We start from the raw sequence: 57,671 nt of genomic DNA on the forward strand, positions 1-57,671 counted from the left end.
TGGCGCCACATCGGCCACCTCGTCGAAACCATCGAGGCAGCCGAATGCAAGAACTACTTCGAAAACGCAGGCTACGCTTCCGTCAAAATATGAAACGCTCTAGCCGTGCTGCGCGACGCGGTCGACCTCGGTCGCAAACTGGAGCCGAGCCAAGCCGAAGCACCGACGATTCCTCCCCGAAAATAGGAACGGACTTCAGCGAACGGGGTCGAGGCAACGCTGTGCGACAATTCAAAGCAAAGCCACTCCGGGCGGGCCGGAGTGGCTTTGTTGCAAGTGCAGTTCAGCGGTTGGCGATAAAAACCGCTTCCTCATCGTCGCGCTGCCTGCCTCCGAGGGCCGCGGCGGCACTGGCGATAAAGGCGCCGATGGCCAGCGAGAGCGCACCAAGCAGGGCAAACGTCGCACTGGCCTTCCTGGCGGTGTCGGCGGCCTGCTGCGCCTTGACTTTGGCGTCCTGAGCCTTGGCGAGGACGGCATCCACCCGGGTCCTGGCGTCTGCTTCAGAAAGCCCTGTGCGGACGGCGACCAGCTGCGACAGATACGTTTTGTCGTCTGCGGAAACCTCGCCTGCCGCTGCACCGGCGATCAGGATGCGCGAAGCCTGACCGACCGCAGCCGCATCGCTGTCCGGATTGGCGGCAGCCAGCCTGCCCGGATCAGCCGGACGGAACAGCGAATCCACCAGGTAGGAGGTCGCATTGTCTGCCGATGTGCTGTCGGCATTGGCCGAAGCTCCCGCCGATGCGCCCATGGCCGCGCCAGACGCGATGGTGGACACCGCCTGCACGCCTGAGCCTATCGCAGCGGAAAGCGCGGAGCCAAGCACGCCGACGACGAGCAACGTGGCCAGCGCCCAGGCAAGAAAGCCGTGTGCGGTGTCCCGGAAATAGACTTCATCGGTGTGGATGCCGACCCATTTGGTGCGCAGGCGTCCGGCAAGATAGCCGCCGACGCCGGAGGACAGCCATTGCACGATGACAAGCCAGATCGCGGTGGACGCCGCGAAAGTGGTCACAGATGCGCCCGATCCCGACCATGGCGACACCATGCTCAATCCCAGCCCCGAACCGAGCAGCATGAGGATGAGGGTCAATGTCGAGGCCGCGAAGGCTCCGGCGATGATCGGTCCCCAGCTGACGGCGGTGGAGGAGGACTCGGTTGAGGCGGAAACATCGACCGCCGACAGGGTGGACTGCATGGAAGCCCCCTATCGTACGAACAGCATGATCAGAATGATGATCGGAATCGGAATGCCGAGCAACCAGAGCAAAATGCCACGTCCCATGGAGGCCTCCTGTTAGAATATTGTGAATCGATGTTGTCACAATGTTCCAAGGGAACTTCCGTTCCGGCGCGTTGTAAAATGATTTTCTTGCCGCCAGCGGAACATTGGCGCGCCGCAGCGCGCCAATTCAGATTTGATGTCCAGATCAGATGTCCAGATTGGCGACCGACAGCGCGTTGTCCTGGATGAACTCGCGCCTGGGTTCGACCTCATCGCCCATCAGCCGCGAAAACAGCGAATCCGCATCGGTCGCGTCATTGACCTTGACTTGCAGCAGCGAGCGCACGTTCGGATCGAGCGTGGTTTCCCACAGCTGTTCGGCGTTCATCTCGCCGAGACCCTTGTAGCGTTGCATCGTCAGGCCCTTGCGGCCGGTCGCAAAGACCGCGTTGAGCATCGCCAGCGGCCCCGAGATGGTTTCGGAGACATCTTTGCGGCGCAGCACCGGCGGCGACCCGTAGACCTCGCTGAGGCGCTGTGCGTAGCGGTCGAGCTGGCGTGCGTCGGCCGAATTGATCAGCGCCAGGTCGAGATGCGCGTATTCCTTGACGCTGCGCACCGTGCGCTCGAACACATAGCCGCCGACGCCTTCATTCGAGGTCGACATGCGGCCGGTCCAGCCGCGCTCGGTGTCCTCGGCGATGATGTCGAGGCGTTTTGCAATCCGCTCCGCCATGTCGTTGGCGCGGCCGAGATCGGTGAACACGTCCGGGTTGAGCCCGCCGGCGATCGCCGCCTGCTCGACGACGCCTCTGTTGTAGCGCGTGTGCAGGCCGTTGATCAGCTGGCGCACCGCCAGCGCGTCGTCGATGGCTCCGCGCAGGTCCTGTCCGATGCGAACCTCGCCCGAGCCGAGGGTAAGCGATGCTTCCTCCAGTCCCGAGCCGATCAGGAACTCCTCGAACGCGCTCTCGTCCTTGATGTATTGCGAGCTCTTGCCGCGCGTCACTTTGTAGAGCGGCGGCTGGGCGATGTAGAGATGGCCGCGCTCGATCAGCTCCGGCATCTGCCGGAAAAAGAAGGTCAGCAGCAAGGTTCTGATATGGGCGCCGTCGACATCGGCGTCGGTCATCAGGATGATCTTGTGGTAGCGCAGCTTGTCGGCGTTGAACTCGTCCTTGCCGATCGAGGTCCCGAGCGCCGTGATCAACGTGCCGATCATGTCGGAGCCGAGCATGCGGTCGAAGCGGGCCCGCTCGACATTGAGGATCTTGCCGCGCAGCGGAAGAATGGCCTGATTCTGGCGCGAACGGCCGCCCTTGGCCGAGCCGCCGGCGGAGTCACCCTCGACGATGAAGATTTCGGACTTCGCCGGGTCGCGTTCCTGGCAGTCGGCCAGCTTGCCGGGCAGGGAAGTGACGCCGAGCGAGCTCTTGCGGGTGATATCGCGCGCCTTGCGCGCCGCTTCACGCGCCGCCGCGGCCTGGATCACCTTGTCGACGACCACCTTGCCTTCGCTCGGATGTTCTTCAAGCCAGGTGCCGAGCGCTTCGTTGACCAGGCCTTCGACGACAGGACGGACCTCCGACGAGACCAGCTTGTCCTTGGTCTGCGAGGAGAATTTCGGATCTGGAACCTTGACTGAAAGCACCGCCGTCAGGCCTTCGCGGCAATCGTCGCCGATCAGCGAGACCTTTTCCTTCTTGGTCAGGCCCGACGATTCGCCATAGCCGGTGATCTGGCGCGTCAGCGCGCCGCGAAAGCCGGCCAGATGCGTGCCGCCATCGCGCTGCGGGATGTTGTTGGTGAAGGCCAGCACGTTCTCGTGGTAGCTGTCGTTCCACCACATCGCCACTTCGACGGTGATTCCGTCGCGCTCCGCCTTGATGGCGATCGGCTTGTCGATCAGCGGTTTCTTGACCCGATCGAGATATTTGACGAATTCTTCGAGGCCTCCGTCATAGTGCAGTTCATGGCGCACGACATCGGCGTGACGGGCATCGGTCAAAATGATGCGCACGCCGGAATTGAGGAAGGCAAGCTCGCGCAGCCGGTGTTCCAGCGTGCCGAAGTCGAACTCGACCATGGTGAAGGTCTCGGCCGACGGGAAGAAGGTGATCTGGCTGCCGCTGCGGCCCTCATAGGTGCCCGGCTGCTTGTCCTGCTCATAGCTGCCGGTGGCCTTCAGCGGCGCGTCGGCATTGCCATGCGTGAAACTCATCTCGAAGATCTGGCCGTTGCGGCGGATTTTCAGCTTCAGCCACGCCGACAGCGCGTTGACCACCGAGACGCCGACGCCATGCAGGCCGCCCGAGACCTTGTAGGAATTCTGGTCGAACTTGCCGCCGGCATGCAGCTGCGTCATGATCACTTCGGCCGCCGAAATGCCTTCTCCGGTGTGGATATCGGTTGGAATTCCGCGGCCATTGTCGATCACGGTGACCGAACCATCGGGGTTGAGCGTCACGGTGACGAGATCGGCGTGACCGGCCAGCGCCTCGTCGATGGCGTTGTCGACCACTTCATAGACCATGTGATGCAGGCCCGAACCGTCGTCGGTATCGCCGATATACATTCCGGGGCGTTTGCGGACAGCATCCAACCCCTTCAAAACCTTGATGGAATCGGCGCCGTATTCGGCTTCAGCGCCGTTGTTGTTGTCGATCTGATCGCTCATGAAAACCTGTTGTCTGGATGCCGCTTGCACGGCGCGAAAAACCCGCTTCGAATCGCGCCTCTGATATGCACTAGATATAGGCGCAAAAGGCGGTTTTTCCAAGGTTTGCAGGCATTTCACGGGGAATGAGCCGGCTGTCCATGACAGCCTCCCGTCAGGCCCTATTTCACTTTGGCCAGCCGGTCCCTGAGAAACTTGATCATGAACTTATATCGCGGCGCCAGCCGCCCGCTGCGGTCGAGCTCCAGCGTCATGTCCAGCGCCTGGGAAAGCACGGCCTTGGGGTTCTTGGCGACCTGAGCGTAGTCGATCATGGCCACCACCAGGTCGCGCTGCCAGGTGGCGTTGTTTGGGTCGGACCGGGCGAGCTGCTGGCGGATGTCGAGACTGTCCTGGAAAGCCTGCCGCGCGCCTTTGACGTCGCGATGCTTGGCCTTGAGCATGCCGATCTCGGACAGAGTGATCGACAGGTCGCGTTGCCAGTCGGCATTGGCAGGGTCGAGCTTGGCCAGCCGGTCGGCGATGGCGAAACTGTCTGTATAGGCCTTGAGCGCTCCAGCGCGGTCGCCCTGTATCGCCCGAATGCCCGCTACTTTTTCCAAGCTGACCGAGAGGTCGCGTTGCCAGTCGGCGTTGGCAGGGTCACTGGCCGCCAGCACGCCGGCTATCGAGAGGGCTTGCCTGTAGGCGGCGAGGGCTGCCGGCCAGTCCTCTTGATCGCTCAGCGCATTGCCGATCTTTGCGTTGCCGACCGACAGGTCGCGCTTCAGCTCACTGTTGTCGGGGTCGCGGCCCACCAATTGTTCGACGATCGCATGGCCCGCTTTATAGGACGCGAGTGCGCCCGCCGCATCGCCGCGCTCGCGCTTGAGGTCGCCGATCGTATCATGGCTGACGGAGACATCGCGTTGCCGCTCGGCGTCCCACGGCTTCTTCTCGGCCAGCGCCAATCGGACCTTCAGGCTCTCCTCGTAGGCCATCTGGGCGTTGTCCAGTCGCCCCATGACCCGGGCAAGGCCGCCGATCTCGTCATAGGTGATGGTCAGGTCGCGCTGCAGCTCGGCGCGCTCCGGTTCATTATCGGCAAGTTGCTTCTTGATCGACAGGCTTTCCTGGTAGACTTGTGCGGCGCTGGCCAGATCGCCTTGCGTCACCAGCACGTTGCCGATCTTGTCGTCGACCATGGCGAAGTCCCCGAACCATGGCAGCCGATCGGGTTCGGCAGCGGTCAAATCCCTGAGCATGGTTCTGGCGGTCCGATAGTTTTCCAGCGCTTCCGGCAGGTCCCCTTGCGCCAGCTTGACGTTGCCGAGCTTGATGTGGCTGACGGCAAAATCGCGCTTGACGCTCGGGTCGGTTTCCCGGGCCGAACGCAGCTCGAGATTGGATACCAGCGCTGCAAAGGCGCGGCCTGCCGCATCGGTGTTGCCGACAAGGGTGTAGAGCTTGCCGAGTTCGTCCAGCGTGCGGATCTGGCGGTCGGCCTGGTCCAGGGTCAGATCGGTCTGCCCGGCCTCGCGGTAAAGAGCCAGGACCGATTCATAATCGTTGATGGCCGTGGCGTAGTCGAGGTCGGCGCGCGCCGCACCGCCGGACAGGAAACGCGTCGCCGCCTCGGACAGCGTGCGGCCGACGAAATTGGCCTTCAAGGCGTTGCGCGAAACATTGTCGATGTCGGCGGCCTTTGCGAGGATGGCGCGAGCCCCATCGAAGGCGCCGAGCGAAAGCTGCTCCTCGGCCTGCCGGCGCAGCTCCGTCACCTGCGGATCATCGGAGGCCAGCGTCCTCATTTCGCCGCGCACCTTGACGAAGGCGTCCGCCGCCTCGCGCAACCGGGCATTCAGGCTGTCCGCCGAAAGGTGGCTGGCGTCGGAGCTGATCAGCACGCCGTAGAGAGGCGCCAGCGGCATGTCGGCATCGCTGGCAACCTGCTCGACCTCACCGCGCATTTCCGGCGTCACGTCGGCCATGGCAAGCAACAGGCGCTCGCGCTCCGGCAATTGTTCCATGGCGGCCGCGGCAAAGAACAGCTTCGGCAGGCCGCTCTCGACGTAAGGCAGCTGTTTGCCCCGCGACAAATCGTAGACCTCCTGCTGCACCAGCGTCAGCACCGAGCGGATTTCGAGCCCGCTGGTGCCGAGATATTTGGTCAGCGCCGTGGTGAATGGCGAGTTCTGGCCGGTTCCGTCGGCCGCCGTCTCGCCGGGTGCTGCCGAGAAAGCGAACAGGATGTTTTCGGCGCGGCCAGTCCGACCAAGCCCCGGCCGGACATTTTCCACGACATCCTTGACCAGCGACGTCGCACCGCGCCCGTCACCCACCGTGCCCGAAAACGGATCGCTCCGGCAGGCGTCGAGCATGATCAGGCCGACCTTGGCGGTGGCGGCCACGGTCTTGCGCACCTCCTCCAGAGGCAAGCTGGTCTTCTCCAGCGCATCGAGCGAAGAGGGGTCGGCATCGACCGGCAGCAGCCGGTTATCGCCCGAGATTTCCACGCCGTGGCCGGAGAAGTAGACCAGCGCCACGTCGGCGCCTTTGGCATCCTGGCGAAAATCGTCGAGCGCGCGGCGCATGCGCCGCAGGTCGCGGTTGGTTTCGAGGACGACCTCGAAGCCGAGCTTCTTCAGCACCGCTCCCATCGCCTCGCCGTCATGAACCGGGTTGGCAAGCGGCCGGATCAGGCGGTAGTCGTCGTCGGCGATGATCAAGGCCACGCGCCGCTCAGCCGCCGCGGTGGCGGTGGTCATGAGCATCAGCAGCAAGGCAAAAAGCAAACGCAAGTCGAACCGCCCCCCGGCTTGTCCCTTTGCGCGAACATTCCACCTCTTTATGCCATGAGCAAGCCGGGCTTTTTGCGGAAGACCAGCGTTTTCAGGCAGCCCGCATAGGCTTCAAAGCCTCGCTCCAGCGCAACAGCTCGTCGAGCATGGTTTTGGCTCCGCCCTGCACCTGTTCGCCGGCGTTGAAAGCGCCGTTCTCGTCGAGCAGTTTCTGATACATCGGCAGGGCGACGCCTTCCGAGATCGGCATGACACCCACCGAGGTCAGCAGCGGCTTCAGCGCTTGCGCCGCGCGCAGGCCGCCGGAGACGCCGCCATAGCTGAAAATGGCGGCAGGCTTGTACTTCCATTCACGCGAGAGATAATCGATCGCGTTGACGATCGCCGGCGCCACGAAATAATTGTATTCCGGCGCCACGAAGACGAAGGCATCGGCGGCATCGATCGCTTTCGACCAGGCCTTGGTATGGTCGTTCTGGTAATTGCCGAGTCTTGGATGGTGCGGTTCGTCCAGCACCGGAAGCTTGAACGTGTCGATGTCGGTCAGTACCGGCTCGAATTTTCCATGCTCGCGCGCGAACGTCTCCAGCCACTTGGCAAAAACCGGCCCTGCGCGGCCTGGCCGCGTGCTGCCGATGATGATGTTCAACTGGTGCTTCAAGCTGGGCTCCTGCGATAGCGGTATCCATTGGTGACTGCCACCTAGGGCATGCCGCTCGGGGCAACAAGAAGGCACCTCACGGTAACCGGTCACGTTCCGGAGAGCAGGGCCTTGCCGTACGGTCACATGGACGCCTGCTTTGCGGCCCACTACATTGGGTCATCAGCGGAGCACAGCATGGACATCCAGCCCGCCCCCTTCATTCCCCCGGCGCCGAAGCCGCGCACGACGCCGCCCTCGACGCTGGAGATGATCCGCATCGTCTACCGCAACCCGCTCGAATTGTGGGGTGAACACACCTACAACGAGCCTTGGATTTGGGCCAATGGCGTTGGCGGACATCTGATCGTCGCCAACGATCCCGGCCTGATCCGCCATGTGCTGGTCGACAACGCCAGGAACTACAAGATGGCGACGGTGCGCCAGAAGATCCTGCGGCCGATCCTGCGCGACGGCCTGCTGACCGCCGAGGGCGAGGTCTGGAAGCGGTCGCGCAAGGCGATGGCGCCGGTGTTCACGCCGCGCCACATCTTCGGCTTCGCCCAGCCGATGCTGAGGCGCACGCTGGACTTCGTCACCCGCTATGAAGACGGCGGCACGTCCGACATCGCTCATGACATGACGCTGCTCACTTACGACATCCTGGCCGAGACGCTGTTTTCCGGCGAGATCGCTGGCGAGCCCGGCAGTTTCGCCAACGAGATCGACCGCCTGTTCGAGACCATGGGACGCGTCGACCCGCTCGACCTGTTGCGCGCGCCCGATTGGCTGCCGAGGCTGACCCGCATCCGTGGCCGCAAGACCATGGCCTATTTCCGCAAGATCGTCACCGACACGGTCAAGATGCGCGAAGGGAAATTCAAGCGCGATCCAGGTGCCGTGCCGCAGGATTTCCTGACGCTGTTGCTCAAGGCCGAGGGCCCCGACGGACTGACGCGGGCCGAGGTCGAGGACAACATCATCACCTTCATCGGCGCCGGCCATGAGACGACCGCGCGGGCTTTGGGCTGGACGCTCTATTGCCTGGCTGAATCACCGTGGGAGCGCGACCGGGTCGAGCACGAGATCGACCAGGTGCTGGCGCGCGAGCCCGATCCGACGAAATGGCTTGGCGCCATGCCGTTCACCCGCGCCGCCTTCGACGAAGCGCTCAGGCTCTATCCGCCGGCGCCGTCGATCAACCGCGAGCCGATCGAACCGGAAATGTGGAAGGATCTTTATATTCCGAAGCATGCCGCCGTGCTGGTGATGCCCTGGGTCGTGCATCGCCACAGGAAACTGTGGGACAGGCCAGATGCCTTCCTGCCGGAGCGCTTCCATCCGGGAAACCGCGAAAAGATCGACCGCTTCCAGTATCTGCCGTTTGGCGCCGGTCCTCGCGTCTGCATCGGCGCCAGCTTCGCCATGCAGGAGGCGATCATCGCGCTGGCGATCATGCTGTCGCGCTTCCGCTTCGACACCACCGCCGAAACCAAGCCTTGGCCGGTGCAGAAACTCACCACGCAGCCACAAGGCGGTCTGCCGATGCGGGTGACGCCAAGATAGGCGTGACCCCTTCAGGTAGCTGTAACGACTATGCTGCAGGCTTGCGCTGCTGGAACTGGCCAGCGGCGCGGTAGCGCCAGAGATAGCTGGGCAGGATCGTCGCGATCGATTGCGGCTGGATGCCGAGCCCCGCAAGCGTCCGGTTGGCCTTGGCGGCCGCGTCCGAAACGATGTTGTGTTCGCGCAGCTGCATCACCTGGTCCTTGGTCAGCAGCGGATTGGGCAAGAGGCCGAGGATCGAGGCCTGGATGTTGGCCACCCACCACGGCACCGGCACCAGCAGGCGCTTGCGCTCGATCACCTCGAGCAGCTCTTCCATGCATTCCTTGAAGGTGAGCACCTTCGGCCCGCCGAGTTCATAGATATGGCCGCCATCCACCTTGCCGTCGACCGAGCGCGCCACCGCTTCGGCAACGTCGCCGACATAGACCGGCTGGAACTTGGTCTGGCCGCCGCCGATCAGCGGCAGCACCGGCGAATAGCGCGCCATGTTGGCGAAGCGATTGAAGAAGCCGTCTTCGGGTCCGAAATTGATCGACGGCCGGAAGATCACGGCGTCCTTGATCGTCTCCAGCACAGCCTTTTCGCCAAGCGCCTTGGTGCGCGCGTAGTCCGATTCGGAGTCCAGATCGGCGCCAAGCGCAGAAATGTGGGTCAGGCCGGCGCCGACCGAGCGCGCGGCCTCGGCCACTGCGCGGGCGCCGAATTCGTGCACGGCGGAGAATTTCTGCCGGCCGCTCTCATGCAGGATGGCGACCAGATTGACGACATGGTCGGCGCCTTGCACGGCGCGGTCTACCGACCAACGCACGCGCACATTGGCCTGGACCGGCTGGATCTGGCCGACATTGCCAAGCGGCTGCAAATGGCCGGCAAGATCGGGCCGCCGGCAGGCGACCCGGATGCGATAGCCGCGCTTGGCCAGCGCACGCACGACATGGCGGCCGACAAAGCCTGACCCGCCAAAGACGACGACGAGCTTTGGGGTCTGCAGGATTTCGGTCATGGCTGGCTCCGGCGCTCGCAAGCTTGGCTGAAGCCGTTTCATAATCCGTTTCGTGCCAAAGGCAAAGGGCGACGCGTCGTCGCTATCAGCCTGTCAGAACGCTTTGCCGATACGGGCGTCGACCGAATGGCGGTTGCCGCCGCGAATGACGAAGAAGAGCAGGATCGCCGCCCACAGCAGCGACTTCTCCGCGCCCGAATAACCCTGGTCCATCGTAACCCAGTGGAACCAGACCGTGACCAGCAGCACGAACAGGCCGGCAAAGGCGGCCGGCCGCGTCAAAAACCCGATGGCGATGAAGATGCCGCCGAAGAATTCAGTGCAGGCCAAAAGCAAGGACCACAACGCACCCGGATAAAAGCCGAGACCCTCGACCATCTCGGCGGCGCCGAAAGGATTGGTGATCTTCTGCGAACCGTGGATGGCTAGAAACCCACCGGCGACGACGCGAAGAACCGTTTCGGCACCATCGTGCAGAGCGGCGTAAACCCTGCCAAGGGCCGGGATGACAAGGGCGTTGCGGGGATTGTCCGTGCTTGCCGACATTATAACTCCTCTGTTTTGCTCAATCAGCGCAAACGGCCGATCGGGTCGGCCGAAGTCAAATAAACAAAAGTTGACCAGAATAAGAATGTTTTACCATTGTTCGATCAAAACGCAGAAAACCCCGCAGAAGCGGGGTTTTCCGGGCGACGTCCATGTGAAGTCAGGGGCCGACGGAGCGGCCTGACCTGAGACGGTATCAGGAGGGCGTGAAGCAAGTACGCCCACCCCAGCCCTGAACATCCGACATGGTGCCACCAACCTTCTTGCAGGCGGCGACGAAATCGGCGCTGCAATTGGCGAATTTTGCATGGCCGTTCTTGCAGTAGTGATCTTCGGTGGCCCCGCCGCTCGGGGCAGTGATGACACCCGGGCTAGACGGCTTGGCCGGCGCGGCCTTCAAGGTGGCTGCCTGTGTGGCACCCATGAACGAGCCGAGCAGAAGGACGGCGGTCAGCATGGTGATCTTGGTGTTGGTCATGACAATTTCCTTTGATTTGGGTTGAGTTTCCGAGGCGCGAAGGACCGGCCATCGCGTGATGCAGGCTTTCGATTTCGGTTTGCTGCTTCCCCCGGTGTGGATCGGGCAAGCTCGCCTTGCCCTGGACAAAGCTGTGTCGCAGCAAGGCGCGGAAAGGTTCAGCGGCGCGCAAAGAAAATCGCACCGCACCGCGCCTGGGGCGGGCTGATTTCAGATAACCAATTGATATTTAATTATTATTCAGGAAGAGTAGCGTGCGGCGAATTCGGAAATGCGCTGCACCACCGCCTTGGATGCGGTGATGCCCCGCGCTTGCGCCTTCTCTGCCGCCTCTGCACGGGCGCGGCCCGGCACGTGCACGCCGAAGCGCCGCCGCAGCCGGTCGAGTTGGTCCTTCATTCGCTGCTCGAAATCCGGATCGAGCAGCTTGGGCTCGACGGCAAGCACGAACAGGCCGGTGCCGGGACTGTCCGGCCCGCCGCTGAACCATGGCGCGTCGAGCGACCAGTTGGCGCCTGACAGGCCGGCTGCCAGCACTTCGACCATCAACGCGATGTTGGCACCGCGCTGGCCGCCGAAGGCAAGCATGGCGCCCTTCATGGCGGCGGCCGGATCGGTGGTCGGGTTGCCGCTGGCGTCCAGCGCCCAGCCTTCCGGGATTGTCTTGCCCTCTTCGGCCGCTTTGCGGATGTTGACGAAGGCGGTGGCGCTTGACGACTGGTCGATGACCAGCGGCGCGCCGTCGGCGGCGGGTGCGGCAAACGACATCGGGTTGGTGCAATAGACCGGCTTGACCGAGCCCGAGCCGGCAAGCACGGCCGGGCCGTTGGTGGCGGCGAACGACACCAGTCCAAGTGCTGCCAGCCTTCCGGTGAAATAGCCGAGCGCGCCGCATGTATAGGCGTTCTTCTGCGAGAAGATGGCGACACCGAACAGCTTTGCCGCCTTGGCGAGGTCGTCGATGGTGCGGTCGAAGCCGGTATGCGCCAGCCCGCCGCGTGCATCGGAGAGATAGACCGCAAGCGCCGGCCGGGTGATCACCGGATCGGCATTGCCGTCGATGCGTCCGGCTTCCAGCGCCTCAAGATAGTCGATGAAATGCGACAGACCGACCGAGGAAAGCCCTTCGGCCTCGGCTGCTATGATCGAAGCAGCGAGCGATTGTGCCGCTTCCTCATTGGCGCCGGCGCCAAGTGCCGCCATCCGGCACAGTCCTTTTGCCTGGTCGAGACTGAGTTGCATCATGGCCGTCCTAGGGGAGTAAGGGAATAGGGGAGTACGGGAGTACGGGAGTACGGGAGTAGGGGACAGTGGGCAGTGAATAGCGAATGGGGATGGAAATGTGAATGTGGATAGTAACCTGATACTCCCCTACTCCCCTACTCCCCTACTCCCCTACTCCCCTCTAACCAATCTTGTTCGGGATCCGCGCCTCGATCCTGCTGAAGGCAAACACCAGAATACCGGTGATCGTCATGTAGATCAGCGCCAGCAGCAGCAGGGGTTCATAGGTGAGATAGGTGTCCTGCCGCACCTTGGACGAAACGGCGAAGATGTCGATGACGCTGATCGTCGCCACCAGCGGCGTCGATTTCAACTGCAGCACGGTCTCCCCGGTCAGCGTCGGCAGCGCCCGATAGATGGCTTGCGGCAGCCAGATGCGCCGGAACGCCTTCCAGCGGCTCATGCCGAACGCGCGGGCGGCTTCGAGTTGCCCCTTCGGCACGCCGGCAAAGGCGCCACGCATCACCTCGCCCTCATAGCCGGCGAACGACAGGGTCAACGCCAGCACGCCATAGGGCCAGGCTTGCCGCAGATATGGCCACATCCAGGATTCGCGGATCCAAGGATATTGCGGGAACAGCGAGCCCAGGCCGTAATAAAGCAGCCATAGCTGGATCAGCAGCGGCGTGCCCCGGATCACCGTGCAGAACACCTTGGCGGGCGCGGCGAACCAGAATGAGCCGGCGGCTTGCGCCAGCCCTAGCGGCACGGCCAGCAGGAAGCCCAGGACGCAGGTGACGGCCAGGATCCACAGCGACCGCCAGATGCCGATCAAGCCCATTTCATAATATTGCGGCAGCCAGTCCCAGCGCATGAAAAAGGCGGCCGACAGAACCAGGCCGAGTGCGATCAGGATCAGCACGATGCGGTGCGGCTGCAGCCACAGCGACGTTCGCGCGACGACGTTGATGATGGCAGCCTCGTTGGCCATCAGCGCGCCTCCTTGAGCGAAGGCATGCCGCGCCGCGACCAGGTCTCGACACGGCCGATGACGAGGTTGGAGAACAGCGACAAAAGCAGATAAAGCACGCCCGCCGCGAAAAAGAAGGTGAAATAGGCTTTGGTGACACCCGCCGCCTGCCGCGTCGCCAGCGCCAGCTCGTAGAAACCGACGACCGCCAATAGCGCGGTGTCCTTGGTGGCGATCAGCCAGAGATTGGCGAGGCCCGGTATGGCGAAGGGCAGCATTGACGGCAAGGTGATGCGCCGCAGCAGCAGGCCGGGAGACATTCCATAGGCGCGCGCGGCTTCGATCTGGCCCTGCGGAATGGCCAGAATCGCGCCGCGTATCACCTCGGTCGAATAGGCGCCCTGGACGAAGCCGAGCACGGCGATGCCGGCGGCAAGGCCACTCACGTCGACGCGCTGATAGCCCATGGCCGTCAGCGCCTGATTGATCAGGTCGGTTCCGGCGTAATAGAGCAGCAGGATCAGCACCAGTTCGGGCACCGCGCGCACGATGGTGGTGTAGACCGCCAGGAGATCGCGCACCACCGGCCCGCCATAAAGTTTGCCATAGGCGCCGCCGGTGCCGATCAGAAGGCCGAGGCACGTGGCGCCCAGCGCGATCTCGATCGAATGCAGCAGCCCGACCAGAAGCGTCCCGCCCCAGCCTGGCGGGTAGGGCGAGAGAAGCTCGGTGATGCCGGCCGCGGAGGCCGAAAGAAGTGCGTCGATCAGCGTCGCCCCCGAAGTGCTGGCCAACCGCCGACGGCTGCGTCGGCGGCAAACATGCCTGGGAAAGATCGAGCAGGGGGCATGGCGCTGGCGCCCTGCCCCCTGCTCATACGAGGATCGTCAGTTCGACTGTGCGCCGCCACCGCCGTAAATGTCGAAATCGAAGTATTTCTTCGAGATCTCGTCATATTTGCCGTTGGCGCGGATCGCCTTGATGCCGGCGTTGATTTTGCCCTTCAGTTCGGTGTCTTCCTTGCGCACGCCGGCCCCGACGCCCGGTCCGAGCACTTCGTCGTCAGGAGCGACCATCCCCTTCAAGTCGCAGCAGGCCTTGCCCTGGTCGGATTTCAGGAACTCGCCAAGCGCGATGGAATCGGCCTGGACCGCATCGAGGCGGCCGGCGGCCAGATCGTTGTTGGCCTCGTCCTGGGTCTGGTATTCCTTGATCTCCGAGGCTGTGCTGCCAAAGTGCTTCTTGGCGTAGACAGCGTGCACCGTCGAAACCTGCACGCCGACGATCTTGCCCTTGAGGTCGTCCGGGGCGGAGCCGAATTTCTGGTCCTTGGGGCCGATGATCGCGGTCGGCGTGTTATAGTACTTGTCCGAGAAATCGATCGTCTTCGCGCGTTCGGCGGTGATCGACATCGAGGAGACGATGAGGTCGATCTTCTTGGTCGTCAGTGCCGGGATGATGCCGTCCCAGGCGACCGGGGTAATGACGCAATCGAGCTTCTCCTCGGCGCAGACGGCATCGATGAAGTCGATCTCCCAACCGACCCACTTGCCCGAAGCATCGGGCGAGGTGAAGGGCGGATAAGGCTCGGCGGCGACGCCGATCTTGACCGGATCGGCCTTGGCCACGCCCATGGCGGCGACGCCGAGCAGCAGCGCTGCGGCGAATGTTTTCAGAACAGTCTTCATGTCACGACTCCCAGTTTGTTGTTGGTTCCCGGTTTTCTTCCGTCCCGGCCTGTCCTAGCCGATGTTGCGGATGAACTGCTTCAGCCTTTCGGATTTGGGCGCGCCGAAGATCTGCTCCGGCGGGCCTTCTTCCTCGACCAATCCATTGTAGAGATAGACGACATGCGTCGCGACCTCGCGGGCGAACTTCATCTCGTGGGTGACCAGCACCATGGTGCGGCCTTCGCGCGCCAGGTCGCCGATCACCTTCAGCACCTCACCGACCAGCTCGGGATCGAGTGCGGAGGTGGGCTCGTCGAACAGCATGACGCGCGGATTGATGGCCAGCGCCCGGGCGATCGCCGCGCGCTGCTGCTGGCCGCCCGACAGATAGGCCGGATAGACGTCGCGCTTTTCGGCCAGACCGACACGGGCGAGCAGTTTCTCGGCCTCGCCGATCGCCACATCGCGCTTGATGCCAAGCACATGTACGGGAACCTCGATGACGTTTTCGATCAGCGTCATGTGGCTCCACAGGTTGAAGTTCTGGAACACCATGCCGAGCTTGGAGCGGATGCGCTCGATCTGCTTGCGGTCGGCCGGGACCGTGTGGCCATGGCTGTCGGCCTTGAGCTTGATCTCCTCGCCATTGACGCGGATGATGCCGCTGGTGGGGTTTTCCAGGCAGTTGATGCAGCGCAGCAGGGTCGATTTGCCTGAGCCCGAGCCGCCGATGATGGCGATGACCTCGCCGTCGCGCGCCGACAGCGAGACGCCCTTCAGCACATGCAGCTCACCGAATCTCTTGTGCAGGTTCTCGACATGGATGGCTTCGGCGGCGCCGTCCTGCGCCGTATGTTTCAATGCGGGTGCGGCGCTTTGCGCTGTCATCCCGGATGCGGCGCTTATGGCCGTCATTCCTTCCACGCTCCGCGGAGCGTTCGAGCTCGTCGCTGCTGGTATCTTTTACCCATTACCCGTCACTGGACAGAGTTCCCATGCTCAGGATGGACCGTTCCGCTTGCCTCCGTCAACCATGGTTTTTGGACTATTGATCACAGCTTGCTGTAGTGGTTAGTGGCGCCAACCGACGTTCAGGGAGAATTTAGTGGGCAAATCATACGGGTCGCAGTCCATGGCCGGACCCCTGAAACGCGTGTTGATGCGGTCCGCCACGAGCGCCATGCGTCATGCCAGGGCACAGGAATGGCACTATGGTCCGGGGTTCGATCCGCAGAAGGCGGCGGCCCAGCATGAGCAGTTGACCAGCATGGTCGCGGCTTCCGGCGCCGAGATCGAATGGCTGACGGACGCCGATGACGGGCTGGCCGATTCCGTCTTCACCCATGATCCGTCGCTGATGACCGATCATGGCGCGATTATCCTTTCGATGGGCAAGGCGCTGCGCCGTGCCGAGCCCGGTCTGCACGAGGCAGCTTACAAGCGCATGGGGATCCCCATTCTCGGCCGGATCGACGATCCGGGCCAGGTGGAAGGCGGCGACTGTGTCTGGGTCGACGCAACCACGCTGGCCGTCGGTCGTGGCGTACGCACCAACCAGGACGGCATCCAGCAGCTTTCGAACCTGCTCTCGCCTAAGGGCATTTCGGTCTTCGGTTTCGATCTGCCGCTCTGGCACGGCGAGGAAGCCTGCCTGCATCTGATGTCGGTGATCAGCCCGCTCGCCGACGATCTGGCGCTGGTCTATGCGCCCTTGCTGCCGGCCGCCTTCTACCAGATGCTGCGGGCGCGCGGCATCAAGCTGGTCGAGGGCGATGCCGACGAGTTCTTCGCCTCCAGCGGGCTCAGTCTCAATGTGCTGCCGACCGCGCCGCGCCAGATCATTGCCGTTGCCGGCTTTCCCAGGACGGCGGCCGCCATGGAAGCGGCCGGCTGCACGGTCGCCACCTTCGATGCGGATGCGCTCTGCATCGCCTGCGAGGGCGGTCCGACCTGCCTGACGCGCCCGGTGCTGCGCCAATGATCGCCACTGGGGCCACCACTGGGACGACGGTCGGGGAGGCGTTGATTTCGCTGCTCGAAGCGCATGGCGTCGACACGGTGTTCGGGATTCCGGGCGTCCACACGGTCGAGCTCTACCGCGGGCTGGCGCGCTCGAAGATCCGCCACGTCACGCCGCGTCACGAACAGGGCGCCGGCTTCATGGCCGATGGCTATGCGCGCGCCAGCGGCAGGCCGGGCGTCGCCTTCGTCATCACCGGACCGGGGCTGACCAACACCATCACCGCCATGGGGCAGGCACGCGCTGATTCGGTGCCGATGCTGGTCATATCCGGCGTCAACGCCATGCCGACGCTGGGCAAGGGCCTCGGCCATCTGCATGAACTGCCGGATCAGCGCGGCATGATGGAGAAGGTGGCGCTGTTTTCGAAGCGCGTCACCGAGGCCAGCGAATTGCCCGCTGCTCTGGCGCAGGCCTTCGCCCTGTTTTCATTGGCCCGGCCCGGCCCGGTGCATATCGAGATCCCGACCGACGTCATGGTCAAGCCGGCGGATGGCATCGCTGCCATGCTGAGCAATGTGACGCCACCCGCGCCGGAAGGTGCCGCAATTGCCAGCGCGGCCAAACTCATCGCTGCCGCGCGCCGCCCGCTGATCCTGGTCGGCGGCGGCGCCAAACGCGCCGGGGCGCCATTGCGGCGTCTGGCCGAGCGGCTGGGAGCGCCGGTCGTCCAGACCACCAATGCGCGCGGCCTGCTGCATGGTCATCCGCTTTGCGTGCCGGCCAGTCCCAGCCTGAAGACAGTACGGGCGCTGATGGCCGAAGCCGATCTGGTCATTGCCGCCGGCACCGAATTCGGCCCGACCGACTATGACGGCTACAGCGATGGCGGCTTCGTCCTGCCCGCCAATCTGATCCGCATCGATATCGGCGCGGACCAGATTGCCCGCCGCCCGGCAACCGTTTCGATCCAGGCCGATTGCGCCGAGGCGCTCGAAGCGCTGCTTCTGGAAACGGGCCATGTCCGGGCAAGCGAGGGCGGTCCGTCGCGCGCCGCTGCTACACGAAAAGCAGCCTTTGCCGAGCTCAATCCGACCCTGCAGGCGCAAGTGCGTGCCGTCGAGATGATCCGCGACACCTTGCCGGGCGCGCTCATCGTCGGCGATTCGACGCAGCCGATCTATGCGGCCAACCTCTATTACGACCACGACCGCCCAGGCGGCTGGTTCAATGCCGCCACCGGCTTCGGCGCGCTTGGCTATGGCCCGCCGGCGGCGATTGGCGCGGCCCTTGCGATACCCGATGCGCCGGTTGTCTGCCTGACCGGCGACGGCGGCTTCCAGTTCACGCTGCCGGAGTTGGGCGCCGCGCTCGATGCGCGGGCGCCGGTCATCTTCATCGTCTGGAATAACAGAGGCTACCGCGAGATCGAAACCTCCATGCTCGATGTCGGTGTCGAGCCCGTCGGCGTATCGCCGGCGCCGCCCGATTTCTGCAAGCTGGCCGAGGCCTATGGCATCGGCGCCGAACGGCTTGCCGATATCGACGCTCTCGCGGACGCGTTGAAGCGCGCCCGGGCCACCGGACTGCCGCGCGTCATCGAAATCACGGTTGACTGAAGGACGGTGCTACGTATTTCCCGTCTCGACGGCCCTGAACCACGGCCGGCCGGTGGGCGGACGCATGCAAAGACGCGACAACTGCCATGTCGAGATGTCAATTGAGTGATGGCGCAAAAGGCGCGACGCTTCGCGTCGGCGGCACAGAAACGACCTAACGACAAAAAAATGACAGGAGCGTCCAAGATGACGGAAACACTTGAAGGCAAGCATATCGTCGTGACCGGTGGAACCGGTGCGCTCGGCGGTGCGGTTGTCGGCAAACTGCTGAGTGACGGCGCGATCTGCCATGTGCCCAACGCCCATGCTGCCGCCCCCACGCATTTCCCCTTTACCACGCATGACCGTGTCCAGCTGGTGCACAACGTCGATCTCTCGGACCCTGCCAAGGTCGAAGCGTTCTACAGCCAGGTTCCAGGCCTTTGGGGCTCGATCCATCTGGCCGGCGGCTTCACCTCGGCACCTGTTGAAAAGATCGAGTCGGCGTCCTTTGCCGAGATGATGGACACCAATGCGCGCACAGCCTTCCTGTGCTGCCGCGCCGCGGTACGCTCTATGCTCGCATCGGATACCGCGGGCCGTATCGTCAACGTCACCGCGCGCGCCGGGCTCGATCCGCGACGCGGCGCCGGCATGGTCGCTTACGCCGCCAGCAAGGCGGCGGTGGCAGCCATGACGGTGGCGATGGCCGAAGAGCTGAAGCACAAGGGCATCCTGGTCAATGCCGTGGCGCCGTCGACACTCGATACGCCGGCAAACCGCGCCGACATGCCGGATGCCGATGTCACCAGATGGGTCAGCCTCGAAGCCGCCGCCGAGGCCATCGCCTATCTGGCATCGCCGGCCAATCTGGCGATGAGTGGTACGCTGGTGCCGCTTTACGGCAGGGCGTAACCTTCCACCCTTTACCGCGGTCAAAGAAAAACCCCGCCGGATTGTTCCGGCGGGGTTTTGTTTTCGAGCCTGTGCGAAAACTTCGCTTCGAAGGGCTTCGCGGTGCGAAGGGCTTAGCTGCCCTGCTTCTTCAGCGCGGCACCCAGGATGTCGCCCAGCGAAGCGCCGGAGTCGGTCGAGCCGTACTGAGCGACCGCTTCCTTCTCTTCGGCGATTTCCAGCGCCTTGATCGAGACCTGCAGCTTGCGGGTCTTCTTGTCGAAGGCGATGACGCGCGCGTCGACCTTCTGGCCGACGGTGAAGCGCTCGGGGCGCTGCTCGTCGCGGTCACGGCTCAGATCGGAGCGCTTGATGAAGGTTTCGATGCCGCTGTCGACCAGCCGCACTTCCAGACCGCCATCCTTGACGCCGATGACTTCACAGGTGACGACCGCGTTCTTGCGCAGTTCGCCTGAAGTCGCCGCTTCGCCGACCGTATCCTTGGCCAGCTGCTTGATGCCGAGCGAGATGCGCTCCTTGTCGATGTCGACGTCGAGCACCTGCGCCTTGACCATGTCGCCGCGATTGTACTCTTCGATGACCTGCTCGCCCGGACGGGTCCAGTCGAGGTCGGAAAGGTGCACCATGCCGTCCACGTCGCCTTCGAGGCCGATGAACAGGCCGAACTCGGTCTTGTTCTTGACCTCGCCCTCGACCTGGCTGCCGACCGGATGGCTCGAGGCGAAAGCCTGCCACGGATTCTCGAGCGTCTGCTTGAGGCCGAGCGAGATGCGGCGCTTGGCCGGATCGACCTCGAGCACCACCACGTCGACTTCCTGGGTCGTCGACAGGATCTTGCCGGGATGCACGTTCTTCTTCGTCCACGACATTTCCGAAACGTGGATGAGACCCTCGATGCCCGGCTCCAGTTCGACGAACGCGCCGTAGTCGGTGATGTTGGTGACGGTACCCTTGATCTTCTTGCCGATCGGGAACTTGGTGCCGATCTCGGACCACGGATCGCTCTCGAGCTGCTTCATGCCGAGCGAGATGCGGTGGGTTTCCTGGTTGATGCGGATGATCTGCACCTTGACCGTCTGACCGATGTTGAGGATTTCGGTCGGATGGTTGACGCGGCGCCATGCCATGTCGGTGACATGCAGCAGGCCGTCGATGCCGCCGAGGTCGACGAACGCACCATAATCGGTGATGTTCTTGACGACGCCTTCGACAACCTGGCCTTCTTCGAGGTTCTGCACGATTTCCGAACGCTGTTCGGCGCGGCTCTCCTCAAGCACGGTACGGCGCGACACCACGATGTTGCCGCGGCGGCGATCCATCTTGAGGATCTCGAACGGCTGCGGGTTGTGCATCAGCGGGGAGACGTCGCGGATCGGGCGGATATCGACCTGGCTGCGCGGCAGGAAGGCCACGGCGCCGTCGAGGTCGACGGTGAAGCCGCCCTTGACCTGGTTGAAGATGACGCCTTCGACGCGCTCACCCTTGGTGAACTTCTCTTCCAGGCGGACCCAGCTCTCTTCGCGGCGGGCCTTTTCACGTGAAAGCATCGCTTCGCCAAGCGCGTTTTCGATGCGCTCGACATAGACTTCGACGGTGTCACCGACCTTGAGGGTGGTGTCCTTGCCCTTGACGCCGAATTCCTTCAGCGGCACGCGGCCTTCGACCTTGAGGCCGACGTCGATGATAGCCATGTCTTTTTCAATGGCGGTGATGATGCCCTTGACGACCTGACCTTCGCCGGAATGGCCGGCGGTAAAAGATTCTTCGAGCAGGCTCGCGAAATCGTCGCGAGTGGGATTTGCAGCTGACATTGTTTCTCCTGGAGTGCCCCGCATCTAAAAGCGGGACGGGCGCCGTGGGTTAGCGTTGCGTTTGGCCTACCGGCGTTCCGGGCTACAAAAACCCTGGGCCGCTCTTTAAACGGCAATTCCGGCGCATGAAGAATGCTGGCAGGCTGGTTCGTGCCCGATATGGGTATTTTCTTCGCCTCCGACAACGGAAATACGAGGGAAAACCCGGATCAGGCGTTGTCTCTTTTGGCCAGCACGTCGTCTATGATCGCCATGGCTGCAAGAAACGCGGCTTCTATAGCCATTTCGCTGGTATCAAGCAAGTGCGCGTCGGCCGCCGGCTTCAACGGTGAGTCCGCTCGACCCATGTCGCGCTCGTCGCGGCGCACGATATCGGCGAGGATCTCGGTGAAATCAGCGGTGCCGCCGATGCTTTCGATCTCCGACAGCCGGCGCTGTGCCCGCACCTCCGCGCTCGCTGTCACATAGAGTTTGATGTCGGCGTCGGGGCACACGACGGTGCCGATGTCGCGCCCATCGAGCACCGCACCCGGCGGCGTCTTGGCGAAGTCGCGCTGCTTTTCGACGAGGATGCGCCGCACCGTCGGGTACACCGCGACCTTGGAGGCAGCCTCGCCGACGGCATGCGCCGACAGCACCGCGCGGTCGAGCTTCGCCAGATCGACCTGGCGGGCAGCGGTTTCGGCCGCCGAGACATTGTCGAGCGGCAGCGCGTGCTGGATCAGCGCATAGGCGACGGCGCGATAGGTGAGGCCGGTGTCGAGCAGGTTCAGCCGGTAATGGTCGGCGAGTCGGCGGGCGAGGGTGCCTTTGCCGGCGCCGGCCGGGCCGTCGATAGCGATGGTGAAGGTGTGAGTCATTGGCGGGCCGCCGCGATTGACAGGTGCGATGAAGAAGACGGGCGCCGAGATTCTTCACACCCCCCTCTGTCCTGCCGGACATCTCCCCCGCAAGGGGGGAGATCAGCCATCACCGCTGACTTAGCCAATCGCCAATATTGCAGGATTGAATGGAGCGCCAAAGCCGCCAATCTCCCCCCTTGCGGGGGAGATGTCCGGCAGGACAGAGGGGGGTGCTGTCCCGCCAGCGTTGCAGTCTGGTCCCAAGCCATCGACTAGCCGATCTCCGCGCCCAGCCCCGTCATCAGCCCCATGAACTCCGGAAAGCTCGTCGCAATCATCGCGGCGTCATCGATCGTCACCGGCTTTTCCGTCGCCAGCCCCATGACCAAGAAACTCATGGCGATGCGGTGGTCGAGATGGGTCTGCACGGTCGTGTCCTGGCCGTTCGGATGGCCACCCAGCCCCTTGCCGCCCGGTTTTCCGCGCACGGCGAGCGAGGCCTCGCCCTCGGTGCAATCGACGCCGTTGAGCTTCAGCCCGTTGGCGACGGCCGACAGCCGGTCGGATTCCTTGACGCGCAGCTCCTCCAGCCCCTGCATCAGCGTCTCGCCCTCGGCGAAGCTCGCCGCGACCGCCAGCACCGGATACTCGTCGATCATCGACGGCGCCCGCTCGGGCGGCACGGTGACGCCCTTCAACTCGGAGTAGCGCACGCGCAAATCGGCGACGTCCTCGCCACCGGCGTTGCGCGGGTTCAAAATGTCGATCTTGCCGCCCATTTCCTGGAGCGTCAAAAGCAGGCCGGTGCGGGTCGGGTTCATCAGCACGTTCTCGATTGTGATGTCGGAACCCGGCACGATCAGCGCGGCCACCAGCGGGAAGCCGGCCGAGGACGGGTCGCCCGGCACGGCGATGGTCTGGCCGGTCAGTCTGCCCTGTCCTTCGATGAAGATGTGGCGCACGCCGCGCTCGTCGGTTTCGACCGACAGGTTCGCGCCGAATCCTCTGAGCATCTTTTCGGTGTGGTCGCGCGTCATGACGGGCTCGATGACGGTGGTGATGCCCGGCGTGTTCAGCCCGGCAAGCAGCACCGCCGACTTGACCTGCGCCGAGGCCATCGGCACACGATAGGTGATCGGCGCGGCATGCTTTGGCCCATGCAGCGTGATCGGCATGCGGTCACCCGGTGTCGCCTTCAGCACCTGCACGCCCATCTGGCGCAAGGGTTCCAGCACGCGGCCCATCGGCCGGCCCGACAGCGAGGCGTCGCCGATGAAGGTCGTCTCCATGTCATAAGTGCCGACAAGGCCCATGGTGAGCCGCGAGCCGGTGCCGGCATTGCCGAAATCGAGCGGGCCTTCCGGCTGCAGCAGTGCGCCATTGCCTGTGCCGCGGATCACCCACTCGTCGCCGTTCTTCTCGATATGTGCGCCCATAGCCTTCATGGCAGCACCTGTGCGCATCACGTCCTCGCCTTCGAGCAGGCCGGTGATGCGGGTCTCGCCCGAGGCGAGGCCGCCGAACATGAAGGAGCGGTGCGAGATCGACTTGTCGCCCGGCACGCGCGCGATACCAGAAAGGGCTGGGGATTGGCGGGCGGTGGCCGGCTTGGGCGCGGCGGCGTGAGACATGGAATTTCCCTGGACGGAATGCCGGCGGGCCGGCGCTTTTCATTTGTTGCGGCGGTCTCGTATCACGGCGGGCCGAAATGGTCATCCCCCATGGTCGTCACTGACGCGACGCCTTTCAACGTATGGTTTTGTGACGCCGGCTTTTCGCTTTGACAGCGCTGCAAACTGTGGTTAAGGGGACCACTCTTTTATTGACGAGGCTTGCCGTGGCAAAAACCGAACTTGGCACAAAACGTATCGACCCGGAGACGGGCCGAAAATTCTACGACCTGAACAAGGACCCGATCGTCTCGCCCTACACCGGCAAGACCTATCCGCGTTCCTATTTCGAGGAAGGCAAGATTGCCGCTCTCGAGGAGGAAGAGGAAGTGGCCGAGAAGGAAGTGGACGCCGAGGAAGAAGAGGGCGTTGAGGTCGTCTCGCTTGAAGAGGCCGACGAGGACGCCAAGGGCGACGACCTGCCGGATCTCGGCGACGACGAGGATGACGTCGACCTCGGCGACGACGAGGATGACACCTTCCTCGCCGACGAAGAGGAAGAAGATGACGACGTTGCCGACATGATCGGCGTCGGCGACGACGACGACGAGGTCTGATCGGCCTTGAAAGCGGGCGTTTGCAGGCTTTCGTAGCCTGCGAAGAAAAAGCGGCTCTTGAAGGCTTGATATTGACGAAAGGCGGGGTTAGAAGCCGCCTGCACTAACGGCGCGGTCTCCAACCCGCGCCGGATCTCTTCGCCGGAAACGGCGCCGGTTGACTGCCGGAAGTGGGGCCATAGCTCAGTTGGGAGAGCGCTTGAATGGCATTCAAGAGGTCGTCGGTTCGATCCCGATTGGCTCCACCAAACAGTCCCTCTGCAATTCGCAGCCGATGAATGTGCCGTACTGCGGTCATCTGCGTTTGATGGTCAGTTCAGGCAACGCCGCTGAAAGCGCCCCCATCAAACGGAACGAACCAGCCATTTCTCGAGAGCAACTGTTCGCCGGACAAAGTCTTCACTGTTCATGGAGCGCTTAGAGACTGAAAGCCAGCCCGATCACCACTCGGCGAAGGAGCCGTCCTTGTGGCGCCAGATCGGGTTGCGCCAGCGGTGGCCTTCCCTAGCGCGCTCCTTGACATAGTCCTCGTCGATCTCGACACCCAGGCCCGGGCCGTCGGGGATGGCGACATAGCCATCCTCGTAGCGGAAGACATCCTTGTTGGCGGCATAGTCGAGCAGGTCGTTGGAGGCGTTGTAGTGGATGCCGAGGCTCTGCTCCTGGATGAAGCAGTTGTAGCTGACCGCGTCGAGCTGCAGGCATGCGGCAAGCGCGATCGGCCCGAGCGGGCAGTGCGGCGCCACCGCGACGTCATAGGCTTCCGCCATCGCCGCGATCTTGCGGCATTCGGTGATGCCGCCGGCATGCGACAAATCGGGCTGGATGATGTCGACGACACCTTCCTCGAACACGGATTTGAAGTCCCAGCGGCTGTAGAGCCGCTCGCCGAGCGCAATCGGCGTCGAGCCAAGCGCGGCGATCTCCTTCAGCGCCTCGCGGTTTTCGCTGAGCACCGGCTCCTCGATGAACATCAGCCTGTAGGGCTCGAGCTCCTTGACCAGGGCGCGCGCCATCGGCCGGTGCACGCGGCCATGGAAATCGACGGCGATGCCGATGTTGGGCCCGACCGCCTCGCGCACCATGGCGACGCGTTCGATAGCCGCGTCGATCTTGTCATGGCTGTCGACGATCTGCAGTTCTTCCGTGCCGTTCATCTTGAGCGCCAGGAAGCCGCGCGCCACCATTTCCTTGGCACCGGCCGCGACCTCCGCCGGCCGGTCGCCGCCGATCCAGGAATAGACCTTGATCGTGTCGCGCAGCTTGCCGCCGAGCAGTTCATGCACCGGCACGCCGAGCGCCTTGCCCTTGATGTCCCACAGTGCCTGGTCGATGCCCGCAATGGCGCTCATCAGGATCGGCCCGCCACGATAGAAGCCGCCGCGGTGCATTACCGTCCAGTGGTCTTCAATCAGGCGGGGATCCTTGCCGATCAGGTAATCACCAAGCTCCTTGACCGCTGCCTCGACGGTCAGCGCCCGGCCTTCGACGACCGGCTCACCCCAGCCGGTGACGCCGGCATCGGTTTCGATCTTCAGGAACAGCCAGCGCGGCGGAACGATGTAGGTGGTGAGCGAGATGATTTTCATGCGCCGTCTCAGTTGCTCTTGAGTTTCTTGGCGCTGACGAGGTCGCGCGCCGCAAGGTCGAGGATTCGATTTGCCGCCCCGCGCGCCGCCTCCGCGTCGCGCATGCGCAGCGCCTCGACCACCTCGCGGTGCGCCGCCACGGCCTCCATGCGCCGGTCGAGCGAAATCACCGCCGTCGCCTCCAGCGAGAATTTCAGCCCGGTGTCGATCAGATTGCCGATCTGGCGAAAGATCGGGTTGTGGCTCGCTGTATAGACGATCTGGTGGAAGGCGATGTCGCTGCGCGAGAAGGCGGCGAGATCCTCGCCGGCGCCGGCCATGCCGCGCCATGCCGCTTCGAGATCGGCTATTTCCTGCAGCGTTGCGCGCGTGGCCGCCAGTTCGGCGACCAGCGGCTCGATGGCGCGGCGCGTTTCGAGGATGGCGTCGAACAGCTTGTCGTCCAGTGCATGCGGCGCGTGCCAGGCCAGCACCTGTGGGTCGATGATGTTCCAGTCGTCCTCGTTGCAGACGATCGTGCCGACGCGCGGCCGCGACAGCACCAGCCCCTTTGCCGCCAACACTTTCAGGGCCTCGCGGATGACAGTGCGGCTGACACCATATTCGACGCCGAGTTCGTTTTCGGTCGGCAAGGAGGATCCGGCCGGGTAGCGCCCGGAAAAGATGTCTGAGGCCATTGCCTTGGTCACATCGGGCATGACGCGCGGGCGGCGAGTGGCTGTGTCGCCTTGCGGTTTCTTCAAAGTCCCGGTCACCTCAGCCCTCCTCCAAGGCGGCGAACCGCTGGTTTCGCACAACCGATCCGCCATTAACGGATGCGGACTGATTGCGCCAGCGATTGCTGGTCAGAGCATGTACATTAATTATCATACCAGATCAATTGACGAGTATGATAAAAACGATTAGACACTCCGGCATCCGGGCTGAGCGCCCGGTCTATCGCTGGGAGGTAATCATGCGACTTTTGAAGACCGCGCTCGTCGCGGGCGCGCTTGCCGTGCTGTCCGTCACGACCATCGCTGCATATGCTCAGGACACCAAGATCGGTTTCATCGTCAAGCAGCCCGAGGAGCCGTGGTTCCAGGACGAATGGAAGTTCGCTGACCAGGCCGCCAAGGAGAAGGGCTTTACCCTGGTCAAGATCGGCGCCGAGGACGGTGAGAAGCTGATGTCGGCGATCGACAATCTCGGCGCCCAGGGCGCCCAGGGCTTCATCGTCTGCACACCGGACGTGAAGCTTGGCCCCGGCATCGTCGCCAAGGCCGCCGCCAACAATCTCAAGCTGATGACTGTCGACGACCGTCTGGTCGGCGCCGACGGCAAGGCGCTGGAAGACGTCCCGCATATGGGCATTTCGGCCACCAAGATCGGCGAAGCCGTCGGCCAGGCGATCGTCGACGAAATGAAGGCGCGCGGCTGGAAAGCCGACGAGGTTGGCGCCATCCGCGTCTCCTACGACCAGCTGCCGACGGCGGTCGATCGCGTCGAAGGTGCCATCTCGGTGCTGAAGGCAAACGGCTTCAAGGCCGAGAACATTTTTGACGCCCCGCAGGCCAAGACCGACACGGAAGCTGCCCTCAATGCGGCGACGGTCGTGCTCAACGCCCATGCCGACATCAAGAAGTGGGTTTCCTTCGGCCTCAACGACGAAGCGGTGCTCGGCGCCGTGCGTGCAGCCGAAAGCGTTGGCATTCCGGCGGACGGCATGATCGGTGTTGGCATTGGCGGCGCGGATTCGGCGATCAACGAGTTTAAGAAGCCGACGGCCACCGGCTTCGTCGGCACCGTGATCATCTCGCCGAAGCGTCATGGCTACGAGACGGCGCTCAACATGTATGACTGGGTTGCCAACAACAAGGAGCCGGAGAAGCTGATCCTGACCTCGGGTGCACTCGCCAAGCGCGACGACTACCAGAAGGTCCGCCAGGGTCTCGGCATCGAATAATCCTCCCTGTACAAACAGGCGGCGGCTCATCCCGCCGCCTGTTTGCCATTCCATAAGAGGATCGCTGCCCGTGTCCTTTCTCGACTTCTCGCACATCACCAAGACCTATCCGGGCGTCAAGGCGCTGTCGGACGTCTCGTTCGGTGTCGACAAAGGCGCCGTGCATGGTTTGATGGGCGAGAACGGCGCCGGCAAATCCACCCTGATCAAGATACTGTCCGGTGACCAGCATGCCGATCAGGGCGAGATCCGCATTGACGGTAGGGTTCAGGCCTATACCTCGACCCGGGATGCCTTCGACAATGGCGTCATTGTCATTCATCAGGAACTGCAACTCGTTCCTGAACTCACCGTTGCCGAAAACCTCAGCCTCGGTCGTTTCCCCGCCAACGCCGGCATCATCGCCGGCCGCCGGATGCTGGACGACGTCGGCGCCAAGCTGAAATCGGCCGGTATCGACATCGACATGCGCCGCAAGGTCAAGACGCTGTCGATCGGCGAACGCCAGATGGTCGAGATCGCCAAGGCGGTCATGCTCGACGCACGCGTTATCGCGCTGGACGAACCGACCTCGTCGCTTTCCTCGCGCGAAAGCGAAATCCTGTTTGCCCTGATCGACCGCCTGCGCGGCGAAGGCAAGGTCATCATCTATGTCTCGCACAGGCTCGACGAAGTGTTCCGGCTCTGCGACAGCCTGACCGTGCTGCGCGACGGCAAGCTCGCGGCGCACCATGCGTCGCTGAAAGGCGTCACCCGCGACCAGGTCGTCGCCGAGATGGTCGGCCGCGAGATTTCGGATATCTGGGGTTTTCGCGCACGAAAAACGGGCGATGTCCGCCTGAAGGTCGACGCTCTCAGCGGCCCCAAACTGAAGACGCCGGCCAGTTTCGAGGCGAGGGCAGGCGAGATCGTCGGCTTCTTCGGCCTGATCGGCGCCGGGCGCTCGGAACTGATGCGGCTGGTCTGTGGCGCCGATCCGCGCTCGGGCGGCAGCATCACCGTCGACGGCAAGCTGGTCCGTGCCGCCGATCCGCGTGGCACGATCCGGGCCGGCATCGTGCTGTGCTCGGAGGATCGCAAGCATGACGGCATCATCCAGGGCCGCTCGGTCGAGGAGAACATCAACATCTCGTCGCGGCGCCATCACACGCGCTTCGGCGTGCTCAACCGCGCCAGCGAGATCGCCACCGCCGAAACCTTCATCAAGAAGCTCAAGGTGCGCACGCCGTCGCGCAAGCAGGACATCATCAATCTCTCCGGCGGCAACCAGCAGAAGGTCATCCTTGGCCGCTGGCTGTCCGAACAAGGGGTGCGGGTTCTCATTGTCGACGAACCGACGCGCGGTATCGACGTAGGGGCCAAATCGGAAATCTACGAATTGCTCTACCAGCTTGCGCAGGACGGCATGGCGATCGTCGTGGTCTCGTCCGAACTGCCGGAAGTGATGGGCATCTGCGACCGTATTCTGGTGATGTGCGGTGGCCGCGTCAGCGCTGAACTCACCCGCGACCAGTTCGCCGAAAGGGCGATCCTGGCCGCCGCTCTCCCCGATCAGAAAACTCCCGACGCGATCGCATCCTGAGGACTTTGGCATGACCGACCAGTTGAAAAAAATCCTGCTCGGCGAACAGGGCCTCGTCGTCATCTTCGTCGTCGCCTTCGCGCTGGTGTCGGCTCTGGTGCCGAACTTCCTTACGGACCGCAACATGCTCGGCCTGCTGCAGTCGGTGGTCACCGTCGGCATCGTCGCCTGCACCATGATGTTCTGCCTCGCCGCGCGCGACTTCGACCTGTCGGTCGGTTCGATCGTCGCCTTTGCCGGCATGGTCGCTGTGATGGCGTCGAATTACACCGGCTCGATCCTGCTTGGCCTGCTGGCGGCAATCGCCTGCGGCGCTTTCGTCGGCTTCATCAACGGCGTCGTCATCGCCAAATTCCGCATCAACGCGCTGATCACGACGCTGGCCACCATGCAGATCGTGCGCGGCTTTGCGCTGATCGCGTCCGACGGCCGTGCCGTCGGCATCAACAGCTCGGATTTCTATCAGCTGGCGCTCTCGAAACTGCTCGGCATACCGACGCCGGTCTGGGTGCTCGCTATCCTGTTTTGCATCTTCGGCTTCGTCCTCAACCGCACCGTCTTCGGCAAGAACACGCTGGCCATCGGCGGCAATCCGGAGGCCTCGCGTCTTGCCGGCGTCAATGTCGACCGGACGCGCATCTGGATTTTTGCGCTGCAGGGCGTCGTCTGCGGCATCGCCGGCATCCTGCTGGCGTCGCGCATCACCTCCGGCCAGCCCAACGCGGCGGTCGGGCTCGAACTCTCGGTCATCTCGGCCTGCGTGCTCGGCGGTGTTTCGCTTGCCGGCGGCCGCGCCACCATGTCGGGCGTCATCGTCGGCGTGCTGATCATGGGCATCGCCGAAAACGCCATGAACCTGCTCAACATCCCGGCCTTCTACCAGTACATCGTACGTGGCGTGATCCTGCTGCTGGCCGTGCTGCTCGACAATCTGCGCTCGTCGGCACTGGGCCGGCGCTAAGCTGGAGGGACAAAAATGGCTGAGCGCCTTTCCGGCAAACGCATCTTCCTGACCGGCGCCGCGCAAGGCATCGGGCTGGCCATCGCCGAGGCCTGCCTTGCCGAAGGTGCAAGACTGTTCCTCGTCGACCGCGACGGCGCACTGCTGGACAAGGCCGTCGCCGGCCTTGCCGCGCCGCACGGCCATGTCGGGCATGCGGCAGCCGACATCAGCGACGGAGCCGCGATTGCCACTGCCGTCGGCCAAGCGACCGACGAAATCGGCCACATCAACGCGCTGATCAACAATGCCGGGGTCAATGTGTTCTCGACGCCGCTCAAGGCGACCGAGGAAGAGTGGAACCGCAATTTCGACCTCAACGTCAAGGGCGCCTGGAATTGCAGCAAGGCTGTGCTGCCGGGCATGATTACAAGCGGCGGCGGCGCCATCCTCAACATCGCCTCGACGCACAGCTTCACCATCATTCCGCACACCTTCCCCTATCCCGTCGCCAAGCACGCTCTGCTCGGCCTGACCAAATCGCTGGCGCTCGAATATGCGGCGCAAGGCGTGCGCGTGAACGCGCTGGCGCCGGGCTATGTCGAGACGCAGAAGGCGATCGACTACTGGAACAGCTTTGCCGATCCGGCCGCAGCACGCGCCAACACCATGGCGCTGCATCCCGGCGGCCGCATCGCCACGGCGCACGAGATCGCGCTTGCCGCGGTGTTCATGATTTCCGACGAGTGCCCGTTCATGAACGCGGCGACGCTCGTCGTCGATGGCGGGCTGAGCCAGCTGCAGCATCCCGCCTGAACGCCGGAAAGACCATGACCAAGAGACGATCGCAGCATTGGTTCGGCGGGCTGGGCAAGGATGCCTTCATCCACCGCAGCTGGATGAAGAACAACGGCCTGCCCGACGATGCTTTCGACGGCCGCCCGGTGATCGGCATCTGCAACACCTTCTCCGAATTCACGCCTTGCCACGTGCATTTCCGTGGCCTGATCGAGCACATCAAGGCCGGCGTCCTGGAAGCTGGCGGCCTGCCGCTCGAATTCCCGGTCTTCTCTTGCGGCGAGTCCAATCTGCGGCCGACGGCGATGCTGTTTCGCAACCTCGCCTCAATGGATGTCGAGGAGGCGATCCGCGGCAACCCGATGGACGGCGTCGTGCTGATGGCAGGCTGCGACAAGACCACGCCGTCGCTGGTCATGGGCGCGGCCTCTTGCAATCTGCCGTCGATCGTCATTTCCGGCGGACCGATGCTCAATGGCCGCTTTCAGGGACGGGAGATCGGTTCCGGCACCGATGTGTGGAGATTCTCCGAGGATGTCCGCGCCGGCGTGATGAGCGAGCAGGATTTCGCCAATGCCGAGAGCGCCATGTCGCGCTCGCCCGGCCACTGCATGACCATGGGCACGGCCTCGACCATGGCCTCGATGGTCGAGGCGCTCGGCCTGGCGCTGCCCGGCAACGCCGCCTATCCGGCGGTCGACGCGCGCCGCAGCCGCATCGCCCGCATGACCGGGCGGCGCATCGTCGAGATGGTCGATGAGAATCTGCGCCCGTCGGCCATCCTCACGAAGGCGGCCTTCGCCAACGCAATCCGTGTCAATAGTGCCATCGGCGGCTCGACCAATGCGGTCGTGCATCTGCTGGCGATTGCCGGCCGTGTCGGCACCGAGCTGACGCTGGACGATTGGGATCGATATGGCCGCGATGTGCCGACCATCCTCGACCTGATGCCGTCCGGCCGCTTCCTGATGGAGGATTTCTGCTACGCCGGCGGCATTCCGGCCGTCATGAAAGAGATCGCCAGTCGGCTTGATCTCGACGCGCTGACGGTCACCGGCAAGACCGTGCGCGACAACATTGCCGATGCCCAAAACTACAATCCCGAGGTTATCCGCCCGCGCGACAAGGCGCTTACCGCCCAGGGCGGCATCGCGGTGCTGCGCGGCAATCTGGCGCCGGACGGCGCCATCACTCAAACCTTCAGCCGCGTTGCCAGGATTGATGAAGCATCGCGGCCGCGCCGTCGTGTTCGAGGACATCGACGACTACAAGGCGCGCGTCGACGATCCCGCGCTCGATATCGACGAGAGCTCGGTCATGGTGCTGAAGAATTGCGGCCCCAAGGGCTATCCGGGGATGGCCGAGGTCGGCAACATGGCTCTGCCTCGGAAGCTGCTGAAGCAAGGCGTCCGCGACATGATACGCATCTCCGACGCCCGCATGTCCGGTACCGCCTTCGGCACCGTCGTTCTGCACGCTGCACCGGAAGCCGCCGTCGGCGGTCCGCTGGCGCTGGTCAGGAGCGGCGACTTCATCGAACTCGATGTCGAAGCAAGAAAGCTGCATCTCGACGTGTCGGAACAGGAACTGGCGCGGCGGCGGACATCCTGGGCTCCGCCGGAGCCGGCGATGCGCGGCGGCTATCAGGGACTTTATGTCGACCATGTTCTGCAGGCGGATCGCGGCGCCGATCTCGACTTTCTCGTCGGATGCCGTGGCCATGCTATCCCTCGCGAAAGCCATTGAGGCTGACCTGCATGCCCAATTTCCAGCCTGACGATTTCCACGGCATTCACGCCATTCTCTACGCGCTGTTCGACAGCGACGAAAAACTCGACCGCGCAGCGATGCGCAGGCAGGTCGAGATTTGCCTGGCGAGCGGCGTGCACGGCATGGCGGCGCTCGGCCTGGCGACGGAAGTCGCCAAGCTGACCGACGCCGAGCGCCGGACGATCATGGACTGGACAGCCGAAGACACCGCCGGAAAAGTGCCGCTCGCCTTCACCATCTTCGGTTCTTCTGTGGCTGAGCAGGTGGCGCAGGTTCGGCACGCCGAAAGCGTCGGAGCGGATTGGGTGATCCTGCAGCCGCCGCCCGTCGGATCCTATGGTACGCCGGAATACATCAGCTTCTTCGGCCGCGTTGCCGAGGCGACCGATCTGCCGGTGGCGATCCAGAACGCGCCGGCGTTTTTCGGGCGCGGCCTTTCATCAGACGAAATCCGCGACCTCGTCACGCTGTATCCCAACGTAAGGCTGATCAAGGGCGAGGGTCCGGTTACCGACATCGCCGGGCTGATCGAGCGTACCGATGGCCGGATACCGGTTTTCAACGGGCGTGGCGGCCTGGAACTGATCGACAATTTCCGCATCGGTTGCCGCGGCATGATCCTGGCGCCGGATTGCGCCGACTATGCCGTGCGCGCCTATCATGCGTTCCGCGCCGGAGGCGAAGCCACGGCCGAGGCTGAATATGCAAGAATGTTGCCGGCAGCGGTCTTCGTCATGCAAGGCATCGAAAACTTGATCTGCTATGGCAAGCGGCTGTTCGGCGCCCGCGCAGGCATCCCGATACACGACCGGGCTCCGGCGATGCGGCCCAGCGAGCCTGGCCTCGCGATGGTGGAGCGCTTTGCGGTTGATCTCGGTCGGTTGCCTGGCTGAACGGCAACTGCCTTTCAATAGGTCGTCCGCCCACCCGACAGGTCGAACGTGGAGGCGGTTGTAAAACTGTTCTCCTTGGAGACGAGCCAGGCGACCATGGCGGCGGCCTCGTCGACCTCCAGCAGGCGGCCGCGCGGAATGCGCGAGCGCATATATTCGATATGCTCCGGCGTCAGCTGTTCGAGAATGCGCGTCTGCGCCGTGGCTGGCGAGATGCAGTTCACCGCGATGTCGTACTGCGCCAGTTCCTTGCCGAGCGACTTGGTCAGGCCAATGACCGCCGCCTTCGAGGCCGAATAGGCTGATGCGTTGGGGTTGCCCTCCTTGCCGGCGACCGAGGCGATGTTGACGATGCGCCCGTAATTGCGCTCCTTCATTCCCGGAACCACCGCCCGGTTGACGTAGAACGTGCCGTTCACATTGACGTCGATGACCTTCTTCCACGTCTCGATGTCGTAGACGTCGAGCGGGGCGGCCGGGCCCGCGATCCCGGCGGAATTGACCAGAATGGAAATCTTGCCGGCGCGCTCTTCGGTCCTGGCGCGCGCGGCATCCACCGACGCCCAGTCGGCGACATCCACCAATTCTGTCGAAGCGGCGCTGCCGAGTTCTTCTCGTGCGGTCTCGAGACGTGCCTCATCGAGGTCCCACAAGCTGACCGTCGCGCCGGAGGCAACGAAGCGTCTGGCCATCGCGAAGCCGAGGCCCTGGGCGCCGCCGGTGACGACAGCGTGCTGGCCGTCAAGATCGATGCTGTTCATGTCGAGCGGTTCTTTCCGTTTGAGATTTTTCGTGGGCGCCCGCCGGCCTGTGCAGGCGGGCGATATCGCTACATGGTCGCGCCAAGGCTCCACGGCACGAACTCGTTGTCGCCATAGCCGAGCGCTTCCGACCTGGTGCGCCCGCCGGATGCCACGCGCAGGATCTCGGCGAAGATTTCCCGGCCCTTCTCGGCCAGCGAGACGCCGTCCAGTACATCCCCGCAATTGATGTCCATGTCCTCGCGCATCTGCTCGAAGATAAAGGTGTTGGAGGCAAGCTTGATCGAGGGCGTCGGCTTGCATCCGAAGGCCGAACCGCGGCCGGTGGTGAAGCACAATATGTTGGCGCCGCCGGCGACCTGCCCGGTGGCCGAGACCGGGTCGTAGCCGGGCGTGTCCATGAAGACGAGGCCGCGCTCGTTGATCGGCTCGGCATATTCCAGCACCGCGCGCAGATTGGTGGTGCCGCCCTTGGCGGAGGCGCCGAGCGATTTCTCCAGGATGGTCGTCAGCCCGCCCAGCTTGTTGCCGGGCGAGGGGTTGTTGTTCATCTCCATGTCGTGCCTGGCGGTATAATCCTCCCACCAGCGGATGCGTTCGATCAGCTTTTCACCCACTGCGCGGCTCTCGGCGCGCAAGGTGAGGAGATGTTCGGCGCCATAGATCTCCGGCGTCTCCGAAAGCACGGCCGTGCCGCCTTGCGCGACAAGCAGGTCCACCGCCGCGCCAAGTGCCGGATTGGCGCTGATGCCGGAATAGCCGTCCGAGCCGCCGCATTGCAGCGCAAGCACCAGTTCGGAGGCCGGCTGCGGCGTCCTTTCGGCGGCGTTCACCGTAGGCAGCATGTCGACGATCGCCTTGACGCCGGCTTCGACCGTCTTTCGCGTGCCGCCGGTTTCCTGGATGGTCATTGTGCGGAAGGTCGTGCTCTCCTCGATGTTGTAGGATTGCATCCAGCGTGGGATCTGGAACGCTTCGCAGCCGAGCCCGACCATCAGCACGCCGCCGACATTGGGGTTCGTGGCAAAGCCCCATTGCGTGCGCTTCAGCAGGTCGTAAGCGGGGCCTTTGGTGTCGATGCCGCAGCCGGTGCCGTGGACGAGCGCAATGACGCCATCGACATTGGGATAGTCGCGCAGGATGCCGGACCGGTTGACTTCGTCGGCGATGAACCGGGCGACGCTGGCAGAGCAGTTCACCGAGGTCAGGACGGCAATGAAGTTGCGCGTGCCCACCTTGCCGCTCGGCCGGCGGTAACCCATGAAAGTAGCGCGCTCGGCCTCGGCAACGACCTCGGTTTGCCTGGTATTGGTGCCGAAGACGTAGTCGCGTTCGAAATTGCGCAGATACACATTGTGCTCGTGAACCCAGTCGCCGGCGACGATGGATCCCCGCGCAAAACCAATGGTCTGGCCGTATTTCACGATCGGCTCGTCCGAGCCGATGTCGCGGAAGGCCATTTTGTGCCCGCGCGGTATGCGTGCCCTGGCCGCCACGTCCCCGGCTTTGTCGCCGATTTTCAACGGATCGACCGCCAGAAGAATGTTGTCGATATCCGACAGCTTGATGAACCGTGCCATGACCCAAACTCTGAAAAAGCTCCCCCCGACAAGGAGCGCCGAGAGGCAAAAGTGATTTGGAATACTAATATAACAGAATGTCAGTGGTCAAGGTGCGGTTGCGAAAGGCCTGGACTGCAGGGCGTTGCGGCGGATCGGTTAGGTGAGTGGCGTGCAATGAGTGCGCCTTGCGGCGCAGTTTGAGGGCGGCAAACGGCTGGATGAAAGAACGGACCGCCGCACGGCCGGGACACGGTCAGTCGAGATGGAAGACCTCTTCCATGGCCGCCCGCCATTCGCCCGTCGGCGCGCGTCGGCAGCGGCGTCTGCATGGGGTCGCACAACTCCCACCGTTCTCCGGTTCGCGCAGGAAGATCGAATAGTTGCGGATGTCGGCGCGACTGATGACGTCCAGCACCTCGGGCCAGACGGCGGCGTGGACGCGCTTGTAGTCCGCGATCGCCTCGGCTTTCACGCCGATACAAAGCCCCATTCTTTGCATGCCGGTTGCTCGCGAGGCTTCAGTCGAGAAGGTCGGCGGCGACTTCGAGCGTGTTGCGGAACGACGTCTCGAGATGATGTTCCATGGCCCTTGCCGCCCCCTCGGCGTCGTGGCGCTTCAGCGCGTCGAAAATGGCCTCGTGCTGCTCGATCGTCTGTTCGCCATAACCCGGTCTTGGGATGGCGAGATAGCGTCCGCGGTCCATCTGTGCCTTCGAGATGTCGACGGCTCTCCAGATCATCGGCAGGCCGCAGATCTCGGCTATGGTGCGGTGGAAGACATCGTCGAGCTGTATCGCGGTGGCATATCTGCCGCGCGATATGGCAAGCCGGTGCGCCGCCATGTTGTCTTCCAGCAATTCGCTGGCTGCCGCTGTGAACTTGGCGGCCGCGCGTCGGGCGCTTTCCATCTCCAGGGCCCGCCGGATGACATAGGCTTCTTCCAGGTCGGCCCGGCTGATCGGAGCGACATAGGTGCCGGTCTGTGCCAGGATTTTGACCAGGCCCTCGTCGCTGATGCGCTTGACCGCTTCGCGAACGGGGGTGCGAGACACCCCCAGGGCCTCCGCGATGGCGACCTCGTTGATCACCTCCCCCGGCTTCAGCTGCCCGACGACGATCAGGTTGCGGATCTTGTGGTAGATCTGATCGCGGAGCGGAAGAGCCCGATTGAGCGTCGAAGGATCCAGGTCCATTGCAAATCCGTGTCTTCGTTCACCAGAAATGGCCAGATAATACTAGAATGTCAATTGGCACGCATCCAATGGAAGCGTCGGGTGTCGGTGGACACGATGCCCATAAACGACCGCCGGAATCCAGCTTGCCAGAACTGTTATATTAGTGCAATAGTCATCGTCCGCGGTGAGAAATTCAATCCGCAACCGAGAGCCTGGACTGAGTCGCGTGTTCAAAAGCCCGGACGTTCAAGCCAGTTCGAAGAGGGGTCGAGCTGCGTTGAAGAAACTATTATACTAACATATCGATGGCCGATACCGAGGACGATCGGCCAGCCGCCAGGAGGAACCTAGCCAGATATGACTGTCGCCGCCGATTGCGCCTTGGACATGCGAGGCATCAGCAAGACGTTCCCGGGCGTGAAGGCTCTGTCCAACGTCAATTTCGCCGTGAAATTCGGTACCGTTCATGCGGTCGTGGGTGAGAACGGCGCCGGCAAATCGACGCTCATGAAAGTGCTCAACGGGTCCTACGCACCCACCAGCGGCACAATCAGGGTCGGCGGCGCCGAAGTGCGCATGCGCCGGCCCGCGGACGCCCAGGCGCTGGGCATCCGCATGGTGCATCAGGAAATCAATCTGGTCCCCGACCTGAGCGTCGCCGAAAACGTCTATCTCGGCCGCATGCCGGGCAAGTGGACCTTTCTGCGCAAGGGCGAGATGATCCGGGCTGCAGCCGCCGTTCTCGATGAGCTCGGAGCGGCCATCAACCCACGTGAACGGCTCGGCAACCTGTCGATCAGCCAGCAGCAGCTCGTCGAGATCGCCAAAGCCTACGCGGCGCAGCCCAGGATCATCGTCCTGGACGAACCGACATCCAGCCTCAGCGAGCATGAGACGGCGGCGTTGTTCCGGATCCTGCGCAAGATGCGCGATGACGGCATCGCCATCATCTACATCAGCCACCGACTGAAGGAGGTGCTCGAAATCGCCGACGAGGTGACTGTGCTGCGCGACGGCTCAATGATCGAGACGCGTCCGATCGAAGGCATAAATGCCGCTCACATGATCAGGCTGATGGTCGGTCGCGAAGTCAGCAATGTCTTCCCGAAAAGCCCGGCCGAGATCGGCAAGTCGGTGCTGCGCGTCGAACGCATCAGCGACGGCACGCGCTTCCGCAATGTCAGCTTCGATGTACGCGCCGGCGAGATACTGGGCTTGACGGGGCTGGTGGGCGCTGGCCGCACCGAGGTCGCCCGCGCAATCTTCGGCCTGTCGCGGCTTGTCGAGGGCTCGGTCAGCGTCAACGGACGCGAGGTCTCGATCAACTCGCCATCCCAGGCGGTCAGGGCAGGCATTGCCTATGTTCCGGAAGATCGCAAGGGCGACGGCGTCGTGCCTGGAATGTCGATCCGGGAAAACATCAGCCTGCCCATACTGCGCCGCCTGAGCCGTTTCGGTCGCATCAGCCGCAGCGCCGATCACTCGCTTGCCGCGGACTCGGTCAAGCAGTTTTCGATTTCACCGCCCGACGGCGAACGGCGCATCAGCCTTCTGTCGGGCGGTAACCAGCAGAAGGCGGTCATCGCCAAATGGCTTGCCGCCAAACCTTCGGCCTTGATCCTCGACGAGCCGACGCGGGGCGTCGACGTCGGCGCCAAGGCCGAGATCCACCACATCATCGGCCAACTCGTCGCCGGCGGCATGGCGGTCGTGATGATCTCGTCGGAGCTGCCCGAAATCCTCGGCGTCTGCGATCGCGTGGTGGTGATGCGCGATGGCTATGCCTCCGAGCCTCTCCTGCGCAGCGAATTGAGCGAGGAGCGCATCATGGCGCTAGCCACGGGGGAGGAGACGGCGTGACCGAAGCTGCCATGGAGATCGGCGGCGTGAACCGCAACGACCGCTTTACGCGTGGCAGCAGGCTTGTCGATGTCCTGTCGAAGGCGGGGCTGGCCTTCGCTATCCTCGCCGTGATGCTCTACGGCTCCTTCGTCAGCCCCGCCTTCTTCACATCAGGCAATTTGCTCAACGTCCTGACCTCGATGTCCATCGTCGGCATCGTCGTCGTCGGCATGACCTTCGTGCTCGTGGTCGGCGGCCTGGCCGACCTGTCGGTGCCGGCCACCATCGCCTGCGGCGCCATCCTGTCGCTCGGGCTGCAGCCGATGATCGGGCCGCTGCCGGCCTTCGTGCTGGCGGTTGGTCTCGCGGGCCTCATAGGCCTGCTCAACGGGGTCCTGGTCGGATATGTCGGCATCAATCCAATCATTGCCACGCTCGGCATTGGCACGATCGGACTGGGCATCGTCCAGGCGGCTGTCGGCGGGGTCATCGTCTATGGCAGCAATCCCGCCTCCGCCGAATTCGCCAAGGGCCGGCTGTTCGGCATTCCGGTCGTGGTGCTGATCTTCCTGGTCATTGCTCTTGTCGGCCATTTCGTCCTGTCCCGCTCCTTCTGGGGCAGATGGACGCTCGCCACCGGCGGCAATTACAGCGCCGCCGAGGCAAGTGCGGTTCCGGTGCAGGCCGTGAAGGCTGGCGCCTTCGTGATCACAGCACTCGCTTCCGGCATCAGTGGCGGCCTGCTCGGGCTGACGCTGCAGAGCGCGCGGCCGCTCATCGGCGGCGGCTACGAATTCAGTGCCATCACGGCGGTGGTGGTCGGCGGCGTGTCGATCGTCGGCGGCTTCGGATCGGTGCCACGGGCCATCGCCGGCCTCATCTTCGTGCAACTGCTGACCAACGTCATGGTGCTCGACGGTGTGCGCACGCCGATCCAGGGTTTCGTGCTCGGCATCCTGATCGTCGGCGCCGTCGGCATGGATGCGGCGCTGCGCAAGCGGGGCGTGTCGTGATGCGTTTTCTTTCGCTTGTCTCGCAGTATCGCGTCATCGTCATTCTCGGTCTGACGCTGGTCATTTCCGCGCTGGTGGTCCCCGGCTACCTCTCGGCATCGACCCTCGGCCTCGGCCTCGACCGGGCGGCGACAATCGGCCTGATCGCGATCGGCCTGACGGTGCTTTTGATATCGGGCCAGATCGACCTCTCCGGTGGCGCGGTGTTTGCCCTGGCCGGCATCGTATCGGTCATCCTGCAGCGAGAGATCGGCATCCTCCCTGCCGCGATCGTCGGCATCCTGGTCGGTACCCTGGCAGGCGCCGTCAACGGCATGCTGGTCGTCGGCCTGAAGGTGAATTCGCTCGTGCTGACGCTCGCGACGATGCTGATCTTCCGCTCGCTCGCGCACTGGATCACCAACAGCCAGCCGGTGACCGGAACCGACATCATGCTCTCCCTGGCGCTGGCCAAGATCTATCTCGATGTCTTCACCCTCCGCAGCGCGCTGTTCATCGCCCTGATCGTGCTGCTGCATTTCTGGCTGACGCGCACCATACCTGGGCGTAACGTTTTTGCGGTGGGATCCAACCCGGCGGCTGCCAAGGAAAGCGGTATCGCCTCGGACCGTATCGTCTTTCTCGGCTTTGTCTTTGCCGGCACGCTTGCCGGCCTAGCGGGGGTTCTCCAGAGCCTCGTCACCAACACCGGCTCGCCCGTCTTCGGCTCGGAACTGACGGTCGCCGTCATTGCCGCGGTCGTTGTCGGCGGAACTCGTCTCGAAGGCGGCAGGGGATCCGCGCTCGGCACGCTCGGCGGCGTGCTGACAATCGGCTCGCTGACCATCGCGATGGAGTTCCAGTCCGTTCCCGCATACGTCCAGCAGGTCGTGTCCGGGCTTATCCTGATCCTGCTCGTCGTGCTCGATCGGGCCGTTACCACCAAGGGGAGGGCTCCGGGCACGCGCCCGGCGCTCGTTCGCGACAATCCAATCACTCAAGGAGGAACCACATGATTGGGAGGAAACACATGATTGGCAAGAAAAGCATGCTTCACGTCGCCGCCATGGCGGCTGTGCTGGCATCGACGGGCTGGGCCAGCGCCAAGACGGTCTGCTACGTGACGGCAGCGGATTCGCATGCCTACGCGACGCCGGCCAACAAGGCGCTTCAGGCGCGCGCCGCGGAACTCGGCATCGAGATCCTGAGCCTCAGCCAGGATTTCGACGTCCAGAAAGGCACCGAGCAGCTCAACACCTGCGTTGCGCGCAAGGTCGACGGCATCATCCTGTGGCCGCTCGACCCGCAGGCATACATACCGGGGCTGGCGCGCGCGCAGCAGGCGAACATTCCGGCGATCCTCATCAATTCGCCGATGAGCGACGATGCCAAGCCGTTCATCAAGTCGTTCACCGGGCCTGATGTCTACGAGGAAGGCAAGCTGGCGGCGGACTCGCTGAGCAAGGCGCTGGGCGGCAAGGGCTCCGTCGTCATCATCGCCGGCCAGGCTGGCAACGGCACCACGATCGGACGTGTCAGCGGCTTCACCGACCGTCTCAAGGAAACCAATGCCGACATCAAGGTGCTCGACACGGTCAACGCCGACTTCGACCAGCAAAAGGCGCTGGTGGTCAGCCGCGATCTGATCACACGCTTCGGCGACCAGATCAGCGGTGTCTACGCCAATGACGACACGATGGCCCGCGGCTTCATCGACGCATGGAAGGAGGCGAACCCCTCCAAGGCCGCACCGCCGATCGTCGGCATCAATGGCCAGAAGGATGCGTTCGAATCGATCCGCACCAATGAGATGTACTCGACCATCGTCCAGTCGCCCGTCGAGGATGGCCGCCTGGCGATCAACACGATGGCCGAGATCATCGACGGCAAGGAGGTCAAGGACCGGCTACCCATCCCGCTGACCGTCGTCACCAAGGACAATGTCAACGCGGTCGAACCCGCGTTCTGATTCAGGAAGGCCGGCCCGGTGCACTCGGGTCGGCCTCACCGCCGACGCGTTGGAGAGAGAAATTCTAATAGCGGCGACAGAATTGGAATAAACTAACTCTACAGAGTTTGTGGAATAAGCAATCTGCACTGGCGATCTGGTTTCCACCCGGACAGGACCACGCCATGCCCACTCTCTTACGCTCGCCCTCGACCAAAGCAGACATATCCAGTCGCCAGGCAGCGGGAGAAAGGCCATGAGCCGGATCGTGCCAGACCGCATCAAGGTGCTCTGGTTTCTGCCGACGCATGGCGACAGCCGCTATCTCGGCACAGCCGAGGGCGGCAGATCGGTCGATCTGCCGTATCTGACGCAAGTGGCGAAGGCGGCCGACACGCTCGGCTACTATGGCGTGCTGTTGCCGACCGGCCGCTCTTGCGAGGATTCCTGGGTGATCGCATCGGCCCTCGTACCGATGACCGAACGCTTGCGTTTCCTTGTCGCCGTGCGGCCCGGTTTGCAGTCGCCGACGCTGGCCGCGCGCATGACTGCGACGCTGGATCGCATCTCCAATGGCCGCCTGCTGATCAACGTCGTCACCGGCGGCGATCCGCTGGAGAACAAGGGCGACGGCATTTTCCTGTCGCATGCCGAACGTTACGAGGTGACGCAGGAATTCCTTCGGATTTACAAGCGGGTGCTGAGCGGCGAGACGGTCGAGCATCAGGGCAAGCATTTCCGCATCGAGGATGGAAGGCTGCTGTTTCCGCCGGTGCAGACGCCCTACCCCCCCCTCTATTTCGGCGGCTCGTCCGACGCTGGGTCCGTGGTGGCGGCGCAGGAGATCGACAAATATTTGACCTGGGGAGAGCCGCCAGCCGATGTAGAGCGCAAGCTGGACGGCATGCGTGAACTGGCGCAGAAGGCTGGCCGCAAGCTCTCCTTCGGCATTAGGCTGCATGTCATCGCCCGCGAAACCACCGAGGAGGCCTGGGCCGCTGCCGACAGGCTGATCAGCCGGCTCGACGACGCGACGATCGCCTCGGCGCAGAAGGTCTTTGCCCGCATGGATTCGGTCGGCCAGGCGCGGATGAGCGCATTGCATGGCGGCAATCGCGCCAAGCTCGAGATCGCCCCCAACCTCTGGGCCGGCGTCGGCCTGGTGCGCGGCGGCGCAGGTACCGCACTTGTCGGCGATCCCGACACGATCGCCGAGCGCATCGACGAGTACCGGCGCCTCGGCATCGATACCTTCATCCTTTCCGGCTATCCACATCTCGAAGAAGCCTATCGCTTCGGCGAGCTGGTGCTGCCGAAACTGCCGACCGACCATCCGGTCAAGGCAGCCGGCTCGTCCGTAAACACCGGTCCGTTCGGCGAAACCATCGCCGGCGACCACCGGCCGAAGTCGCTCGCCAGCGCCTCGTGAACTTGCTTCCTGCGTCCTCGCGGTTGCGCGTCGCCATTATTGGTGGCGGCTTTTCCGGTGCGGCGGTGGCGTGGCACCTGGCGCAAATGCCTCGACCGGAGCGCATTTCCATTTCCGTGATCGAGCCACGACCGGTTCTTGGCGGTGGCCTTGCCTATTCCAGCGAGGAACCGTCTCATCGGGTCAATGTTCCCGCGGTCAGGATGAGCATGGCTCCCGACGACCCGCAGCATTTTGCACGCTGGTTGACTGGCAGCGGAGAACTCGAACACGACCCGGATGCCATCTGGAAGAACGGCGACGCTTTTCCGCGCCGGCGCGTGTTCGGTCGCTATGTTGCCGAGCATCTGGCGCCGCATCTCAATTCCGGCCTTGTCCATCATGTTGAAGGTTCCGCCACACGCGTGACACGCGATGCCAGTGGCGCGGGCTGGACCGTGCACACCTCTGCCGGACCGGTCGCCTCCGACATCGTCGTTCTAGCAGCAACGCATCCCCAGCCTGCAATTCCAGCCGCGTTGATCCACCTGACGGAAGCGCCGGGTTTCATCGCCGACCCATACGCTGCCGCGGCGCTTGCCGGGATCGGGCCGGACGCCTCGGTGCTGATCGTCGGCTCCGGGCTGACCTCGGCCGACATGGCCGCCGAACTTGACCGTCGTGGCCATCGTGGCCGCATCCTCACGCTGTCGCGCCGCGGCTTACGCTCGCGCGGACACCCCGATGTCAGGGGCGAGCCTTTTGGCGATTTTGCATCCGCGCCGGCGACGACGGCGCTCGGCCTGCTCAGGACCATTCGCGCGACGCTGGCAGCGGCAAGAGCGGCCAATGTCAACTGGCAGTCGGTCTTCGACCAGTTGCGCCTGCAGGGGCCGGTGCTGTGGGCCGCACTTGCCCCGCCGGAGCGGGCAAGGCTGGTCCGCCAGCTGCGCGTGTTCTGGGACGTGCATCGTTTCAGGATCGCCCCGCAGGTCGCCGCCGTGCTCGACCGGCGCCATGCCGCCGGTACAGTCGACACCATTGCCGCCAGGCTTGTCGCGTCGAACGATGAGGACGGCAGCCTGGCTGTCAGCTTTCAACGGCGCGGGCAGACCCGGATCGAGGCGGCGCGCTTCGCTGCCGTCATCAACACCACCGGTCCGGCTCATGGGCAGGCGCTGCAGCTGAACCCGGCGCTGAGCTCGCTGGCGGAAACCGGCTTGATCAGGACGGACCAATATGGGCTTGGCATCGAGACAGGTCTCGACAGCCGCGCGATCGGCCGGGACGGTGAGGCGGTCGCGACACTCCTGGTCGCCGGCCCGCTGGCACGAGGGACTTTCGGCGAGCTCATGGGTCTGCCGGAAGTCGCTCGCCATGCCCAGGCGGTCGCGGTTGAAATTGCCAAGCTGCTGGTAACGCTGCCGTCAGCGCAGGCCATCGGCGCCAATGCCGCGCAGGGTCCGGTCATGAGCTGACACCGGCAAACCGGGTTGGCCGAGCAAAATTGGTATTTCCGTCCCAAGAGGGGCTCAAAAACGGAAAATCCTTCTTTGTATATAGATTCTATAAACATAATAAATACCGACGAAACCGGCTGCGGTCGGATCGATCAACGAGATGGCCTGAATGGGAGACAGTTCATGGCACACGCAGAGACCGACTCGATCAAGTTTGCTTACTGGGTGCCGAATGTTTCGGGCGGCCTTGTGATCTCCAACATCGAGCAGCGCACCAACCATTCGGCCGAGTACAATCGCAAGCTGGCGCAGATCGCCGAGAAGTCCGGCTTTGATTACGCACTCAGCCAGATCCGCTTCACCGCCGGCTACGGCGCCGACGAGCAGCATGAATCGGTGGCGTTCAGCCATGATCTGCTGGCGGCGACCACAACGCTCAAGGTCATCGCGGCGATCCTGCCCGGACCGTGGAACCCGGCGCTGGCGGCCAAGCAGATCGCCACCATCAGCTATCTCACCAATGGCCGCGTCGCGATCAACCTCGTCTCCGGCTGGTTCCGTGGCGAGTTCCATGCCATCGGCGAGCATTGGCTCGACCATGACGAGCGCTATCGCCGCTCGGAGGAATTCATTCGTGCGCTGCGCGGAATATGGACCGAGGACAGCTTCACCTTCCGTGGCGATTTCTACCGCTTCAACGAATATTCGCTGAAGCCGAAACCGCCGCAGCCGCTGCCCGAAATCTTCCAGGGCGGCTCGTCGCGCGCCGCGCGCGACATGGCATCGCGGGTCTCGGACTGGTACTTCACCAATGGCAACACGCCGGCCGAGATCGCCAAGCAGGTCGACGACCTCAGGACCAAGGCGAAGGCCAATAACCATTCCGTCAAGGTTGGCGTCAACGCCTTCGCGGTCGTCCGCGAGACAGAGGATGAGGCCAGGGCGGTGCTCGCCGAAATCATTGCCAAGGCCAACCCCGAGGCGGTCAACGCCTTTGGCCATGAGGTGAAAAATGCCGGCAAGGCTTCGCCGGAAGGCGAGGGCAATTGGGCGAAATCCTCCTTCGACGATCTGGTCCAGTACAATGACGGCTTCCGCTCGAACCTGATCGGCACCCCCAGGCAGGTCGCTCAACGCATCGTCGACCTGAAGCGCGCCGGCGCCGATCTCATCCTGCTCGGCTTCCTGCACTTCCAGGAAGAGGTCGAGTATTTCGGCAAGCATGTCATCCCGCTGGTCCGCGAACTGGAAAACGCCGAGGCGGCGGCGTCGCTGGCGGCGGAGTAGCCATCCCGCAGCCTGGCCCGCCACGGTCCGGCCAGTACACGCATGAAGGTTGCCGGCGCGCTCGATCCGTCGAGCGGCAATGAGGTTTTGCGCGCCTAATCAAGGACGATTGGAATGCCGTTGCCCAGTTATACGCTCGGAGTGATGGACGCTTCGGTCTATGCGCCGGAAGTCTTTGCGCGCGGCCTGCCGTCAAGCCCGCGTCTGCAGCAGCAGTCCGAAGACGACGGCGAGCCGATCGGCTCCGTTGCTGGTGTCGCCGCTCCGCTGCTTTCGCTCCAGGGCATCGGCCTGTCGTTCGGCGGCGTCGTGGCACTGGCCGATATCGACCTGTCGGTTCACCCAGGCGAAATTCGCGCCATCATCGGCCCGAACGGCGCCGGCAAAAGCTCGCTGATCAACGTCATCAGCGGCGTCTATCGGCCGGATCGCGGCCACGTCCGGCTCGACGGCACCTTCTATGCCCAGGTGCCGACGCAGCAGTTGGCTCACCTCGGTGTCGCCAGAACCTTCCAGAACCTTGCACTGTTCAAGGGTCTCAGCGTCCTCGACAATGTCGCTTCCGGCCTCGCCTACAAGGTTCGCTCCAACTTTGCCGGCCAGGTGCTCGGCATCGGCCGCTCGCGCGGCGAGCAGCGCGAAACACGCAGCCGCGCGGAACAGATCCTCGAATTTCTCGACCTCACCGCCATTCGCGACCGTCTTGTCGGCACCTTGCCTTACGGACTGCAGAAGCGTGTCGAACTGGCCCGCGCACTGGTCGCCCAGCCGCGCCTGCTTTTGCTCGACGAGCCGATGGCCGGCATGACCGCGAGCGAAAAGAGCGAGATGGCGGCTTTCGTCCGTGCCGCGCGCGATCGTTTCGCCACCACCGTGGTGTTGATCGAGCACGATGTCGGCGTCGTCATGGGCCTGTCCGACCGCATTGCCGTTCTCGACTACGGCCGCAAGATCGCCGACGCCACGCCAGACGAGGTCAGGAACGACCAGCGCGTCATCGATGCCTACCTCGGCGTCGCCTCGGACAATGAGGACGGGGCAGGCATATGATCGCCGATTTCGACTACCAGTTCTTCATCGAAGTGCTCGTCGGCGGCCTGCTCTCCGGCGTCATGTACTCGCTGGTCGCGATCGGCTTCGTGCTGATCTACAAGACCTCGGGCGTGCTCAATTTCGCGCAAGGCGCGATGCTGTTGTTCGCGGCACTCACCTTCGTCAGCCTTATCGAGCGCGGCATCCCGTTCGCGCTGGCGCTGGTGATCACTTTCGCCATCATGGTCGCCATGGGTGTCGCCATCGAGCGCACGGTGCTGCGGCCGCTGACCAACAAGCCGCCGATCACACTGTTCATGGCGACGCTCGGCCTGTCCTACATCATCGAGGGCGCCGCCCAGCTGATCTGGGGCACGCAGGTCCACGGCCTCGATCTCGGCATCGAGGACGTGCCGCTGGAAATCGGCGGCGTGCTGATCAGCCAGTTCGACATTTTTGCCGCAGTGGTTGCCGCCGGCATGGTCCTCTTGCTGTCGCTGTTTTTCCGCTACACCCGCATCGGCCTCTCCTTTCGCGCCGTCGCCGACGATCAGTTCGCGGCCCTCGCGGTCGGTCTCAGGCTGCCGCTGATCTGGGCCACCGTCTGGGCTGCTGCCGGTCTTGTCGCACTGGTGGCGGGACTGCTCTGGGGTGCGCGCCTCGGTGTGCAGTTCTCGCTGTCGCTGGTGGTGCTCAAGGCGCTGCCGGTGCTGGTGCTCGGCGGCTTCGATTCCATCCTCGGTGCCATCGTCGGCGGGTTGCTGATCGGCGCCAGCGAGAAGCTCGCCGAGGTCTATATCGGCGACTATTTCGGCGGCGGCATAGAGAGCTGGTTCGCCTATGTCGTCGCGCTGGTCTTCCTGCTGATCCGTCCTTCCGGCCTGTTCGGCCAGAAGCCCGTCGAGAGGATCTGAGCCATGACCGCCATAACAAGCGATTTCTCGTCCGCGCCGGTGCTGCCGAAATGGGTCGTGCCCGTGTTGCTGCTCGCCTTCGCCTATGGCGTCGTGCCGCTGATCGGCTCGAGCTATCTGTTCGAGGCCATCCTGCTGCCGTTCCTGGCGCTCAGCCTCGCCGGCGTGGGCTTGAACATCCTGACCGGCTATGCCGGCCAGGTTTCGCTGGGTAGTGCTGCCTTCATGGCGGCGGGCGCCTTCGCCGCCTATAATTTCAACCTGCGCGTCGAAGGCCTGCCGCTGATCGGCAGCATTTTCCTGGCCGGCATCGTCGCCGCCGCGATCGGCATCGTCTTCGGCCTGCCTAGCCTGCGGCTCAAAGGCTTCTACCTCGCGGTTTCGACGCTCGCCGCGCAGTTCTTCGTGCAATGGGCGCTGACCAAGTTCAGCTGGTTCTCCAACAACTCGGCTTCCGGCGTCATCGACGCGCCGAGATTGTCGATTTCAGGCTTCGCGCTCGACGGCGCCATCGGCCGCTATCTCTTCGCGCTAACCATCGTCACCGTGCTGACCTTCCTCGCCCATCGGCTGGTCTCGTCGCAGACCGGGCGCAACTTCATCGCCATCCGCGACAATGAAACCGCTGCCCGCATCATCGGCATCCCGGTGCTGAAGACCAAGCTGCTGGCCTTCGCCATCTCGTCCTTCATCATCGGCGTCGCCGGCGTCATCTGGGCCTTCGCGTATCTGCGGACCGTCGAGCCGGATGGCTTCGACCTCGACCGGTCGTTCCAGATACTGTTCATCATCATCATCGGTGGCCTGGCTTCGATCCGCGGCGCATTTTTCGGCGCCGCCCTCATCGTGGTCTTCCCGCTCGCTCTTTCGCGCCTCGGCGGCTTCCTGCTTGGCGATCTTTTCGATTCGGGCGTGCTCGACATGAGCCAGCGCATCGTGCTGGGCGCGCTCATCATCCTGTTTCTGATCCTTGAACCCGACGGGCTGGTGGCGCTGTGGGACAGGGTCCGAAGACGGCTCCTGTCCGCCTGGCAGTCGACTTGAGCTGACGCATCCGAAAATGAACCAGAGGCCGAACCCAAGACGGCCCATACCGGGAGTACCTCAACCATGAATTTCCTGAACACAATCAAGGCGGCGGCGCTGTCCGCGGCGATGATCGTGTCGGTGGCCTTGCCCGCCGCGCACGCCGACGAACAGTATTTCCCGCTGCAGAGCTATCGTGTCGGGCCGTATGCGGCCGGCGGCACCGGCTTCTTCGGCGGCTTCATCGATTATCTCAACCTCATCAACATCCGCGACGGCGGCGTCAACGGCGTCAAGCTGACCTGGGACGAATGCGAGACCCAGTACGAGGTCGAGCGCGGCGTCGAATGCTACGAGCGGCAGAAGAGCCATGCCGGTGCCGCCGCCTGGAACCCGCTCTCGGTCGGCATCGCCTACGCCATGATCGACCGCATCACCGCCGACAAGGTGCCGCTGATCACCGTCAACCACGGCCGCACCGATTCCACAGATGGACGCGTTTTCCCCTACGTCTTCCCGCTGCTGCTCAATCCTTACAGCGAGACATCAGGCATCGTGAACTACATCGCCTCCAAGGAAGGCGGCATCGACAGACTGAAGGGCAAGAAGATCGTCGTGCTCTATCACGGCTCGCCTTACGGCAAGGAAACCATCCCGATCTATGAATTGCTGGCGCAGAAATACGGCTTCACCGTGCAGCAGATCGAGGTGCCGCATCCCGGTAACGAGCAGCAGTCGCAGTGGCTGACGATCCGCCGCGCCAAGCCGGACTTCGTCGTCCTGCGCGGGTGGGGCGTGATGAACCCGGTGGCGTTGAAAACGGCGGTCAAGGTCGGCTTTCCCGTCGATCACATCGTCGGCAATGTCTGGTCGAACTCGGAAGAGGATGTCATCCCGGCCGGCGACGCCGCCAAGGGTTACACCGCCATCACCACCCAGGCTTCCGGCAACTCCTACCCGGTGGTTCAGGAGATCGTGAAGACGGTCTACGGCGCCGGCAAGGGTAACCTCGAAGACAAGGCGCGTATCGGCTCGGTCTACCACAATCTCGGCATCGTCAACGGCATCCTCAATGTCGAGGCGATCCGCGTCGCGCAGGAGAAGTTCGGCCACCGCACGCTGACCGGCGACGAGGTCCGCTGGGGCTTCGAGCACCTCAAGCTTGATCCGGCCAAAGTCGAGGCGCTTGGCGCCAAGGACCTGTTCCACTCGATCAATGTCAGCTGGGACAATCACGAAGGCGAGGGCTACGTGACCTTCCAGCAGTGGGACGGCAAGAAGTGGAACGTCGTCTCCGACTGGATCGCGCCGGACTGGGCGCTGCTGCGGCCAATCATCGAGAAGTCCGCCGAGGCCTACGCCGCCGAGAAGGGCATCAAGCTGCGCACCGCGGATGATGCCAACGCAGTGACCACCAACTGATCAGGGCAGAGCCGGGCGCAGCGGATAGGGTTCCGCAGCGCCCGGCCTGTTCGGTTCATCGAACCACAAAATGAGAGCCCCATGCCGGACGATGACGTCATTCTTGCCGTGGATACGGTTCATGCCACCTACAACCACGCCATCACGGCGCTGCACGGCGTCAGCTTCGAACTTCGGCGCGGCCAGATCCTGGCATTGCTTGGCGCCAATGGCGCCGGCAAGACCACGACGCTCAAGGCCGTCTCCAATTTGCTGCCGGCCGAGCGTGGCCAGGTCAATGCAGGCACCATCCGCTATGAAGGCTCGGATGTCTCGCGCCGCAAGCCGGGCGATCTCGTGCGCGCCGGCCTGGTCCAGGTGCTGGAAGGCCGGCATTGCTTCAAGAGCCTCACCGTCGAGGAAAATCTGGTTGCCGGCGGCATTGGCCGCAGTGGCCGCCGCGCCGAGATCAACGAAGATCTCGAGCGGATCTACGGCTATTTCCCGAGGCTCAGGGAAAAGCGCCGGACATCGTCCGGCCTGACTTCTGGCGGCGAACAGCAGATGACCGCCATCGGCCGGGCGCTGATGTCGCGGCCGCGCCTGCTGGTCCTCGACGAACCGTCGATGGGTCTCGCGCCGCTCATCGTCCAGGACATCTTCCAGACGCTCAGAAAGCTGAACCGCGAGACCGGCCTGTCGATCCTGGTCGCCGAGCAGAATTCGGCGGTGGCGCTCCGTTATGCCGACCACGCCACTGTGCTCGAAAACGGCGTCTCCGTTCTCACTGGTGCGGCCGCCGAGCTTCGCCAGCGCGAGGACATCAGGGCCTTCTACCTCGGTCAATCGACCGCCGGGCAACAGCCTTCGCCCGCCGTCAAACCAGCCCATCTCCATGCCGTTGCCTGAAATGAAATCCCAAGGAGCAGTGAAATGACCGTTTCGACCGTCAAGACCGACCAGGCTTCCGCCGCCGTGCCGGCAGTCGCAAGACCGACCGCGCCGGCGCACATCATCAAGGACGCCGCCGAGGCGATTGCTATCGCCCACGCGCTCGCCGCCGAATTCGTCAAGGACTCCTCAAGGCGCGACCGCGAGCGGATCTGGCCGGTTGCCGAACTCGATGCCTTTTCGCAAAGCGGCCTGTGGTCGATCAACGTGCCCAAGGCATTCGGCGGGCCGGAATTGTCCTATGCGACGCTGGCGAAGGTGATCGAGATCATCTCGGCGGCCGATTCCTCGATCGGCCAGATTGCCCAGAACCATCTCGGCGTGGTCGCCGCCATCCGCACCGTGTCCGACGCGGACCAGCAGAAGCTGCTGTTTGCCGAAGCGTTGAAAGGCACGCGGTTCGGCAACGCCTTTTCCGAGTTCGGCTCCAAACGCGCCGCCGATTTCGAAACCCGCTTCACCGATGCCGGCGACCATGTCGTCGTCAATGGCCGCAAATTCTATTCGTCCGGCGCGCTGCTCGCTCATCTCGTGCCGATCGTCGCGCTCGATGACCAAGGCCGTGCCTGGTATGCGATCGCCGACCGCGGCGCGCCCGGCTTGACCGTCATCGACGATTGGTCGAGCTTCGGCCAGCGCACGACGCTGTCCGGCACCGTCATCATCGACAACGTCAAGGTGCCGAAGACGCATCTGGTGCCAGGCTACAAGGGTTTTGACAGGCCAACCGCCGACGGCGCCATCTTCCAGATCATCCAGGTGGCGGTCGACACCGGCATCGCCCAGGCAGCGATCGACGAGACGGTCAATTTCGTCAGGACCAAGAGCCGAGCCTGGATCGACAGTGGCGTCGACAATGCCTGGGACGATCCCTACACCATCCAGGCCATCGGCGACCTGACGCTGCGCCTGCACGCGGCGCAGGCGCTGCTGGAAAAGGCCGGCCTGGCAATCGACCGGGCGGTGATCGAGCCGACCGCCGAGACGGTGGCGCACGCCCAGATCGTCACCGCCGAGGCAAAAATCCTGTCGACCGAGATCGCCATTGCCGCCACCAACAGGCTGTTCGAACTTGCGGGAACCCGCTCGACGCTGGCCGAACACAATCTCGACCGGCATTGGCGCAACGCGCGCACGCACACGCTGCACGATCCGGTGCGCTGGAAATATTCGATCCTCGGCAAATATTTCCTCAACGGCGAAAACCCGCCGCTGCACGCCTGGAGCTGATTTCTCACCGGCGGGCGAGAGGCTCGCCACAGCAAAATTTTTCGGCCACTATACCCCAAGAGGTTCACTGCCATGTCAAATCCAACAGTCGTCGGCTTTTCCGGCAACATCACCCGGCCGTCAAAGACGCGCGCCTTCGTCGATCTGGTCACCAGGGACATCGCCGCCAGCCACAGCCTGTCGGCGAGCACCTATGATATCGAGGACCTCGGTCCGTCGCTGGGAACGGCGAAATGGGCCCGCGATCTCGACGGCCAGGCGCGCGTGATCCTGGAGGAAATCCTCGCCGCCGACGTGCTCGTCGTCGGCTCGCCGACCTACAAGGGCAGCTATACCGGCCTGTTCAAGCACTTCTTCGACCTGATCGATCCGGCAGCGCTGCGGGGGAAGCCCATCGTGTTGACGGCGACCGGCGGTGGCGAGCGCCACGCCTTGATTGTCGAACATCAGCTGCGGCCGCTGTTCGGCTTCTTCGAGGCCTTTGCGCTGCCCACCGCCGTCTACGCCACCGACAAGGATTTCACCGACGGCGTGCTACACTCCGAGGCGATCCTTAAGCGTGCCGCGCAGGCGGTCGACGAGGTCGGCTTCGTGCTGGCCAACCGCTCGGCAGGCAGGATCGCCGCCGAATAGACGCCGTCGGCGGATTACGCCGCAATCGAAATTCGCGTAATGATTGATCTCGCTTACGCAATTTACGACTGCCCGCTAAAAACGTTCCTGTCTGATTCGTCTAGGACAGGAACGTCATGAGCAAAGCCCTCACATCCTTCGCATTGGTCGCCGTGCTGACCGCCTTGCTCATGGCGTTGAGCCTGGCTGTCGCCAGGCACGGCTATCCCTATGGTGCCATCGGCGTCAGGCGTCTTGACGGCATCGCCGACGCCGGCGTGTTCATCCCGATTGCCGCTGTCTATTTCTTCAGCGCAATGCTGATGATGATCCTGCCGATCAGGGCGGCCGGCGTCGTCCTGACCCATGCCGCCGACGCCCTCTTCTGGACCGTGATTGCACTGGTTGCGACCATCGTCGGCTGTCTTGTCGCCAGATGGGCGTTCGGGCAGGGCAGCGCCGTGTGGGCATTGCTGAACTGGCGGTTCCTGTTTGCGGCGGCGATCGTCGGTTGTCACTTCGTCATGAACGAGCTGCGTCGCAACGTGCTGTTGCGCAGCCTGTTCTTCGTCGTCTTTGCCGCCGCGACGCTGGCCTGCCTGTTCTGGTCGTTCACGCTCTGATCGCACTGCCGCCGGCTAAGCGGCTGATCCGGCGGCGATGTTGCCGACGGCAATTTCCATCCATGTCCAGAGATAGGCGGCAAGACCGCGATCGACATGGATGCGCAGCTTGCCGTCATGGCGATAGACGACGGCGCTGATGCCGGCGAAGGAAAGCGCTGCACTGGCACTTGGCTGGCTGGGATCGAGCGTCGTTCCACGCGCGATGAAAGCGTCGAGTGCCGTGCCCTCGGCCTCGAATATTTGCAACCCGGCGCTGATCGCCGTCGCCGCGAAGCCGTCTGCATGCCAGCCCGTGGCGATGACGAAGGGGCTGTTCGACACGACGAGCAACCGGTCGCGCGCCAGCCGCGCCGCATAGCGGTCGCCTTGTGCGGGGCCAAAAGCGCCTACGCCAGTTCCGTCGACACCGGAAGCCCGTGCCCACGCGTCGAGGTTGCCGCTGACCAGCAACTGGTTGAGGCCGAGGGCTGCTCGTATCGCAAGGCCCGGCGTGGCGATGACCGCGCCCTGCCAGTCCGGTGCAACGGACCATTTTTCCGCGAGATCACGCATGCAGCCGGTCTCCTGCCGGGTCGAAGGTGCAAGGTGCGGTAATCATCGCCTTGCTGATCTTGCCGAGATGCTGGATGTCGATCGCCTCGCCGTGCCGGGCCGCGCCACGCTCGATCAGGCCAAGCGCAACCGGGCGGCCGAGCGTCGGGCTCTGGTAGCTCGAGGTGACAAAGCCCTGGCTGCGCAATCCGCCGTCGATCCGTTTGATGCCATGCGCGCCGGTCGGCAGCGGCGCTTCGCCTTGCGGCACCGCCAGCCCGACAAGCTGCAAGCGGTTGTCACGCGAGGCCTCTTCGGTGAACAGCGAGCGGCGGCCGACGAACTCGCTCTGGCGTTTGACGCGAGGGCCTTCAACGCCGAGATCATGCGGCAGCGTGGTGCCGTCAGTGTCCTTGCCGATGACGATAAAGCCTTTCTCGGCGCGCAGAATCATCAGCGCTTCGAGGCCGATGACAACGGCATCGAAGGCCTGGCCGGCCTGGCGCAGTTGCGCCCATAACGGCTCGGCGCGATCGGCCCGGATGGAGATTTCGTAGCTCCTGTCGCCAGTGAAGCTGACGCGGGCAATGCGGACATCGTCGCCGGCATAGGTGCCATGAGCGATCGCCATATGCGGCAGGTCGGCATCGTCGAGCGAGAGGCCGAGGCCAAGCGTTTCGAGCAGTTTTCGGGAGTTTGGCCCCGAGACGGTCAGCGTCGCCATGTCTGATGTGGCGTTGTGGATGTAGACGGCGTCGCGCCCAAAACGGTCCTGACGCCATTCCTCCAGCCGGGCGTGAACGGCAGCGACATGCGAGGACGAGCACGAGACGACGAAGCGATGCTCGTCCAGCCGCACCAGAACGCCGTCGTCGAAGACCACGCCGTTCTCCGACAGCATGAAGCCGTAGCGGCAGCGGCCGGGCTTCAGCGTCGACATGGTGTTGTAGTACAGGAAATCCACGAATGCGGCCGCCTGCGGCCCGATCACCTCGATCTTGCCGAGCGTCGAACCATCGAACAGCGCCACGGATTGACGGGCGCGCCGCGCCTCGTCCGCGATCGAACGCTCCGCATCTGCCGCGCCGCCATAGTGAGCCGGGCGCAGCCAGCCGCCATATTCCTGGAAGACAGCGCCGGCAGCGCGGTGGACGTTCTCCAGTGGCAACCGCCGCACCGGCACCATCAATTCGCCGACGCGCGCGCCGGCAAAGCTTGCCAGCGGCACCGGCGTGAACGGCGGCCGATATGTAGTGGTGCCAACCTCCGGCACGGTGCGGCCGGTGATGCCTGCCATCAGCGCCAGGCCCGGCAGGTTGGAGGTCTTGCCCTGGTCGGTCGCCATGCCGAGCGTGGTGTAGCGCTTCAGATGTTCGACCGAGACGAAGTTTTCGCGCGCTGCCAACTCGACGTCCTTCACCGTCACGTCGTTTTGATAGTCGATCCAGATGCGTCCCTTCGAGCCCGGCATCGGCCATGCCGCCAGAATGCCTCCCGTCGCCTCCGGTCCGGTGCTCCGCGGTAGGGGAGCCTTCGTCTGGCCGAGCGATGCAACGGCGGTGCTGGCGCCAGCAAACACCTCCGACAAGGAAACCGCGCCGGCAGCCGCACCTGCCACCGCGATGTTATCGACCGGATCGCCCGGCAGAAAGGCCGCGCGCGCCTCGCTCCAGGCGAGCTTGCCCTTGGCTTGGCCGAAGAGATGGATGGTCGGCGTCCAGCCGCCCGAGATCAGGACGCAATCGGCATCGAACCTCGTGCCGTCGTCGAGCGTTACGCCGTCGACGCGCAGCCTGCCGCTGGCGGATATGAGAGAACGCCCTTTGGCCAGCCGGACATTGGCCGGCGCGGCAGGCGTGCCGTCGCGCCGGATGTCGACAAGCCTGACTTCGGCGCCGGCCTCGGCAAGCGCCCCCGCCACCTCATAGGCGCTGTCATTGTTGGTGGCGACGACGATGCGGCGGCCGACCAGCACAGCGTGGCGCCGGAGATAGGCGAGCGCCGCATCCGCCGATAGGATGCCCGGCAGGTCGTTGTTGGCGAAGGGCAGCGGCCGCTCGATGGCGCCGGCCGCCAGCACGATCTGGCGCGGCCTGACCCGCCACAGCGTATCCGGCCGGCCGTCGAGATGACGCTGGTTCAGCCCGACCAGATTGTGGTCGTAAATGCCGAAGGCGGTGGTCGAAGGCAGGATGAGGTGACCGCCAGCGGCAAGCTCGGCAATCGTCTCCTTGACCCATACGGCCGCCGGCTTGCCGTCGATCTCCGCGGCACGATGGCCGAGCGATCCGCCGGGGCTATGCTGGTCGTCGACCAGTGTGACGGTCAGGCCAGCACCAGACGCCAGCCTTGCCGCCGCCAGCCCTGCCGGTCCCGCGCCTACAACCAGCACATCGCAATGATGGTTGATCTGGTCCGCCGTGCCCGGCGAGATCCAGTCGGCGTCGACTGTGCCCAATCCCGCCATGGCGCGGATGCGCGGCTCGAACCTGTGCCAGTCCGGCCACATGAAAGTCTTGTAGTAGAACGCCGCCGGTATGAAGCGTGCGAAACGGTCGAGAAAGGCGTTGCGGTCGGCCAGCGCGCTGGGCGTGGCGTTGACGCTTTTCGCCACCAGCCCGTCGCGCGCCGGCTCGGTCGTGGCGCGCGTGTTGGGCTTCGCTGGCACGCTGCCGCCGAGATCGACCAGCGCGTTCGGCTCCTCGACGCCGGCACCCCAGATGCCGCGCGGCCGGTGATATTTGAAGCTGCGGCCGACGACCGCGACGTCGCCGGCCAGCAGCGCCGAGGCGATGGTGTCGCCGGCAAAGCCATGCACGGTGGCGCCGTCGAAGCTGAAGCGGATCGGGCGCGAGCGGTCGATAGCGCTGCCGCCGGTGGCAAGACGCGAGGCGGTCACGCGGCATGCTCCCCGTCGAGAGCGGCCGAAGACAGCACCTTGTGGGTGATGGTGTCCCGCTCCATGACGAAGAACTCGCCGCAAATCATGTGAACCCAGATCTCGCGCGCCGTGCCTTTCGGATTGCCGCGCAGATAGAGGTACTCAGCCCAGCGATCGATCGGCACGTCGGCACCGTCAGGCCTGATGTTGCCGGCATCGCCGCCATAGTGGAATTCGGTCTCGTCACGCGGGCCGCAAAATGGGCAAGGGAACAACTGCATGATTGCCTCTAATGCGCGATGCCGGAGCCGGCCGCTTCGTCGATCAGCCGCCCGCTGGCGAAGCGATCGAGGTCGAAGGGGCGGCTGATGTCGTTG

At 63.9% G+C, this 57,671-nt stretch carries 49 protein-coding genes, 1 tRNA gene and 2 pseudogenes (1 of these 52 running past the window's edge); 27 read left to right on the forward strand and 25 right to left on the reverse strand.

What is annotated here, in order from left to right; translation table 11 throughout:
* Nucleotides 1-283: 283 nt before the first annotated feature.
* The 4 genes from NKI66_RS11850 to NKI66_RS11865 all read right to left on the reverse strand — a co-directional run bounded on the left by NKI66_RS11850 (nt 284) and on the right by NKI66_RS11865 (nt 7,346).
* Nucleotides 284-1,201: a hypothetical protein gene (locus tag NKI66_RS11850; RefSeq protein ID WP_023811499.1), complete on the reverse strand. Its 918-nt coding sequence runs from the start codon at nt 1,199-1,201 to the stop codon at nt 284-286.
* A 232-nt stretch (nt 1,202-1,433) separates the two neighbouring features.
* On the reverse strand, nt 1,434-3,905 hold the full coding sequence (gene gyrB / locus NKI66_RS11855) for a DNA topoisomerase (ATP-hydrolyzing) subunit B (RefSeq protein WP_023811500.1): 2,472 nt from the start codon (nt 3,903-3,905) through the stop codon (nt 1,434-1,436).
* A gap of 161 nt (nt 3,906-4,066) precedes the next feature.
* Nucleotides 4,067-6,685, reverse strand: coding sequence for a caspase family protein (locus tag NKI66_RS11860; RefSeq protein WP_352439797.1), 2,619 nt, complete (start codon nt 6,683-6,685; stop codon nt 4,067-4,069).
* 91 nt (nt 6,686-6,776) lie between these two features.
* The gene (locus tag NKI66_RS11865; protein ID WP_023811502.1) at nt 6,777-7,346 is read right to left on the reverse strand and encodes an NADPH-dependent FMN reductase; all 570 of its coding nucleotides are present in this window, start codon (nt 7,344-7,346) and stop codon (nt 6,777-6,779) included.
* A 177-nt stretch (nt 7,347-7,523) separates the two neighbouring features.
* On the opposite strand from NKI66_RS11865, the gene NKI66_RS11870 reads away from it, so the two are divergent.
* A complete protein-coding gene (locus tag NKI66_RS11870) occupies nt 7,524-8,891 on the forward strand; it encodes a cytochrome P450 (RefSeq protein WP_352751700.1) in 1,368 nt (455 codons plus the stop codon).
* 28 nt (nt 8,892-8,919) lie between these two features.
* Here NKI66_RS11870 and NKI66_RS11875 read toward each other — a convergent pair whose 3' ends face one another.
* From NKI66_RS11875 to NKI66_RS11910, 8 genes are all read right to left on the reverse strand, one after another.
* Nucleotides 8,920-9,897: a complex I NDUFA9 subunit family protein gene (locus NKI66_RS11875; RefSeq protein ID WP_023811504.1), complete on the reverse strand. Its 978-nt coding sequence runs from the start codon at nt 9,895-9,897 to the stop codon at nt 8,920-8,922.
* Between the two features lie 93 nt (nt 9,898-9,990).
* Nucleotides 9,991-10,443, reverse strand: a complete 453-nt coding sequence (locus tag NKI66_RS11880; protein WP_352751702.1) for a DoxX family protein — start codon at nt 10,441-10,443, stop codon at nt 9,991-9,993.
* 196 nt (nt 10,444-10,639) lie between these two features.
* Nucleotides 10,640-10,921, reverse strand: a complete 282-nt coding sequence (locus NKI66_RS11885) for a hypothetical protein (protein ID WP_023811506.1) — start codon at nt 10,919-10,921, stop codon at nt 10,640-10,642.
* Nucleotides 10,922-11,161: 240 nt separating this feature from the next.
* Nucleotides 11,162-12,163: an Ldh family oxidoreductase gene (locus tag NKI66_RS11890; RefSeq protein WP_352751810.1), complete on the reverse strand. Its 1,002-nt coding sequence runs from the start codon at nt 12,161-12,163 to the stop codon at nt 11,162-11,164.
* A 163-nt stretch (nt 12,164-12,326) separates the two neighbouring features.
* The gene (locus NKI66_RS11895; protein WP_027039831.1) at nt 12,327-13,136 is read right to left on the reverse strand and encodes an ABC transporter permease; all 810 of its coding nucleotides are present in this window, start codon (nt 13,134-13,136) and stop codon (nt 12,327-12,329) included.
* Nucleotides 13,136-13,849 carry an ABC transporter permease gene (locus NKI66_RS11900; RefSeq protein ID WP_206516821.1) on the reverse strand — a complete coding sequence of 238 codons (714 nt, stop codon included), beginning with the start codon at nt 13,847-13,849 and terminating at the stop codon, nt 13,136-13,138. Before NKI66_RS11900 ends, NKI66_RS11895 begins: the two co-directional genes overlap by 1 nt.
* Before the next feature lie 153 nt (nt 13,850-14,002).
* The gene (locus tag NKI66_RS11905; protein WP_023811511.1) at nt 14,003-14,803 is read right to left on the reverse strand and encodes a transporter substrate-binding domain-containing protein; all 801 of its coding nucleotides are present in this window, start codon (nt 14,801-14,803) and stop codon (nt 14,003-14,005) included.
* Between the two features lie 54 nt (nt 14,804-14,857).
* A complete protein-coding gene (locus NKI66_RS11910; RefSeq protein ID WP_023811512.1) occupies nt 14,858-15,673 on the reverse strand; it encodes an ABC transporter ATP-binding protein in 816 nt (271 codons plus the stop codon).
* A gap of 244 nt (nt 15,674-15,917) precedes the next feature.
* Here NKI66_RS11910 and NKI66_RS11915 point away from each other — a divergent pair, with 244 nt between their 5' ends.
* From NKI66_RS11915 to NKI66_RS11925, 3 genes are all read left to right on the forward strand, one after another.
* Nucleotides 15,918-16,766 (forward strand): dimethylarginine dimethylaminohydrolase family protein, encoded by an 849-nt coding sequence (locus tag NKI66_RS11915; RefSeq protein ID WP_128302804.1) that lies wholly within the window; start codon nt 15,918-15,920, stop codon nt 16,764-16,766.
* Nucleotides 16,763-18,364 (forward strand): 5-guanidino-2-oxopentanoate decarboxylase, encoded by a 1,602-nt coding sequence (locus NKI66_RS11920; RefSeq protein WP_352751704.1) that lies wholly within the window; start codon nt 16,763-16,765, stop codon nt 18,362-18,364. The genes NKI66_RS11915 and NKI66_RS11920 overlap by 4 nt, the downstream gene beginning before the upstream one ends.
* 186 nt (nt 18,365-18,550) lie before the next feature.
* A complete protein-coding gene (locus tag NKI66_RS11925) occupies nt 18,551-19,258 on the forward strand; it encodes an SDR family NAD(P)-dependent oxidoreductase (protein ID WP_023811515.1) in 708 nt (235 codons plus the stop codon).
* A gap of 113 nt (nt 19,259-19,371) precedes the next feature.
* On the opposite strand, the gene rpsA is transcribed toward NKI66_RS11925, so the two are convergent.
* The 3 genes from rpsA to aroA all read right to left on the reverse strand — a co-directional run bounded on the left by rpsA (nt 19,372) and on the right by aroA (nt 23,542).
* On the reverse strand, nt 19,372-21,069 hold the full coding sequence (gene rpsA / locus NKI66_RS11930; RefSeq protein WP_023811516.1) for a 30S ribosomal protein S1: 1,698 nt from the start codon (nt 21,067-21,069) through the stop codon (nt 19,372-19,374).
* 209 nt (nt 21,070-21,278) lie between these two features.
* Entirely contained in the window at nt 21,279-21,929 is a 651-nt protein-coding gene (gene cmk / locus NKI66_RS11935) for a (d)CMP kinase (protein WP_352673244.1), read from the reverse strand.
* Nucleotides 21,930-22,183: 254 nt separating this feature from the next.
* Entirely contained in the window at nt 22,184-23,542 is a 1,359-nt protein-coding gene (aroA, locus tag NKI66_RS11940) for a 3-phosphoshikimate 1-carboxyvinyltransferase (RefSeq protein ID WP_023811518.1), read from the reverse strand.
* Nucleotides 23,543-23,748: 206 nt separating this feature from the next.
* Between aroA and NKI66_RS11945 the strand changes: the two genes are divergently transcribed.
* Nucleotides 23,749-24,138, forward strand: a complete 390-nt coding sequence (locus tag NKI66_RS11945; protein ID WP_023811519.1) for a TIGR02300 family protein — start codon at nt 23,749-23,751, stop codon at nt 24,136-24,138.
* A 172-nt stretch (nt 24,139-24,310) separates the two neighbouring features.
* Nucleotides 24,311-24,386: transfer RNA gene (locus NKI66_RS11950), tRNA-Ala, on the forward strand.
* Between the two features lie 192 nt (nt 24,387-24,578).
* On the opposite strand, the gene dgoD is transcribed toward NKI66_RS11950, so the two are convergent.
* Both dgoD and NKI66_RS11960 read right to left on the reverse strand, forming a co-directional pair.
* Entirely contained in the window at nt 24,579-25,727 is a 1,149-nt protein-coding gene (gene dgoD / locus NKI66_RS11955) for a galactonate dehydratase (RefSeq protein WP_023811520.1), read from the reverse strand.
* Between the two features lie 8 nt (nt 25,728-25,735).
* A complete protein-coding gene (locus NKI66_RS11960) occupies nt 25,736-26,425 on the reverse strand; it encodes a FadR/GntR family transcriptional regulator (protein ID WP_245273229.1) in 690 nt (229 codons plus the stop codon).
* Nucleotides 26,426-26,682: 257 nt separating this feature from the next.
* On the opposite strand from NKI66_RS11960, the gene NKI66_RS11965 reads away from it, so the two are divergent.
* From NKI66_RS11965 to NKI66_RS11990, 6 genes and pseudogenes are all read left to right on the forward strand, one after another.
* Nucleotides 26,683-27,672, forward strand: coding sequence for an arabinose ABC transporter substrate-binding protein (locus NKI66_RS11965; RefSeq protein ID WP_023811522.1), 990 nt, complete (start codon nt 26,683-26,685; stop codon nt 27,670-27,672).
* Nucleotides 27,673-27,742: 70 nt separating this feature from the next.
* A complete protein-coding gene (araG, locus tag NKI66_RS11970; RefSeq protein WP_023811523.1) occupies nt 27,743-29,254 on the forward strand; it encodes an L-arabinose ABC transporter ATP-binding protein AraG in 1,512 nt (503 codons plus the stop codon).
* A gap of 10 nt (nt 29,255-29,264) precedes the next feature.
* The gene (araH, locus tag NKI66_RS11975) at nt 29,265-30,215 is read left to right on the forward strand and encodes an L-arabinose ABC transporter permease AraH (RefSeq protein ID WP_023811524.1); all 951 of its coding nucleotides are present in this window, start codon (nt 29,265-29,267) and stop codon (nt 30,213-30,215) included.
* Between the two features lie 15 nt (nt 30,216-30,230).
* Nucleotides 30,231-31,010 carry an SDR family oxidoreductase gene (locus NKI66_RS11980; protein WP_023811525.1) on the forward strand — a complete coding sequence of 260 codons (780 nt, stop codon included), beginning with the start codon at nt 30,231-30,233 and terminating at the stop codon, nt 31,008-31,010.
* Nucleotides 31,011-31,024: 14 nt separating this feature from the next.
* Nucleotides 31,025-32,738, forward strand: a pseudogene (araD, locus tag NKI66_RS11985) (L-arabinonate dehydratase).
* Nucleotides 32,739-32,749: 11 nt separating this feature from the next.
* Nucleotides 32,750-33,655, forward strand: a complete 906-nt coding sequence (locus tag NKI66_RS11990; protein WP_023811527.1) for a dihydrodipicolinate synthase family protein — start codon at nt 32,750-32,752, stop codon at nt 33,653-33,655.
* Between the two features lie 14 nt (nt 33,656-33,669).
* Here NKI66_RS11990 and NKI66_RS11995 read toward each other — a convergent pair whose 3' ends face one another.
* The 4 genes and pseudogenes from NKI66_RS11995 to NKI66_RS12010 form a co-directional block, all read right to left on the reverse strand.
* Nucleotides 33,670-34,416, reverse strand: a complete 747-nt coding sequence (locus NKI66_RS11995) for an SDR family NAD(P)-dependent oxidoreductase (protein ID WP_023811528.1) — start codon at nt 34,414-34,416, stop codon at nt 33,670-33,672.
* A 68-nt stretch (nt 34,417-34,484) separates the two neighbouring features.
* Nucleotides 34,485-35,996, reverse strand: coding sequence for a UxaA family hydrolase (locus NKI66_RS12000; protein ID WP_023811529.1), 1,512 nt, complete (start codon nt 35,994-35,996; stop codon nt 34,485-34,487).
* Between the two features lie 337 nt (nt 35,997-36,333).
* Nucleotides 36,334-36,477 (reverse strand): annotated as a pseudogene (locus NKI66_RS32670) (L-rhamnose mutarotase); the annotation flags it as partial.
* A 19-nt stretch (nt 36,478-36,496) separates the two neighbouring features.
* The gene (locus NKI66_RS12010) at nt 36,497-37,171 is read right to left on the reverse strand and encodes a GntR family transcriptional regulator (RefSeq protein ID WP_128287601.1); all 675 of its coding nucleotides are present in this window, start codon (nt 37,169-37,171) and stop codon (nt 36,497-36,499) included.
* 339 nt (nt 37,172-37,510) lie between these two features.
* Between NKI66_RS12010 and NKI66_RS12015 the strand changes: the two genes are divergently transcribed.
* The 15 genes from NKI66_RS12015 (at nt 37,511) to NKI66_RS12085 (ending at nt 53,879) form a co-directional block, all read left to right on the forward strand.
* The gene (locus tag NKI66_RS12015; protein WP_352551217.1) at nt 37,511-39,013 is read left to right on the forward strand and encodes a sugar ABC transporter ATP-binding protein; all 1,503 of its coding nucleotides are present in this window, start codon (nt 37,511-37,513) and stop codon (nt 39,011-39,013) included.
* Nucleotides 39,010-40,008, forward strand: a complete 999-nt coding sequence (locus tag NKI66_RS12020; RefSeq protein WP_245273225.1) for an ABC transporter permease — start codon at nt 39,010-39,012, stop codon at nt 40,006-40,008. The genes NKI66_RS12015 and NKI66_RS12020 overlap by 4 nt, the downstream gene beginning before the upstream one ends.
* Entirely contained in the window at nt 40,008-41,003 is a 996-nt protein-coding gene (locus NKI66_RS12025) for an ABC transporter permease (RefSeq protein ID WP_127322263.1), read from the forward strand. The genes NKI66_RS12020 and NKI66_RS12025 overlap by 1 nt, the downstream gene beginning before the upstream one ends.
* 14 nt (nt 41,004-41,017) lie before the next feature.
* A complete protein-coding gene (locus tag NKI66_RS12030; RefSeq protein WP_023811535.1) occupies nt 41,018-41,956 on the forward strand; it encodes a sugar ABC transporter substrate-binding protein in 939 nt (312 codons plus the stop codon).
* A gap of 235 nt (nt 41,957-42,191) precedes the next feature.
* Entirely contained in the window at nt 42,192-43,364 is a 1,173-nt protein-coding gene (gene ssuD, locus NKI66_RS12035; protein WP_023811536.1) for an FMNH2-dependent alkanesulfonate monooxygenase, read from the forward strand.
* Entirely contained in the window at nt 43,361-44,821 is a 1,461-nt protein-coding gene (locus NKI66_RS12040; protein WP_023811537.1) for an FAD/NAD(P)-binding protein, read from the forward strand. Before ssuD ends, NKI66_RS12040 begins: the two co-directional genes overlap by 4 nt.
* Before the next feature lie 165 nt (nt 44,822-44,986).
* Nucleotides 44,987-46,090, forward strand: a complete 1,104-nt coding sequence (gene sfnG / locus NKI66_RS12045; RefSeq protein ID WP_352439785.1) for a dimethylsulfone monooxygenase SfnG — start codon at nt 44,987-44,989, stop codon at nt 46,088-46,090.
* Between the two features lie 114 nt (nt 46,091-46,204).
* Entirely contained in the window at nt 46,205-47,140 is a 936-nt protein-coding gene (locus tag NKI66_RS12050; protein ID WP_023811539.1) for an ABC transporter ATP-binding protein, read from the forward strand.
* Nucleotides 47,137-48,036 (forward strand): branched-chain amino acid ABC transporter permease, encoded by a 900-nt coding sequence (locus tag NKI66_RS12055; protein WP_352751706.1) that lies wholly within the window; start codon nt 47,137-47,139, stop codon nt 48,034-48,036. The genes NKI66_RS12050 and NKI66_RS12055 overlap by 4 nt, the downstream gene beginning before the upstream one ends.
* Nucleotides 48,037-48,039: 3 nt before the next feature.
* Complete coding sequence (locus NKI66_RS12060; RefSeq protein ID WP_352439782.1) at nt 48,040-49,080, forward strand: branched-chain amino acid ABC transporter permease; 1,041 nt, start codon at nt 48,040-48,042, stop codon at nt 49,078-49,080.
* Between the two features lie 66 nt (nt 49,081-49,146).
* Complete coding sequence (locus NKI66_RS12065; RefSeq protein ID WP_352629842.1) at nt 49,147-50,484, forward strand: ABC transporter substrate-binding protein; 1,338 nt, start codon at nt 49,147-49,149, stop codon at nt 50,482-50,484.
* An 81-nt stretch (nt 50,485-50,565) separates the two neighbouring features.
* Nucleotides 50,566-51,372, forward strand: a complete 807-nt coding sequence (locus tag NKI66_RS12070) for an ABC transporter ATP-binding protein (RefSeq protein ID WP_352611573.1) — start codon at nt 50,566-50,568, stop codon at nt 51,370-51,372.
* A 24-nt stretch (nt 51,373-51,396) separates the two neighbouring features.
* Nucleotides 51,397-52,644 carry an SfnB family sulfur acquisition oxidoreductase gene (locus NKI66_RS12075; RefSeq protein WP_352719525.1) on the forward strand — a complete coding sequence of 416 codons (1,248 nt, stop codon included), beginning with the start codon at nt 51,397-51,399 and terminating at the stop codon, nt 52,642-52,644.
* Nucleotides 52,645-52,716: 72 nt separating this feature from the next.
* Nucleotides 52,717-53,277, forward strand: coding sequence for an FMN reductase (gene msuE, locus NKI66_RS12080; RefSeq protein ID WP_352611572.1), 561 nt, complete (start codon nt 52,717-52,719; stop codon nt 53,275-53,277).
* A 116-nt stretch (nt 53,278-53,393) separates the two neighbouring features.
* Nucleotides 53,394-53,879, forward strand: a complete 486-nt coding sequence (locus NKI66_RS12085) for a hypothetical protein (protein ID WP_352719527.1) — start codon at nt 53,394-53,396, stop codon at nt 53,877-53,879.
* A gap of 15 nt (nt 53,880-53,894) precedes the next feature.
* On the opposite strand, the gene NKI66_RS12090 is transcribed toward NKI66_RS12085, so the two are convergent.
* The 4 genes in view from NKI66_RS12090 to NKI66_RS12105 are tightly spaced (at most 8 nt apart) and all read right to left on the reverse strand, a layout consistent with a single transcriptional unit that may run on beyond the window.
* Complete coding sequence (locus tag NKI66_RS12090) at nt 53,895-54,434, reverse strand: hypothetical protein (RefSeq protein ID WP_352751708.1); 540 nt, start codon at nt 54,432-54,434, stop codon at nt 53,895-53,897.
* On the reverse strand, nt 54,427-57,312 hold the full coding sequence (locus NKI66_RS12095; protein WP_352751710.1) for a sarcosine oxidase subunit alpha family protein: 2,886 nt from the start codon (nt 57,310-57,312) through the stop codon (nt 54,427-54,429). Before NKI66_RS12095 ends, NKI66_RS12090 begins: the two co-directional genes overlap by 8 nt.
* Nucleotides 57,309-57,575 carry a sarcosine oxidase subunit delta gene (locus NKI66_RS12100; RefSeq protein ID WP_352751712.1) on the reverse strand — a complete coding sequence of 89 codons (267 nt, stop codon included), beginning with the start codon at nt 57,573-57,575 and terminating at the stop codon, nt 57,309-57,311. Before NKI66_RS12100 ends, NKI66_RS12095 begins: the two co-directional genes overlap by 4 nt.
* 8 nt (nt 57,576-57,583) lie before the next feature.
* A protein-coding gene (locus NKI66_RS12105) for a sarcosine oxidase subunit beta (RefSeq protein ID WP_352751713.1) crosses the window boundary here: on the reverse strand, nt 57,584-57,671 show its final stretch. Its footprint extends 1,166 nt past the window's final position; 88 of the gene's 1,254 nt are visible here — the last part of the coding sequence; its start codon lies off the right edge, out of view — the gene reads right to left on this strand; it ends in the stop codon at nt 57,584-57,586.

The organism is Mesorhizobium sp. M0518 (assembly GCF_040321125.1).
In the GTDB taxonomy this organism is placed as follows: Bacteria; Pseudomonadota; Alphaproteobacteria; order Rhizobiales; family Rhizobiaceae; genus Mesorhizobium.

Bases quoted from the DNA above. Each gene is read 5' to 3' on its own strand.
- NKI66_RS11905 (WP_023811511.1), bottom strand. From the start codon at position 14,803: ATGAAGACTGTTCTGAAAACATTCGCCGCAGCGCTGCTGCTCGGCGTC.
- NKI66_RS11890 (WP_352751810.1), bottom strand. From the start codon at position 12,163: ATGCAACTCAGTCTCGACCAGGCAAAAGGACTGTGCCGGATGGCGGCA.
- NKI66_RS11910 (WP_023811512.1), bottom strand. From the start codon at position 15,673: ATGACAGCGCAAAGCGCCGCACCCGCATTGAAACATACGGCGCAGGAC.
- NKI66_RS12060 (WP_352439782.1), top strand. From the start codon at position 48,040: ATGACCGCCATAACAAGCGATTTCTCGTCCGCGCCGGTGCTGCCGAAA.
- aroA (WP_023811518.1), bottom strand. From the start codon at position 23,542: ATGTCTCACGCCGCCGCGCCCAAGCCGGCCACCGCCCGCCAATCCCCA.
- NKI66_RS12075 (WP_352719525.1), top strand. From the start codon at position 51,397: ATGACCGTTTCGACCGTCAAGACCGACCAGGCTTCCGCCGCCGTGCCG.
- NKI66_RS12090 (WP_352751708.1), bottom strand. From the start codon at position 54,434: ATGCGTGATCTCGCGGAAAAATGGTCCGTTGCACCGGACTGGCAGGGC.
- NKI66_RS11875 (WP_023811504.1), bottom strand. From the start codon at position 9,897: ATGACCGAAATCCTGCAGACCCCAAAGCTCGTCGTCGTCTTTGGCGGG.
- dgoD (WP_023811520.1), bottom strand. From the start codon at position 25,727: ATGAAAATCATCTCGCTCACCACCTACATCGTTCCGCCGCGCTGGCTG.
- NKI66_RS11880 (WP_352751702.1), bottom strand. From the start codon at position 10,443: ATGTCGGCAAGCACGGACAATCCCCGCAACGCCCTTGTCATCCCGGCC.
- cmk (WP_352673244.1), bottom strand. From the start codon at position 21,929: ATGACTCACACCTTCACCATCGCTATCGACGGCCCGGCCGGCGCCGGC.
- ssuD (WP_023811536.1), top strand. From the start codon at position 42,192: ATGAGCCGGATCGTGCCAGACCGCATCAAGGTGCTCTGGTTTCTGCCG.
- NKI66_RS12065 (WP_352629842.1), top strand. From the start codon at position 49,147: ATGAATTTCCTGAACACAATCAAGGCGGCGGCGCTGTCCGCGGCGATG.
- NKI66_RS11915 (WP_128302804.1), top strand. From the start codon at position 15,918: ATGGCCGGACCCCTGAAACGCGTGTTGATGCGGTCCGCCACGAGCGCC.
- NKI66_RS11990 (WP_023811527.1), top strand. From the start codon at position 32,750: ATGCCCAATTTCCAGCCTGACGATTTCCACGGCATTCACGCCATTCTC.
- gyrB (WP_023811500.1), bottom strand. From the start codon at position 3,905: ATGAGCGATCAGATCGACAACAACAACGGCGCTGAAGCCGAATACGGC.
- NKI66_RS12055 (WP_352751706.1), top strand. From the start codon at position 47,137: ATGATCGCCGATTTCGACTACCAGTTCTTCATCGAAGTGCTCGTCGGC.
- NKI66_RS11920 (WP_352751704.1), top strand. From the start codon at position 16,763: ATGATCGCCACTGGGGCCACCACTGGGACGACGGTCGGGGAGGCGTTG.
- NKI66_RS12050 (WP_023811539.1), top strand. From the start codon at position 46,205: ATGCCGTTGCCCAGTTATACGCTCGGAGTGATGGACGCTTCGGTCTAT.
- NKI66_RS11885 (WP_023811506.1), bottom strand. From the start codon at position 10,921: ATGACCAACACCAAGATCACCATGCTGACCGCCGTCCTTCTGCTCGGC.
- NKI66_RS12025 (WP_127322263.1), top strand. From the start codon at position 40,008: ATGCGTTTTCTTTCGCTTGTCTCGCAGTATCGCGTCATCGTCATTCTC.
- NKI66_RS12015 (WP_352551217.1), top strand. From the start codon at position 37,511: ATGACTGTCGCCGCCGATTGCGCCTTGGACATGCGAGGCATCAGCAAG.
- NKI66_RS11965 (WP_023811522.1), top strand. From the start codon at position 26,683: ATGCGACTTTTGAAGACCGCGCTCGTCGCGGGCGCGCTTGCCGTGCTG.
- NKI66_RS11995 (WP_023811528.1), bottom strand. From the start codon at position 34,416: ATGAACAGCATCGATCTTGACGGCCAGCACGCTGTCGTCACCGGCGGC.
- NKI66_RS12100 (WP_352751712.1), bottom strand. From the start codon at position 57,575: ATGCAGTTGTTCCCTTGCCCATTTTGCGGCCCGCGTGACGAGACCGAA.
- rpsA (WP_023811516.1), bottom strand. From the start codon at position 21,069: ATGTCAGCTGCAAATCCCACTCGCGACGATTTCGCGAGCCTGCTCGAA.
- NKI66_RS11980 (WP_023811525.1), top strand. From the start codon at position 30,231: ATGGCTGAGCGCCTTTCCGGCAAACGCATCTTCCTGACCGGCGCCGCG.
- NKI66_RS12010 (WP_128287601.1), bottom strand. From the start codon at position 37,171: ATGGACCTGGATCCTTCGACGCTCAATCGGGCTCTTCCGCTCCGCGAT.
- msuE (WP_352611572.1), top strand. From the start codon at position 52,717: ATGTCAAATCCAACAGTCGTCGGCTTTTCCGGCAACATCACCCGGCCG.
- NKI66_RS11925 (WP_023811515.1), top strand. From the start codon at position 18,551: ATGACGGAAACACTTGAAGGCAAGCATATCGTCGTGACCGGTGGAACC.
- sfnG (WP_352439785.1), top strand. From the start codon at position 44,987: ATGGCACACGCAGAGACCGACTCGATCAAGTTTGCTTACTGGGTGCCG.
- araH (WP_023811524.1), top strand. From the start codon at position 29,265: ATGACCGACCAGTTGAAAAAAATCCTGCTCGGCGAACAGGGCCTCGTC.
- NKI66_RS12000 (WP_023811529.1), bottom strand. From the start codon at position 35,996: ATGGCACGGTTCATCAAGCTGTCGGATATCGACAACATTCTTCTGGCG.
- NKI66_RS12085 (WP_352719527.1), top strand. From the start codon at position 53,394: ATGAGCAAAGCCCTCACATCCTTCGCATTGGTCGCCGTGCTGACCGCC.
- NKI66_RS11895 (WP_027039831.1), bottom strand. From the start codon at position 13,136: ATGGCCAACGAGGCTGCCATCATCAACGTCGTCGCGCGAACGTCGCTG.
- NKI66_RS11850 (WP_023811499.1), bottom strand. From the start codon at position 1,201: ATGCAGTCCACCCTGTCGGCGGTCGATGTTTCCGCCTCAACCGAGTCC.
- NKI66_RS12070 (WP_352611573.1), top strand. From the start codon at position 50,566: ATGCCGGACGATGACGTCATTCTTGCCGTGGATACGGTTCATGCCACC.
- NKI66_RS11870 (WP_352751700.1), top strand. From the start codon at position 7,524: ATGGACATCCAGCCCGCCCCCTTCATTCCCCCGGCGCCGAAGCCGCGC.
- NKI66_RS11960 (WP_245273229.1), bottom strand. From the start codon at position 26,425: ATGCCCGATGTGACCAAGGCAATGGCCTCAGACATCTTTTCCGGGCGC.
- NKI66_RS12030 (WP_023811535.1), top strand. From the start codon at position 41,018: ATGATTGGCAAGAAAAGCATGCTTCACGTCGCCGCCATGGCGGCTGTG.